This window comes from Helicobacter pylori, from assembly GCF_006440215.1.
GTDB lineage: Bacteria > Campylobacterota > Campylobacteria > Campylobacterales > Helicobacteraceae > Helicobacter > Helicobacter pylori_CS.
Window position 1 is genome coordinate 1 of record NZ_VEZH01000009.1, and the last position, 57,671, is coordinate 57,671.

The following is a 57,671-nucleotide window of genomic DNA, read 5'->3' on the forward strand; positions in this document are numbered from 1 at the left end:
GTTCCTTAAAGTAATGTTTTATTGCAAAAAATGTATCAAAATGAGAATTTATTTACAATGCGTTTAATTATAGCATAAACATAAATTTATTGGATTTCAAAAAAAAAAAAAAGATTTTGGGGTATTTTAATCTATTTATCTTTGAAGCGTTGATTTTTGTAACGATAAAATGATTTTTTGAATTTTATCATCAGTGTTTAATGGGAAAAGCCAAACTAAAACAAGAACGCGTAACTGACAAAAACTTCTTTATTCCTAAAAACGCTGAAGTTTTGTCGGATCGTTTGTTGTTGCCACGCATTGCTAGAGCCAAAGTTTTTCCAACTTTGCGCGCTCAAGCTATAATAAGGGATTTTTAGCCCCACATTGAAGCGGTTGCGCTTGCCTATATACAAAGAACCCCCAAAGTTCACAAAAAACCCCCCACCCGCTGCAAAAAATTTATCGTCTTGATTCGTGTTTTGGTTTTGATATTGAGAACTCCATAATATTGCGTATTCCACCCCACCCCCACCAAACACGCCTATTTTAAAAAACAGCATTTTTTCTGTTTTTAAAGCGAGTTTTAAAAGGGTGTCTATAGGGAGATTAACAAACACATTCACGTTCAAACCAAACGCCATGAAATGCCCATTATTAAAAAGGAAGTTTTGGGGGTTTGGGGTTTTTTGCAAATTCAAAGAGCCTTGAGTGTTTGAAGCAAGATTGTAGGTTTTAACCGCGCTTGGGTCATAATTGGCTTGGGATAAAAGGGTATCACCCCCCACTTTTTGACCTAATTGCGCTTTAGCGTATTCTATATCCCCCCACACCCTTAATCCTAAAATATGGTATTTATCAATAGCTATTTCATCGCCTATTTGCCCGGTATAAGACAGGTTTTTACCCCCCTTATAATGGGCTTCTAGTTTCTCGCCATAACACACGCTGCTAGGGCAAGTAGGGTTGTCTTTATAGGCTTGTTGCCACATGCTTGTGAGCGCATTAGCCCCTGTGCCTAGCCTAAAACCCAAATAAATGTGGTTTTTTGTTTTAAAAAAAGGCGTTTTTTCAGCGGTATTGCCCCACAAAACCCCCAAGCTGGCTAAAAAAACAAGCGCTTTCAAACGCTTTTTTGATTCAATTCTACCCATAATGGCACTTCACTTTGCAACATTTCTTGATTAAAAAACTCCTCTATGCTCTCTCGCATGCTCTTTATTTCTGTAAGGGTATTGACGCAGTTGCGAAACGCGCTCGCTTGCATTTCTCCCTTAGCGTAAGCATGCAAATTTTTCCTAAACATAACCACCCCCCTATCCCCATAAAACTCCACCATTTTATCAAAATGTTCTAAAACCAAATCTTTTTTCACGACTGCGGGCAATTTTGTGGTGTTGTTTCTGATTTGCCAGAATATCCATGGGGCTCTTAAGGCTGCTCGCCCTATCATTAGCCCATCCGCTTGCGTGATTTGCAAGACTTCAAAGGCTTTTTTCACGCTGTCAATTTCGCCATTGGCTATCACAGGCTTTTTTAAAATCCCTTTCATCAAAGCGATGCTTTCATAATCTATTTTGTCTTTTTGGTATTTGTCGCTTCGTGTCCTCCCATGCACCACCACATAATCCACCGGCGCATCATTTAGGGCATGAGCGATTTCTTTAGGGATTTTCTTTTCAAAGCCTAAACGCACTTTCACGCTTGTGATTTTTTTATTAGTGTTTTCTCTGATGATTTTTAAAAGCTTCACTAAGTAATTTAAATCCTTCAATAGCCCGCTACCATTACCATGATTAGCCACTTTAGGAGCGGGGCAACCGCAATTAAAATCAATCCCACTCACATGCTCTAAAGCGTTGATTTTCTCCACCGCTTCCTTGACTACGCTTTCTTTAGAGCCTGAAATTTGCGCCATGAAATGATCTTCTAAAGGGGATTTTTCTAACATTTTAGAAGTTTTGTCAAACGCATACATCAACGAATGCGAACTCACCATTTCGCTTGTGGTAATATCCACGCCAAATTTTTTCACCACGCTCCTGAAAGGCAAATCCGTATAGCCTGCTAGAGGGGCTAGAAAAAGCCATTTTTTATTTTTAAAGTCCATCCGCTCTCATATTAAAGTTTTTGCTGTATTTTGACACAATCAAGGTTAAAAAGCGCTTTAAAACTTATCGCTTGATTAAAATTAAGATCTTTTATAGATCCATTAAACTCTCTTTAAAACGGGTTAAAAAATCATGCGTTGGTTGTTTTAAAAACTCTGCGTATAAAACAGGCCGTAAGCGTTTAGGGATATTCAATCTCCTGGCTTTGTCTTTAAAATCCTTTGGCATGCTTAAAGTTTTTTGAGGTTTAAGGGCGATAAACGCATGCTCTTTATCCTTTTCAATGATGAATTTTTGAGCGATTTCTAGGCTAAAAAAATGGCGTTTGATTTCTTCTTTTTGAGAAAAGCTCAACACATACCCCTTTTGCTTTAAAATTTTATCCACCATAAAAAGCGCGTTTTGCGAATATTGGAAAAAAGTGATCCCATGCATTTGTGAAATAGGCGTTAAAGAATAAAGCCGCTCTTTTTCTTGATCCAAAAATTTAAAACTTTGGATAATGCCCTTAGAATGATGTTGCATCAAGGAGTTAGCGTAATGTTTCCTGAAAAAATTGCGTTTGAATTTTAAAGAAGAATTAGAATCATCTTCAAAAAATTCCCAATCTTTAGCGAGCGTTTTAAGGGTGTCTTTAGGGGTGTAGAGTAAGGGGCGAACGATCGCATAAAACCCTCTTTTTTCATAAGCTTGAAAGCTTAAAAGCGTGTTTAGTCCGGCACCTTTGCTCAATTGCATCAAAAACCATTCCAGCCTGTCATTCAAATGGTGCGCCAAAATCAAATGCTTGTAAGAATGCTCTTTGATTAGGGTTTCAAAAAAATCATAACGGATCTTTCGCGCTTGCATTTCAAAATTGCGCTCAATCTTTGGAGCGTAATGGATATAGCATTTTTTATGGTGCGTTTTTGCGAGTGTTTGAGCGTGCTGGATGATTTCAAGGCGTTGTTTTTGCGTGTTATAATCCACTAAAGCGATGTCAAAAGCGATATTTTCTCCAACTAAAAGATGGAACAAGCAAGTAGAATCCAACCCACCTGAAAAACCCAATAAATTTTTCCCCTCTCTTAAAGGCTCTAAATAATTTTTAAAATCTCGCGCTATCAAATCGGTGCTAAACGCATGCTGGATTGATGGCGCTTTTTTTTGAAGTTTCCTTGTAGGTTAAAACGCCTTTTAGTAAGCTTGCGCCTTCTATGCCTAAAATTTCATTCCTGAGTTTTTCCACTTCATTCAAACCTGGAGCTTTTTGATGAACGGCTTCGTTGCGGATGTTTTGAATGATGCTTAGGCTTTTTGAAAAAGGATAATTGATGAATCTTTTTAAGTTTTCTTCTAAATGGCATTGGATTTTTTCGTGTTTGAGTAAAAATTTAATGCTCCCAAGATTGGGCTTTTTAGCGAAAAAATCTTCAAGTATCAAAGTTCTTCCTTGGACTTTGTAAGTCAGATCATAAAGGTTGGGGTCTTTTGCACACGCCTTTAAAAGAACTTGTTTAGCAAAAGTATAAATTTCGTATTCTAAGGTTTTGGAGTATTTGACGATGATGCTTGTAAAATCATTCAAAAGATCGTTTTCGCTTTGTAAAAGCTCTAATTCGGCATGAATGATGTTATTGATGCTGTCAGGGTGTAAGAGGTAAAAAAGCCTTTTGCCAAAAACAAAACGCATGAAATTTTCTTGCATGGTTAAATATTCTTTGCTTTTATACACGCTCAGATAATGCTTTTCATCGCCTAAAAAATAAGAACGCTCTTCTTTTAACTTAACCGGCAAAGGATAGACATAATTATTCCCATAAATGGCGTAAGTGTGGTTGTTTGGGGCGATGAAATTGGCTAAAAATCGATCCCTTAAAAGGCTGAAGTCTTCCCTGACTAATTCCCTTAAATCGCTGATAATAAAAAAGTCTTCCACTTCCAAATTTTTTTCTTTATAATAGCTAGGGATCAAACCCTCATCAATCTCTTTAGAAACCTTTATCACCTTAGCGGCAAATAAATTAGCGTAATCGGTCAAAAAAAGCTGCAAAAAATTTTTTTCATTGGTGGCTTTGTAAATCTCTTCTAAAGAGTCTTGCTTTTCTTGATCGTTGAGCTTTGATCGGATTTTACCAAAGCCCACTTGGGATTTTTCCTGTAAAACGCTTAAATGTTGTTGGATAACATCTTTTTGATAGTAAGGGTTATAAAGGATTAAAAGGTGGTTCATGCCTTGTCTTATTTTAGGATTTCTTTGAGGTTTTGTTTGATCTCGTCAGGATTTTGTTCGTATTCTTGGATGAGATCTTTTAAAATTTCAAACAATTCGTTAAAGTCTTGCGGGTGCTCTTTCTTAAACTTCACTACCAAATCCAAAGCTTCACAAGCGTTATTCAATGGATCTTTATCGTCATTGAAAGCGTCTTTGATACCCAAAACCATCTTGGTAATGCGAGTGCTTTGCATGGGGCTTGAAATGCGTTTGCATATAAAGCCTTTGAATGCGTTGGCAAGCTTAAAAGATGCGCAAATTTTAGAAAACATCGCCTTTCCTTATTAAAAGATTTAAAATGCCACTTGTTGGATTAACCCGTTTCAAGCTTAGCCAAAAAGCCTTTTTGATGCGTTTTTGAAATTTTAACATAAATTCAGTTCATTCCTCTTTCAGGCTCAACATCTATGAAATCTTCGCCCTTGATAAAATCTTCGCCAGTTTGAATCCATTTTTCAAGACCTTGAGCGCACTCTTGCGTTTTTTTAACGCTTTCTTCGCATGCTTGGATGCATTTTTCCAGTTCAAACACGCTCGGGAAACATGTTTGTTTGAATCTGGTTTCATCGTTGATGAGAGCTAAGATTTCTTGTTTTTGTCCGTCAAAATTAGATTTCATTTCTTTAGCTTCTTCAAGTTCTTGTTGTTTTTGGTATTTGTTATAAGAATCCCATGCTTCAAAAGCAAGACCGATAAGCGGTAAAGCTTTGTTCAAATTGCCTGCCAATTTGACAGTGCCCCAAGGTTTGAATTTAAAAGCCAAATCTACGCCCACAAATTTTCCCGCAGCCGCTATCGTGTCTCTAGCCAGTTTGATGTTAGTTGCATTGATAAAACCGCTTTGTTTTAAAAGATTGATTCCAATTTTTCCAAACGCTCCGGCATGCTTTTCAAAAAAACTCATATCGGCATTAAAACCAGTTTCAATTTTAGAAATTTCATTTACAATCCCTTGCGTTTGCCTTTCAAATTCATTTTGGACTTTTGTTTCTATATTGATACCTTTATCGCCTATTTCTCTAATAACAAAATCATTAAAGGTTTCTAGGCTGGTGCCAGAAACTTGACGGATGAGATCGCTAAAATACCTCGTTATAAATTCTCTTAAATGAATGCGGGCTTGAGAAATTTCTCCGTTTAGATCTTGAATATCCTTTCGCCTTTTTTCAAGCGTTTTATTCAAATATTCCATTTCTCTCTTAATCTCTTGTTGCTCTTTTTTTGCAAGCGGCATTTGCCTATAGACCACATCTTGAATGACGCTTTTTTTAGCTTCTTCTATGATGGTTAATTTCCCGCCGTTTTCTTTAATCTTTTTTTGCGTCGCGTCTTGCAAGGCTTTGATGTGTGAGAGTTTTTGAAACTCTTCTTTATGTTTTAGCCAGTGTTCCACCCCCAAATCAAAAGGGTTTGCCGCAACAGCGACAATAATCAAACTTTCTTTTTCTTCTTCGCTTAAAGAAATCAAATCATTCAGTCGGTTTTGAATGTTTTCTTTTTTAATCTTAAATCTTTTGTTGTAATCTCCTTCATCTTCAATATCCGCTTCTTCATCAAAACGGCTGATGACAAATATCGTCCTGGATAAAAGATTGAGCGTCCTGAACAACCAATTCAAATCGTCCTTATGGCTTTCTTTGATGGGGTTTGACGGGTTGAACGCGTATAAAATGAGATGGGCTTCGCTGATATATTTTTTTGTAATATCTTTATAGCGTTCTATTTCGCCGCTATCGTGTTCTTTTTTTTCAAACCCGAACAATCCCGGGGTGTCAACCAGCTCAATTTCATCATCTATGTTATAGATTTTAACTTCATCGCTGGATTCTTTGTGGTCTATCTTCATGCTCTTGTCTAGCCGATCGATCCAAGCTGCCGCTATGGATGTTTTCCCGTAAGAAAAACCTCCCACTAAAGCCACTTTAAGTTTTTGACCGGCAACATTTTCCATCGCATTACGAATCTTGTCTTTGAGAAACTCTTTAACCTCGATGCCGTATTTTTCCCCAACATGGACAAAATCAAGTAATTTTTTAAGAATTTCTTGATTCCTCTTTTGGTTTCTTTTAAATTGTTCTAACGTTTCATTTTTCATTGCATGCTCCTTGTTTTGATGTTATTAGAGATGTATCCTAATCTTTTATCAGCTTCTTTTAACCTTTCTTTCTTGTATTCGTAATTCTCAACAGGTTCGTTAAGATCGGCTTTGAGTTTTTTAATCTTTTCCCGTATGTCTTTTTTGCGACTTTCAAGTCGGCTTTTCACATCCTCTGTAATTTTTTCACAAATTTGATGTAAATTCTTATCCACTTCTTTTTTTTGTTGGGATTTTTTATAATCTGGATTGAAAACATTCCACAATGCTTTAACTGCCCCCACTAATGCTACAAGACCCGCTATACCTATTTCAACCCAACCCACAGGATTCCAAATATTAACTATCCCAAGCAACACCAAACCTCCTATTGAAGCCAATAAGCCCATTGTATCAATGCCGTTATCCATATTAAAATCAGCATTAGGATTAAGACTAAGATTATTGATGCGTTCTACAATCGCTAGAGAATCTTGAACCCTTTCTTCAAGTTGTTCAATATTTTTTCTTACACTTCCACGGAATTGTTCCTCGCATTCTTTGAACCGCCGTTCTATGTCTTCAATCAATTTTGTCTCTCTTTGTTCACATTCATTTTTAAAAATTTCTTTACATTCATTATTTCCAATACCTCTTTCAATGCGTTCATGCATTTCTTTTCTAAAATTAAATTCGAATTGATTGATTTTTCTAGCCGCTGAATTTTCCAAATCTGATATATATTTTTCTTTAGAACGATCCAAATTATCGCAAACCTCTTGGTGGTGTCCTTGCAGTTCTTTAATCATTGGATTTATCTGTCCATCAATCGTGGTTATTATCGTATTTTGTAATTCTTCTACCACTTTTAAGGCTTTATTGCAGTTTGATTGAATGATTTTGGCACGCGAATTTTCAAGAAGCTCTTCGGCTATAAATTCTCCTAATATTAAAATGGGATTGATACAATAATTCTCCTGCTTTAAAATCTTTTAGAAATTTTTGTTTCTTTTCATAAAAATCAGTCTCTGGGATCAAAGCCTGTGAAAGGCCATAAAAAGCCGCTTGAGCGCTCACTGCTTTATAGCCCATGTAGTGTTCGCCTAAAATGTTTTTCATCTCTTTATTTAAAATTTTTAAGCTTTCTTCTTCCTTTTCATTAATAAGCCCATCTTTTAAGGCTATTGGGCTATTAATCGGTTTGTTGAAAATCGTCCATACCTCTGTTTGCGAATCAAGCTGTTTTTGGATTTTTTCAATCGTTCCCCTTTTCCCTTCTTCTCCTTTTTGCGGAGGATTAGGCGTTTTGGTAACATAAAAAATAGCATGGGCTTTTTGCGTTGCGTTAGAAATCTGATCGATCACTTTTTGTTCTCTGCCTTCTATCCCTGGCACATCTAGCAAAACAAAATTTTGATGGTTGTATTGGAAAGGATAAGATTGTGTTTTTAAAGTGAAATCGCTCCTCCCATCGCCTATAATCGCTCCATCTTGCAATGAATGAAGTTCGTTTAAAATAGCTTGTTTTTTGCGTTCATCATTTTGATAGTTGTTTTGGTAATTGGAATAAAGCCGCTTGAATCGTTCTTGTTAATCCACTTTGCTTTGTTCTTTAAAAAACATTCTCAAACATTCAATAAGGGTTGATTTCCCCGCACCGGTTTCCCCATAAAAAGCAATGGTAAAATTTTCCCACTCTTCATTATTTTTCAAGCTTTCAAGCTCTTTTAAACTTTTAAATTCTAATTGTTGGAATACCTTTAACGCTTCTTGGTTGAATCGCTTTAGTTTTTCATCTTTATCATCAGCGTTTTTAAAAATACTTTGAAGATCTTTAATGCTCTTTTCTACGCCAAGATAAATGTCTTTCATTTTGCATGCCTCAAGCGGATTTTTCTTGCGCATTTTAACAAAAAAAAACGCAAACCCCACCCTCTAACTACGCTCTAGCCGCGCTTTTAGCCTTATGGCTAGCTTTTCAAAAAGGGCTTAAAACCTTAGCGAGTAAGATATTGTCTTTAAAGGCGCTAGGCACAATCGTGTAATGCCCGGGTTGTAAAGGGGTGGTTAAGGCGCTGTCATTGATTAAAATTTCCCCATCCACTTCAGGCGCCCACCTGAGATCCCTTGCTTTGTAAAAATACTCGCCCTCTTTATTTTCCACTAACGCCTTAATGGGCTTATTTAACAAAGCCTTAAAAGAATGGTTCTGGTGTTTTAAAGCGATTTTATTCAAGGCTTTGATGCGAGCGTTGATGATCTTTTTAGGCACTTTCTCTAAAGAATAGGCATGCGTATTTTCTTCTGCGCTGAAAGCAAAAATATTCAACCGGTCAAACCGGAACTCGTCCAAAAACGCACTCAATTCCTCAAATTCGCCCTCATTTTCTTCCGGATGCCCTACAATGATCGTGCTTCTGATAAAGCTTTCTTTAACCTGCTTCATAGCGTTTAAAAGCTTTAAATGGTACGCTTGGCTGGAGTTGCGGCGCATTTTTTTAAGCATGGAGTCGCTGATATGCTGGATGGGCATGTCAAAATAATTTTGAAAAATGGGCGAACTTTCAATCGCGCCAATAAGCTCTAAAGTGGTGCTAGAGGGGTAGAGGTATAAGATGCGAGCGCTCTTTAAGGCTTGCTGTTTGTCAATCGCTTTAATAAGCTGGATCAAGCCGTCTTTTTGCCCCTTATCGTATAAAAAGGAGCTAGAATCTTGAGCGATAAAAGTCATATCCGTATAGCCTTTAAGCGCGAGATTTTCCACTTCTTTTAAAATGGAGTCTAATTCCCTGCTTTGTAATTTCCCCTTAAAGCTAGGGATAGCGCAAAAAGAGCATTTTTGATTGCAACCCTCAGAAATTTTAACATACGCATGCACGCTCGATCCCGTGATGATACGCGCGTTATAATGCTCGCTTAAAAACACTTGCTCGCTGAATTGGTTTTGTTTTTTAGCGATCAAAATATCAATCTTGTCATAATCCCCCACGCCGGTAAAAATATCTACTTCAGGGATCAACTCTTTGATTTCATCTTTATAGCGCTCGCTCAAGCACCCGCTCGCAATCAAAATCGCTCCCTTTTTTTTGTCTTTAGCGGCGTTTAGAATGGTTTGGATGCTCTCTTGTTTGGCGCTTTCAATAAAACCGCAAGTGTTGATCAAAATCACATCGGCGTTTTTAGCGTCATTAGTGAGCATGTAGTTATAAAGCTTGCCTAACATCACTTCTGAATCCACCAAGTTTTTAGAGCAACCTAATGAGATCAAGCAAAGTTGTTTGTTTTCTTTAATTTGCATGTTAATGGCTTTTTAAGTTTTTCAAATCCACTTCCCAAAAGAAATCAATCCATTCAGGAGCGTCTTTTAAAAACGCATCGGCTTTGTATTTTGCGCTTGTTTTTTGGAACAAACTCGCGCTATAAAACTTTTTATCAGGGTGTTTGTCTTGCAACACTTTAAGCACCGCTTCTAAAGAATTACCGCTATCTACGATTTCATCTACCACAAGAATGGTTTTTAAATGATCTTTGATCGTTGGGATATTTTCAATTTTTAGGGCGTTTTGTTGCTTGGTGGTGTCATAAGAAATCGCATTGATGCCATAAACTTCCCTTAAATCCCAGTGCAAACTCAAAAAATGCGCTAAAGTCATGCCCCCTCGCATCACGCACACAAGGGCTTCTGGGACACCGCAAAGGCACTCCACTTGTTTGACTAATTCCAGGCTGTCTTTTAAAAAGGCTTCATAAGAATAATGCATTATAGTCCTTAAATTTCATAATATTGCTTCAAAAAGGTTGCGTTCGCCACGCCGTCAAATTCCCTTAACTTCAAATCGTTTAAGGCTAACTCTAGGGCGTTTAAGGCGTAGGCGGTTTTGTAAACAGGAATAATCCCCATGTGGTTGATGCGAATGAGCGCGTCTTTATAAGGCTCTTGACCGCCCGCAAATTGCACCTGGTATTTTTCTTTCAAAAGGTTTCTCAATTCTTTGGCATGCTCATTAACAATCGTTGTCATGCTCAAGCTCGGGCTTTTAGGGAAAATCTTTAAACCTAAAGCTAAAACGGCTTTTTGAGTGGCTAAAGCGACTCGTTTAGTCTCTTGATAGAGCGCTTCAAAGCCCCCTAAATTCTGCACCAATTCAAAATAGCGCTGCAACCCTAAAGTGTGTAAAATAGGAGCGGTGTAGCTTGTGGTGTTGTTTTTTTGGTTTTTCAATTCGCTCTTCAAATTGAAATAAAACCCCACATTGCGTTCTTCTATGCGATCAATCGCCTTCTGGCTCAATGCGATTAAGCTCATCGCAGGAGGCAGCATGAACGCTTTTTGACTCCCTCCAATGAGCGCATCAACATGCGTTATTTCTAAAGGCTCAACCCCTAAAGCGGTGATAGCATCTACTATCACAAAAACATTCGGGTTAGTTTCTTTGATCGCTTGAGCGATTTTTTCTACAGGGTGTCGTAACCCCCCACTAGACTCGCATGCTTGAATGCAAAACGCATCAATGTTAGGGTTGGCTTTAAGCGCGTTTAATACCCCATCCACTTGAGCTGGTGTGTCCCATTCATAGACTAATTCATGAGCTTTGATAAAATGGGCTTTAGCGATCTTGCCAAACCTTTCGCCAAACTTACCCGCATTCACAAAAAGCAACTCTTTTTGACACAAGGAAAGCGCACTCGCTTCCATAGCCCCTGTCCCGCTACTATTTAAAAGCAAAACTTCTTCTAAACCGGTCATTTTTTTTAAATTTTCTCGCACGCTTTGGAAAATCTTTTCAAAATCTTTAGTGCGGTGGTGGGGCATTGGCTGCGAAAAGCTTGAGCGCATCTCTTCATTAATGGCTACAGGACCTGGAGTGAAAAGCAACATGTTAAAATTAACCTTTAATTTTTGAGAGAATTTAAAAGTTATCATACTAAAACGCGCTTAAAATTAAGCCTCATTGTTTAGGAAAATCGCTTTTTAATGCAAATAAATGCTAAAATGCCATGATTTAAAAAGAATTTAAGGCAATGATTGGATAAATTTAGTCTTCGCACGTGTTTTTTAACCCTTTTTTTTAGCGGGTATTCTAAAAAAGCTCCTGGAACGATAGGGAGTTTAGTAGCGTTGTTATTAGGCTTACCCGTTTTAATTTTTTCGGCTAACACTTTGTTTTTAGGGGCGATTTTTGTTGGGCTTATCGCTATCGCTCAAATAGATAAGGAAGAAGAAGAGACTAATATCCATGACAGCTCTTACATTGTGATAGACGAATTAGTGGGCATGTGGTTGGCGATGGCGATTAGCGGGTTATCGTTAGCGGGCGTGGTTTTGAGTTTTATCTTTTTTAGGATCTATGATATCACTAAGCCCTCACTCATTGGCAAGATAGACAAGGAAGTTAAAGGGGGCTTAGGGGTTGTGGCTGATGACGCTTTAGCGGGTGTTTTAGCCGGATTGAGCGTGTTATTAATTATCAATATTTTAGGATTTTTTAACATTAAACTTTAATTTTAAGAAAATTCAAAAGCCTTTTTTTAGGTAAATATAGATAGACTTTATTGCAATCGTTTTTAGGGAGTTTGATCGTGGAGTTTTGCGTTTTATTTGGTGGGGCGAGTTTTGAGCATGAAATCAGCATTGTGAGCGCGATTGCGCTTAAAGAAGCGTTAAAGGATAGGATTAAATATTTTATTTTTTTAGATGAAAACCATCATTTTTACTTGATTGAAGAATCCAACATGCATTCAAAATACTTCGCTCAAATCAAAGAAAAAAAATTACCCCCCCTAATGCTGACACACAATAGCTTGCTTAAAAACTCGTTTTTAGGCACTAAAATAATAGAATTACCCTTAGTGATTAATCTTGTGCATGGGGGCGATGGCGAAGACGGGAAATTAGCGAGCTTGTTAGAATTTTATCGCATCGCTTTTATAGGCCCTAGAATTGAAGCGAGCGTGTTGAGTTATAACAAATATTTAACCAAGCTTTACGCCAAAGACTTAGGGGTAAAGACTTTAGATTATGTTCTTTTGAATGAAAAAAACCGCGCTAACGCCCTAAATTTGATTGGCTTTAATTTTCCTTTCATCATCAAACCTAGCAATGCCGGGAGCTCTTTAGGGGTGAGCGTTGTGAAAGAAGAAAAAGAATTGATTTACGCTTTAGACGGCGCGTTTGAATATTCTAAAGAGGTCTTAATAGAGCCTTTCATTCAGGGAGTGAAAGAATACAATTTAGCCGGTTGCAAGATTAAAAAGGATTTTTGTTTTTCCTATATTGAAGAGCCTAACAAACAGGAATTTTTAGATTTCAAACAAAAATATTTGGATTTTTCACGCAATAAAGCCCCTAAAGCGAACCTTTCTAACGCCCTAGAAGAACAACTAAAAGAAAATTTTAAAAAACTCTATAACGATTTGTTTGATGGCGCGATCATCCGTTGCGATTTTTTTGTCATAGAAAATGAAGTGTATCTCAATGAGATCAACCCCATTCCTGGCAGTTTAGCGAATTATTTGTTTGATGATTTTAAAACAACGCTAGAAAATTTAGCGCAATCGTTACCCAAAACCCCTAAAATCCAAATCAAAAACTCTTATTTGTTGCAAATCCAAAAGAATAAGTAATGGCCAAACGCAGTATCGCTTATTTGGATAGCGTTTTTGACATTTCCTACACTTTTATAGACCACCATAGCCCTTTAAACGCCTTGTTTTTGCATGGCTGGGGGAGTTCTAAGGAAATCATGCAACAAGCGTTTCAAGGCTGTTTTTTAAATTACAACCATTTGTATGTGGATTTGCCCGGCTTCAATCAAAGCCCTAACGATGAAAGAGTTTTAGAAACTAAAGATTATGCCAATATCATCAACCTGTTCTTAAAAAGCGTGGATAAAAAAGCGCATGTCGTTTTTGGGCATAGCTTTGGAGGGAAAGTGGCGATCTTGTGTGAAAACGAACAAATTATTTTATTGAGCAGTGCAGGGATCTTAGAGCCAAAACCCTTAAAAGTGCGTTGTAAAATCCTTTTAGCTAAAATCTTTAAAAAATTAGGCTTGAATTTAGGGTTTTTGAGGAGTAAGGACGCTATGGGGCTTAATCAAGCGATGTATGAAACCTTTAAAAAAGTAGTTAGCGAAGACTTTAGCGATCATTTCAAACGATGCGAGAAGGAAGTTTTATTATTTTGGGGTAAAGATGATAAAGCAACCCCCTTAAGCTCCGCTCAAAAAATGCAAACCTTATTGAAAAGAAGCGCGTTATTCGTTTTAGAAGGGGATCATTTCTTTTTTTTAAACCAAGCAAAAGAGGTTGAAAAACTAGTGGAGAATTATCATCATGCAAAGTCTTAGTTGGCTGAATTTAGCGTTTCGTTGGCTCTTTATAACAGGGCTTGGCTATTATATAATGACTTTATTGCAATGGTATCATTACAGCGTGTTTAGGATCTTAACCAAGCACCACAAAATGCGTTGGCATGGGATTTATTTTTTATGGCCTTTAGGGGTGTTTATCCTATCGTATGCTTTCAAAATGCCGTTTGTTTTGGATTTCTTTTGCGGTGTTATTCAAATACCCATGCTCCTTGTTTGGGCCAAACGCAACGACAAACCTTTAGTTTTCACGCCAAGGGTGAAGCGCTTTTTTATCTTCTTATTACTCTTTTTAATCTTGCATGAAATCTTAAATACAGAATTAGTCCCTTTGAATGGGATTTCGCTCGCACTCGCTTATTTGTGTTTATTTATATTCGTTTTGAGCGCTTCTTTAATCTTTGAAAAAGTCCTATCCAGGCGGTATTTGCAAACCGCTAAAGATAAAATCGCCTCTTTAAAAAATTTAAAGGTCATCGCCATTACCGGAAGCTTTGGGAAAACCAGCACCAAAAATTTCTTGCTTCAAATCTTACAAGCCACATTCAACGCGCATGCAAGCCCCAAGAGTGTCAACACCCTTTTAGGGCTTGCGAATGATATTAACCAGAATTTAGATGATAGGAGTGAAATCTATATCGCTGAAGCCGGGGCAAGGAATAAGGGCGATATTAAAGAAATCACCCGCCTCATTGAACCGCACCTTGTTGTGGTCGCAGAAGTGGGCGAACAGCATTTAGAATATTTTAAAACTTTAGAAAATATTTGCGAGACTAAAGCGGAATTATTGGATTCCAAACGCTTAGAAAAAGCCTTTTGTTATTCTATAGAAAAAATCAAGCCCTATGCCCCTAAAGATAGCCCTTTAATAGATGTTTCTAGCTTGGTTAAAAACATCCAATCCACTTTAAAAGGCACTTCTTTTGAAATGCTTATAAATGGTGTTTGGGAAAGATTTGAAACAAAGGTTTTAGGCAAATTTAACGCTTATAATATCGCTTCAGCCATTTTAATCGCCAAGCATTTAGGATTAGAAACCGAAAGGATCAAACGGCTTGTTTTAGAACTCAACCCTATTGCCCATCGCTTGCAACTTTTGGAAGTGAATCAAAAAATCATCATAGACGATAGCTTTAACGGGAATTTAAAGGGCATGTTAGAAGGCATTCGTTTAGCGAGTTTGCACAAAGGGCGTAAAGTCATTGTAACACCGGGATTAGTGGAAAGCAATACAGAAAGTAATGAAATTTTAGCGCAAAAAATAGACGAGGTTTTTGATGTCGCTATCATCACAGGGGAGTTGAACTCCAAAACGATTGCTTCAAAATTGAAAACCCCCCAAAAAATCTTACTCAAGGATAAGGCGCAATTGGAAAATATCTTACAAGCCACCACGATTCAAGGCGATTTGATTTTATTCGCTAATGACGCCCCTAATTACATTTAGGAAATGAACATGCAGCATTTATACGCTCCTTGGCGCGAAAGTTATTTGAAAGAGAAAAATAAGAGTTGTGTCTTTTGTGAAATTTCTCAAAACCCCACAAAAGATTCAGAAAACAGAGTGCTTTATAGAAATAGCGATCTCTTTGTGGTGATGAACGCCTACCCTTATAACCCAGGGCATTTGTTGATCATTCCCCATGCGCATCAAGCGAGCGTGGAACTTTTAGAGCTGAATACTTGGCTGAACATGAATAAATTAGTGCCTAAAATTTTAAAAGCGTTGTATGCTTATGGCGCTCAAGGGATCAATTTAGGTTTGAATTTGCACAGAAACGCCGGAGCAGGGATCCCTGAGCATTTGCACATGCATTTAGTGCCTAGGTTTTTAGGCGATAGCAATTTTATGAGCGTTATCGCTCAAACCAGGGTGTGCGGGATTGATTTGAATGAAACCTATCTTACCTTAAAAAACTTATTAGAAAAGGAGCTTCATTGAAAACAAACGCTTTTAGTTTGGGTGTGTTACAATTGATTTTAATTCATTTTAGGGAGTGTCAGCGATGAAGGCGCGTGGGTTTAAGGCAAAGATGCGTGGGTTTAAGATTTTTTCAGGGAGCGCTCACCCTGCATTTGGCAAAGAAGTGTCAAAGCATTTAGGCTTTCCCTTATCCAAAGCGGTGATAGGCAAATTCAGCGATGGTGAAATCAATATCCAAATCAGCGAATCGGTGCGCGGTAAGGATATTTTTATTATCCAGCCCACTTGCGTGCCGGTCAATGACAATTTAATGGAATTGTTAGTCATGGTAGATGCTTTAAGGCGCAGTTCGGCCAATTCTATCACAGCGGTGTTGCCGTATTTTGGCTATGCCAGACAGGACAGAAAAGCGGCTCCAAGAGTGCCTATCACGGCTAAAATGGTCGCTAATTTGATGCAAGAAGTGGGGATTGAAAGGATCATTACGATGGATTTGCATGCCGGGCAAATCCAAGGCTTTTTTGATGTGCCGGTGGATAATTTATACGGATCTATCGTTTTTAGAGATTATATCCGCTCTAAAGCGTTAAAAAACCCTGTGATCGCTAGCCCTGATGTGGGTGGGGTTACAAGAGCTAGGTATTTTGCCAATCAAATGGGCTTGGATTTAATCATCGTGGATAAGCGCCGTGAAAAAGCTAATGAAAGCGAAGTGATGAATATTATCGGCTCAGCCAAGGAGCGCGATGTGATTTTAGTGGATGATATGATTGATACCGCAGGCACGATCTGTAAAGCCGCTTTAGCTTTAAAAGAGCAAGGGGCAACTTCTGTCATGGCGTTAGGCACGCATGCGGTTTTGAGCGGGAATGCGATCAAGCGTATTAAAGAAAGCGCGTTAGATGAAGTGGTGGTAACTAACTCTATCCCTTTAGTTCAAAAATGCGATAAAATCACCACTTTAAGCGTAGCACCCTTATTTGCGGAAGTGATCAGAAGGATTTATCATAACGAAAGCGTCCAATCGCTTTTCACTTAAAAAAAGGGGAAAGGGGGATAAAAAAGTGGGAGTGGTGGATTCTGTAGGACTTGAACCTACGACCAATCGGTTATGAGCCGAGCGCTCTGACCAGCTGAGCTAAGAATCCAAAATTCCCAAAAGATGGTTTGCTATTGTATCCAAAAATATAGCGAAAAGCAAGCAGGTTTTCTAAGATCCCAAATAAGATCATAAAAGTGATGAAACTGCTCCCCCCATAGCTAAATAAAGGCAAGGGAATCCCCACCACAGGGGCTAACCCTAAAGTCATGGCGATATTCACGCTGGAATAAACAAAGATTAAAATAGAAATCCCAAGGGCTACAATCTTTAAAAACCAATCGCTGTTGCTCTCAAACATGTAAAAAAACAAATGCAAACTCAAGCCTATATAAATCGCAAAAAGCAACATAGCCCCCAAAAACCCAAAACGCTCCACGAAATAAGCGAAGATGAAATCGCTCGTTGCGATAGGCAAGAATTTGAATTTGGTTTGCGTGCAGGCTTCTTTAGATTTGCCTAAAAACCCACCCGATCCTATAGCGATAATGGATTGCATGACATGGTAATTAGGTTTTTCAGAAAGAAAGTCTGCGATGCGCTTTTTTTGGTAATCGTGCAAAAAGTGATAAGCGATAGGCGAAGCCACTAAGAGAGCGATAAAAAGAGGGAGCCACACCCTAGTCCTTAAACCCACGATCAATAAAATCCCAAAACCCATGATTAACACAATAAGAGCCGTGCCTAAATCAGGCTGTTTTAAAATCAAAGCCGCCGGTAAGCAAATGTAAAAACTAAGCTTTAAAAACATGCCCCAATCATAGCCCTTAAAAGGGGGTGGGTTTATTTTAATCAAATGCGCCAATAATAAAAGGATAGCGATTTTCACAGGTTCGCTAGGCTGTAAAGAAATAGAGGTAAAGGGAATGACTAGCCATCGTTGCGCCCCAAGCTTGCTCGATCCCATAAAATCCACTAACGCTAATAAAATAACGCACGCCCAATAAAACACAAAGAGCCACCGATCAAGCTTCCTGAAAGGGATAAAAAACACGATCCAAAAGAGAAGAAACCCTATCGCATAATAAACCCCTTGCTTTAAGCTCAAAGCCGCACTGCTCTCAAAAATCAATAAAAAAGAAACCACAAGCAAGGGAATAATAAACACAAAAGGCAAAAAATCAAAATGCATCCAGATTCTTTTGTCTAATGCCATGCGTTTTTCATAACCCCTAATCTTATGGTTTTAATTTTTTAATGGTATCCAAACTGAGATAATTCTCCTTAAAGAGAGATTTTATCGTATCCATTGCAGGCAATTTTACTTCGCCCGTTTCATCATTAAAGCATGTTTCTAGCACTTTCAAATAAGCAAACCCAATGCCTTCTGTGATAACCACAGCGGTTGCACCCCTGCAACACTCCCCACAACAGGAATGAATTTAAGCAAGCCATTAACGAGCGTTCTCCCCACTTGCGCGACTGCGGTTACGCCTAACAATCCGGTGATTAGCGATGCGGCTACAGATTCTTCCAAATCCATTCCAAAAGCGTCGTTCATTTTATAGATCATTCCTGCTTGAATGGGCGCGATAGCGAGCGCATCGCTAAAAGGTATGGGGATAAGCCCAACCGATCCAGCCGCTCCTGATGCAATATGGATAATGGTTTTACTTTTATCTATCATGGCTTGTTTTCGTGCTTGGATATTAGCTTTTTGAATCAGCAAGAAATGGTTTTGTTTGTTTTTCTTAGCGTCTATCAAGCATTTTTTCGTTTCATCTACCAATTCTTCTAAACCTTCAATAGGGACTTCAATGCCTCTAAATGAAAACGCAACGGAATTGACTCTCGCATAGGCTTTGACAAAACCTTTAAAGCCCCATTCTTCATCTATGATCTCTTTAGTTTCTTTAACAAAGGCATCGCCGGCTTTTTCTTGTGTGTTGGTAAAAACGAAAATCGTTGGGATATTCCAATTTTTATCAAAGCTTAATAACTCTCTCTTCAACCCTAGGGTAAGACTCTAGAATGCACAAATACGCTATATGAGAGATATTCAGAAAGCTTATCTATATTTAACTCGCCCATTTTTTTATTGAACGCACCGCCTAAAAAATTATCAAGTTCCATTAAAACCCCTTTATAGAATGATTTAAGATATAAGGCTTATGGATTATAGTTTATTAAACTAACTCATGAATAGAAACATGATTTTTTAAGGTTTTGAGTAAAATAATGGTTTTTAAAAAAGCAAAAAAGAGTTTGGATGCAAAAAGTTTTTATCGCCCCAACTAATCACAAACGCATTGATGAATTTTTAGCCAAAGAATTGCAAATTTCTAAAAACCAGGTATTGAATTTGATTAAAGAAGGGCTAGTGTTTTGTCAAAAAAAGGGGGTAAAAAAGGGCGGGTTAGCCTTAAAAAAGGGCGATGAAATCACGCTTTTAACTCCCAAAATCACGCCTAAACCCTTAAAAAGAGGGCTTGATTTAGAAATAGGAGTCATTTTTGAAGATGAAGACTTGTTAGTGTTGAATAAGCCCCCTAATTTAGTCGTCCATAAAGCCCCAAGCGTGAAAGAGCCTACTTTAGTGGATTGGTTGGAATTTAAAAATTACGAGCTTTCTAATCTGGGTTTAAAAGAGCGCTATGGGATTGTGCATCGTTTGGATAAGGACACGAGCGGGGGGATTGTCATCGCTAAAAACAATTTTACCCATGTTCATTTGAGCGAGCAGCTCAAAACCAAAATAATGGGGCGCTACTATATCGCTTTGCTTTCAACGCCCTTAAAAGAAGAAAAAATGAGCGTGGAATGCTATTTGACAAGAAACCCTAATAACCGCTTAAAAATGATAGCGCTCAAAGCGGCCAAAAAAGAAAAAAGCCGTTATTCTAAAAGCGAATTTATCAGCTTGCTGACTTCTCAAAATAATCTTAATTTGATAGGGGCTAAATTGTTCACTGGGCGCACGCACCAGATCAGAGTGCATTTAGAATATTTGAACAGACACATCATAGGCGATAATCTTTACGGGCTTAATGGGGCGCTTCCTAAAGAAGAAATAAGAATCATGCTGCATGCCTATTTGATAGAGTTCAAACACCCTAGAAGCGAGCAAAAACTGCGCTTTAAAGTTCCCCTATTAAAGGATATGTTAGAATATCTTAAAAAAGTTTTTGACAAGGAGAATTTAGATGAGGTCTTGGATGAAGAAAAAATACTTCACGCTTTTATTGCAAAGTAGTGTGGTATTAGCGGTTTTTATAGGGTGTTCTTCTACCAGGAATCATACTTTTTCAGCCCTTAATAATCAAGAAAATACAGATACTAAGCTCCCGGTAGTCCATTCTATTAAAACCATTAACGATGTGAGTTCAGTGGGTTTTGAATGGCCTAAAATCGCTGATACTTATGATATTGATGGGTTTATTTTGTATCGTTTGAAAAAAGACTCCAAACTTAAAAGAATCGCCACGATTAAAAACCCTTATGCGACTCATTATTATGACGAGGGGCTAGAAACAGAGAGTTCTTACACTTACCAGCTCGCTACTTACAAGGGCGATAAAATCTCTAACCTTTCAGACCCCATTCTAGTAAAAACCTCTTTTATCAATCCTGTAGAAAGCGTTTTTGCAAGCCTTGAATACCCTAAAAGCGTGAAAGTCTTTTGGAGTCCACACCCAAATCCCAGCGTTTCTAAATACATCATTCAAAGGCAGAATAAAGAAGGCAAATTTTTAAATGTAGGGGCTGTGAAAAACCGCTTGTTTGTGGAGTATTTTGATAAAGATTTAGAGGATGGGAAAAAATACCGCTACCGAGTCATCGCCGAAAATTTCATGGGGGATAAATCCAGGCCTAGTATCATAGTGGAGGGGAAAACCAAAGATTTACCCAAAGAAATCGCTAATGTTAGAGTGAGCCAAAATCTCACACGACACATTGAATTGAGTTGGGACAAATCCACCCAAGAAGATGTGATAGCTTATCGCATTTACGCTTCCAATAACCGCAACGATAAATACAAATTCATCGCTCAAACCGCTAACACTTCTTATGTGGATAAAATAGAAAAAGACAACCTTACGCGCTATTATAAAGTCGTCGCCGTAGATAAAACGCATCTTGAAGGGGCATTACCCAAAGAGCCTGCAATGGGTGAGACCGCTGACAGACCCGAAGCTCCTATCATCACTAAAGGGACTATTCAAGACTCTTCAGCTTTCATTCAATGGGAAAATAACCCAAGCGCTAAAATAGCCACCTATGCGGTGTATCGTTTTGAAGCCAATTCTAAAACCCCTTTGCGCTTTGGGAATATCACCAAAAACCAATTCGTGGATAAAGACATGAAAGTGGGTGTGGCTTACCGCTATCAAGTGGTGAGCGTGGATAAAGATGGTTTAGAGTCGCACCCAAGCAAAGAAGTGCGTTTGTTTTTAGAGCGCTAAAAGGGTTTTAATGCCCCATTTTTTAGCCAAGCTAGACTCCAAGCCTTTAAAATACCCCTTAATTGCAGGGGATTTTTGTTTTCATAAGGAGTTTTTAAGCTTAAAACACCCCACTAAAAGCTGTGTGTATGCGAGTTTTAAGGATCATATTTTTTTATTGCAAAAAATCCGGCGAGCGGGTGATTTTTTGATCAAAAGCGAAAAAGCAACGCCCTTAAAAAGAGAGGTTTTAAAACAAGCTTTAAGGATTTATTCGCAATCTTTTGAAGTCATTTCGCATAATTTGCAAGAAAATTCTAAACATGCGAGCCAAAAAAAAGCCCTTGATTTAGGAACTTTTGAAGACTTTATTCAAAACAATCAAGCCCCTATTTTAGCCGAAATTGGTTTTGGGAGCGGGCGGCATTTGATAGAATTAGCCAAAAACAACCCCACTAAAACATGCTTAGGGATAGAGATTCACACCCCCTCTATCGCGCAAGCCTTAAAGCAAATGGAGTTGTTGGATTTAAAAAATCTGCACATCTTGCAAGGCGATGGCCGTTTGATTTTAGAGAGCATGCCAAATCACAAATGCGAGAAAATTTTTGTGCATTTCCCTGTGCCATGGAATGAGAAAAAACACCGCCGAGTGCTAAGCGAAAAGTTTTTAAACGAAGCTTTAAGGGTTTTAAAGCCTAGAGGGTTTTTGGAATTACGCACCGATGATAGCCTTTATTTTGAAGACAGCCTAAAATTAGCCCTAAAAAACTTTCAATGCGAGATAGAAATCAAAAAAAACGCTCAAATACCGGTTGTCAGCAAGTATGAAGCGCGCTGGAATAAACTCAAAAAAGATATTTATGATTTAAGAATTTATTCTTTAGAATTAAATGAAACCCCTTTTGATAACCATGCATTTGATTTTTCTTTTGATACAATAACAATGAGTAAAAAGAGCGTTAAAACGATTTTAAAAACCCCAAAAATTATTAAAGAGGGGTATTTTGTGCATGTTTGCAATATTTATGAGAATAAGGGGGATTTTTTAGTGGAATTGAGCATGGGGGATTTTAATTGGCCTGTGCGTTTGTTTGTTTTATTGGCAGAAAACCAGATTTTTTACCTCAATAAAAGCCCCTTAAAAACCTTAAACAACCACAAAGCGCATCTTTTGCTTCAAAATATCCTAAGCCAAAAGGGAATTGGATGAGTGTGATCATCGCAGCGAATAATCTATGCTTACAATACCAGCAAAACGAACCGGTCATTAAGCATGCCAATTTGCGCATCAAACGGAAGGATTTTGTGTTCATTTCAGGGCCTAGCGGGAGTGGTAAAAGCACGCTTTTGCGTTCATTCTATGGGGATTTAAAACTTTTTAGCGGTAAATTAGAAGTTTGCAACATCAACATGAACAACGCTTCAAAAGCAACTATTTTAGATTTGCGTAAAAATATTGGCGTGGTTTTCCAAGATTATAAATTGATCCAAGATTACACGATTGAGCAAAACATCAAACTACCAATGGTGATTTGTGGCGTTAAAAAAGAAGAATGCCACTTGCAGCTAGAAAAACTTTTAGGGCATATTGATTTACGCCATAAGGCTAACCGCTACCCCAAAGAACTCAGCGGAGGCGAACAACAGCGAGTGGCTATGGCTAGGGCTATGGCAAACTGCCCTGAACTCATTTTAGCCGATGAACCTACTGGGAATTTAGACGATTATTCTAGCGATAAAATCTGGAGCCTATTAAGGGGCATGAACACGCAATTAAACGCTACGATCGTGGTGGTTACGCACAAATTCCCTAAAAATTTTAGCGCTTATCACCGAAAATTTTATATAGAAGATGGGGAAGTTTATGAATACTCTTAAAAAGCATTTAGCCTTTATCATTCCCCTAGTAGCGTTATTGTTTAGCTTGGAGTGCGTGTTATTTATCAATCAAGCGATAGAGCAAAAAGAAAAAAAATTGATTGAAGATTATTCGGTCGTGTTGGCCAGTGCGCAAAAATTAAGCTTGGAATTGTTGCGTCAAAATTTTAGCGAAATCATAGCGTTGAAAGAAATTGATCCTAATTATTCTTTAGAACCTCTTCAAAAAACCTTAGGCACAGACGGGCTTAAGGAATTAAGAAAAAATTTACCCTTTTTTTATTCTTTACAACTTTCCACATTCCCCACTCAAGAGCGTTTGGAAAACATTAAAGAAAAATTGCTCAAAATCCCTGGCGTTCAAAAAGTTGAAGTCTTTGCCAAAACTTACATGCAAGTGTATGATCTCTTGAGTTTTATTAAAGCAGCGGTCTATATCTTTGCGTTAGTGGTCTTTGTCTTATCGGTTTTATTGATGTTTAAGCAAGTCCGCATCTGGATCTATCAATACCATGAGAGGTTAGAGATCATGGATTTATTAGGGGCTTCGGTGTCTTTTAAAAACGGGTTTTTGTATAAAATAGCTTTAATGGATTCTTTAATCGCTAGTTTTTTAGCCCCCATGCTCATGCTTTATATCACTTCGCAAAAAGGTTTTGAAAAAACGATGGATACTTTGGGTATTATAGGAGGTGCGTTTGTTTTAAACCATTTTTTATGGGGACTGCTTTTTAGCCTTGTGGTCTCATTTGTTTCTGTTTTACTTGTAGCTTGGAGGACTAGACATGTATAAATTAGGGGTGTTTTTGTTAGCCACCTTACTATCAGCTAACACGCAAAAAGTGAGCGATATTGCTAAAGATATCCAACATAAAGAAACCCTTTTGAAAAAAACCCATGAAGAAAAAAACCAACTGAACAGCCGTTTGAGTTCTTTAGGCGAAGCGATCCACTCTAAAGAGCTTCAAAAAGCTGAGATGGAGCGCCAAATGATCGCCTTAAAAAAGAGTCTTGAAAAAAATCGTAACGAAAGTTTGGCGCAAGAAAAAGTCCTAACTAACTACCGCAAGTCTTTAGATCATTTGCAAAAACAGCGATCGTTTTTACAAAAGAGGGTGTTTGATACGCTTTTACAAGATTTCCTTTTTTCACAAGCCCTAAAGGGGCAGAATTTAGCCTCTTCTAATGATGTTGTTTTGCAAGTAGCGTTTGAAAACTTGCACCAAAGCACTCTGTCTAAAATGTCGCAACTAAGCCAAGAAGAAAAAGATCTCAATACGCAAGCTTTAAAAGTCAAAAGCAGCATTCAAAAAATCTCATCTGTCATAGATGAGCAAAAAACTCGTGAAGTAACCTTAAGATCCTTGCAAACCGAACAAAATAAGCTCATTTTGAGCATGCAAAAAGACTATGCGATCTATAACCAACGCCTAACCCTTTTAGAAAAAGAGCGCCAGAATTTAAACGCTCTTTTAAAACGCTTGAATATCATCAAACAAAATAGGGAAAATGAAGAGAGGGTCAGTTTGAAAAAATCTTCTCAAGCCTTAGAAGTCAAACAAGTGGCTAGCTCTTATCAAAATATCAACACCACGAGCTATAACGGGCCAAAAACGATCGCTCCTTTGAACGATTATGAAGTGGTGCAAAAATTTGGCCCCTATATTGATCCGGTTTATAATTTAAAAATTTTTAGCGAGTCTATCACGCTAGTGTCAAAAACCCCAAACGCTTTGGTGCGTAATGTTTTGGACGGGAAAATCGTGTTCGCTAAAGAAATCAACATGCTTAAAAAAGTCGTTATCATTGAGCATAAAAACGGCATCCGCACGATTTATTCTCAACTAGATAAAATCGCCCCCACCATTAAAAGCGGCATGCGGATCCAAAAAGGCTATGTTTTAGGGCGCATTGAGCAACGCTTGGGCTTTGAAGTTACCATGAGAGAAAAGCACATTAACCCCTTAGAACTCATCGCACGCAATTAAGATTTAACAAATCATTTTTATTGCCGATATTGGCTAAAGAGTTTATGCAAACAAATAAATCATTATACTTGTAGGCATGGAGAAATTTGGAGGTTTTTATGGTCAATGAAGTTCAAGAGGTTGGGATTCCCACATCTCACACAAGCGTTCAAACAACCCCCACAAAAGAGACTAATCGCACAAATACGATAAACACTATTGATGAATCTAAGACAACAATAGACCCTGATCAATACAAACCCAAACTGGAATTATTGAGCGAGCGTCTGAATGAAGAAATGAAACGCATTGGCACGAATATTAATTTTAGTTATAACGATACGATCAAAGGGTTAGTGGTTTCAGTCAAAGACGCTAATGGGAATAAGGTGATAAGAGAAATACCCTCTAAAGAAGCCGTGGAGCTTATGCAAAGAATGCACGATGTGATAGGCATTATCTTTGATAAAAAAGGCTAAAGATTAGAGGTAAAACATGGCAATAGGTTCATTAAGCTCATTAGGGCTTGGCAGTAAGGTTTTGAATTACGATGTGATTGACAAGCTCAAAGACGCCGATGAAAAAGCGTTAATCGCCCCCTTAGACAAGAAAATGGAACAAAATGTTGAAAAACAAAAAGCCCTTGTAGAAATCAAAACGCTCCTTTCAGCTCTAAAAGGTCCGGTTAAAACGCTTTCAGATTATTCCACTTATATCAGCAGGAAAAGCAATGTTACAGGCGATGCGTTGAGCGCGAGCGTGGGGGCTGGCGTGCCTATTCAAGACATTAAAGTGGATGTGCAAAATTTAGCGCAAGGCGATATTAACGAATTAGGGGCGAAATTTTCTTCAAGAGACGATATTTTTAGCCAAGTGGATACCACGCTCAAGTTTTACACGCAAAACAAGGACTACGCCGTTAATATTAAAGCAGGAATGACTTTAGGCGATGTGGCTCAAAGCATCACGGACGCTACCAACGGCGAAGTGATGGGCATTGTGATGAAAACAGGAGGGAATGACCCCTACCAATTAATGGTGAATACCAAAAACACCGGCGGAGACAACCGAGTCTATTTTGGTTCACACCTCCAATCCACGCTCACTAACAAAAACGCCCTTTCTTTGGGGGTTGATGGAAGCGGAAAAGGTGAAGTGAGTTTGAATTTAAAGGGGGCTGATGGGAACATGCATGAAGTCCCTATCATGCTAGAGCTCCCTGAAAGCGCTTCTATCAAACAAAAAAATACCGCAATCCAAAAAGCGATGGAGCAGGCTTTAGAAAATGACCCTAATTTTAAAGATTTGATCGCTAATGGGGATATTTCCATAGACACTCTTCATGGGGGGGAATCTTTAATCATTAATGACAGGCGTGGGGGAAACATTGAAATTAAAGGGAGCAAGGCTAAAGAGCTTGGGTTTTTGCAAACCGCCACCCAAGAAAGCGATTTGTTAAAAAGCTCTCGCACGATAAAAGAGGGTAAATTAGAAGGGGTAATTAGCTTGAATGGTCAAAAACTGGATTTAAAAGCCTTAACCAAAGAGGGCAACACCAGCGAAGAAAACACAGACGCTATCATTCAAGCGATCAACGCTAAGGAAGGCTTGAGTGCGTTTAAAAACGCCGAAGGCAAGCTTGTGATCAATTCTAAAACCGGAATGCTAACCATTAAGGGCGAGGACGCTTTAGGCAAGAATAGTTTGAAGGATTTGGGTTTAAATGCTGGCATGGTGCAATCTTATGAAGCTTCACAAGACACGCTTTTTATGTCTAAGAATTTACAAAAAGCGAGCGATTCAGAATTCACTTATAATGGGGTGAGCATCACACGCCCCACTAATGAGATCAATGATGTGATTAGCGGGGTTAATATCACTTTAGAGCAAACCACAGAGCCTAATAAGCCTGCCATTATCAGCGTGAGCAGAGACAATCAAGCCATTATAGGCAGCCTTAAAGAATTTGTCAAAGCCTATAATGAGCTTATCCCTAAATTAGATGAAGACACTCGTTATGACGCTGACACTAAAATCGCTGGGATTTTTAACGGCGTAGGCGATATTCGCACCATTAGATCCTCTCTTAATAATGTGTTTTCTTATAGTGTGCATACGGATAATGGGGTAGAAAGCTTGATGAAATACGGGCTTAGTTTAGACGATAAGGGCGTGATGAGTTTAGATGAGGCTAAATTGAGTAGTGCGCTAAACTCTAATCCTAAAGCGACTCAAGATTTTTTCTATGGGAGCGATAGCAAGGATATGGGGGGCAGAGAAATCCACCAAGAGGGCATTTTTTCTAAATTCAATCAAGTCATCGCCAATCTCATAGATGGAGGGAACGCTAAATTAAAGATTTATGAAGATTCCCTAGACAGAGACGCTAAAAGCCTGACCAAAGACAAAGAAAACGCTCAAGAGCTTCTAAAAACCCGCTACAACATCATGGCGGAGCGCTTTGCGGCTTATGATAGCCAAATCTCTAAAGCGAATCAAAAATTCAATTCCGTGCAAATGATGATCGATCAAGCGGCGGCTAAAAAGAATTAAAAAAACAGAGAGTTATCAATTTTAAAGGATAAAGGAACATTATGCAATACGCTAACGCTTATCAAGCCTACCAGCATAACCGAGTGAGTGTGGAGTCCCCAGCAAAACTCATTGAAATGCTTTATGAAGGGATTTTAAGATTTTCTTCGCAAGCCAAACGCTGTATTGAAAATGAAGACATTGAAAAAAAGATTTATTATATTAACAGGGTTACGGATATTTTCACGGAATTGTTGAATATTTTAGATTATGAAAAAGGGGGGGAAGTGGCGGTGTATCTTACGGGCTTATACACCCATCAAATCAAAGTTTTAACGCAGGCCAATGTGGAAAATGATGCGAGTAAGATTGATTTGGTGTTGAATGTGGCTAGGGGGTTGTTAGAAGCTTGGAGGGAAATCCATTCAGATGAACTCGCCTAATGCGTTATTAGATTCCTTTAAAATCGCTCTTGTTAAAAAAGATTCTAAGCAAGCCTTTTCATTGATAGAGCGCCTTTCTTTAGAGCAAATAAAAAGCTTAGATTTAGACACACTTTTAAGCCTTAAGGAAATGATAGCCCAAAGCATTGAACTATTAGAAAAAGAAAAAGAAGAACTGCAAGCACAAATGCATAAGGCTAAGAAGATCCAAAAATTTTTGTCTTAAGATTTTTTAAACTACGATACAATAAAAGCACTATTTTTATTGAAGGCTAAAGATTGTCTGAACCCATAGATAGATTCACGCGCATAAGGTGGTTGTTTAAAAACGATTTTGAAAAAATCCGTCAACAAAGGGTTTTAATCTGTGGCGTGGGGGGCGTTGGGGGCTTTGCGCTAGACGCTTTGTATCGTGTGGGGATAGGGCAAATCACTATCATTGATAAAGATGTGTTTGATGTTACCAATCAAAACCGCCAGATTGGATCAGAAAGGATAGGAGAATCTAAAGTGTTGGTGTTGCAGGATCTCTATAAGGGCGTTCAGGCTTTGAATTTGCATGTAGATGAAGCGTTTTTAAATTCATTTAATTTTAGAGATTATGATTACATTTTAGATTGCATGGACGATTTGCCTATTAAAACAAGCTTGGCGATAAAATGTCAAAATTTCGCTTACGGGAAGTTTATCAGCTCTATGGGGAGCGCGAAACGCTTGAACCCTAAACACATCCAAGTAAGGAGCGTGTGGGAAAGCTATGGCGATAAATTCGGGCGTAAATTTAGGGATTTTTTAAAAAAACGCCGCTTTAAAGGGGATTTTAAAGTGGTTTTTAGCCCTGAAGTTCCGCATTGCATAGAGCTTGGGAGTTTTAATGCGGTTACGGCGAGTTTTGGTTTGCAAATAGCGAGTGAAGTCGTGCAAGACATTATCAAATAAAATATTACTAATGAAAGGAAGTGGAATGAAAGATTATGAAGACGAATTGGAAGATTTTGAAGAAGAAGAATTAGAGGGCTTTGAAGAAGAAGATGAAGAGTATGGGGATTATAAGAATGTCTATGATGATGACGATTATGAAGACTATAACTCTGATTATGAAGAAGAGTGAAAAATGATTTATGTAGGCGTCCTCCAGCATGCTTATTGTGGCTCTAGAAAAAAAACCATAGAGCATACAGCGAACTTGCTTGAACAAGCGCTAAAAAAACACCCTAAGACCAATTTGGTGGTGTTGCAAGAATTAAACCCTTATAGTTATTTTTGCCAGAGCGAAAACCCTAAATTTTTTGATTTGGGCGAATATTTTGAAGAAGATAAGGCTTTTTTTAGCACTTTAGCCCAAAAATTCCAAGTGGTGCTTATCGCTTCTTTATTTGAAAAGCGCGCTAAAGGATTGTATCACAATAGCGCTGTTGTGTTTGAAAAAGATGGCTCAATCGCTGGAGTGTATCGCAAAATGCACATCCCTGATGACCCGGGTTTTTATGAAAAATTTTATTTCACGCCGGGGGATTTGGGCTTTGAGCCTATTGTTACAAGCGTGGGGAAATTAGGGCTTATGGTGTGCTGGGATCAGTGGTATCCTGAAGCGGCAAGGATTATGGCTTTAAAAGGGGCAGAAATTTTAATCTATCCTAGCGCGATAGGGTTTTTAGAAGAAGATTCTAACGAAGAAAAAAAGCGTCAGCAAAACGCATGGGAGACGATCCAAAGAGGGCATGCGATCGCTAATGGCTTGCCTTTGATTGCGACTAACAGAGTGGGCGTAGAGTTAGATCCTAGCGGCGCGATTAAGGGGGGCATTACTTTTTTTGGCTCTAGTTTTGTGGTGGGGGCTTTGGGCGAATTTTTAGCTAAAGCGAGCGATAAAGAAGAGATTTTGTATGCGGAAATTGATTTAGAACGCACCGAAGAAGTGCGCCGAATGTGGCCGTTTTTGAGAGACAGGCGCATTGATTTTTATAACGATTTGTTGAAACGCTATATCTAATCAGTCAGTCAATTTAAAATTTAAGGTTAGAAAGGATTAAACATGGTAGGTGTGGTTTTTTGCGCTAAACAAGTGCAAAAATTCTATCATTTTTGCACGGTATTTTCATTTTAACAAGGAGCAAAAATGCTAGAAAATAGCTCTATATGGAGCAATCCTGCCTTTGTGGCTATCATTTGCATGTGCGTTCTTAGCCTTTTAAGGCTCAATGTCATGCTTTCTATGATTAGCGCCACTCTCATAGCAGGACTTATGGGAGGGCTTGGAATCACAGAGAGTTTTAATATGATGATAGACGGCATGAAAGGCAATTTAAACATCGCTTTAAGCTACATCCTTTTAGGGGCTTTAGCGGTAGCGATCGCTAAAAGCAATCTCATTAAAGTCGCTTTGAATAAATTAATAGGCTTGATGGATTACAAGCGATCCACTTTTTGCTTTTTGATCGCTTTCATCGCATGTTTTTCGCAAAATTTAGTGCCGGTGCATATCGCTTTTATCCCTATTTTAATCCCCCCTCTTTTGCATTTAATGAATCGGCTAGAATTGGATAGAAGAGCGGTCGCTTGCGCTTTAACTTTTGGCTTGCAAGCCCCCTACTTGGTGCTTCCTGTAGGGTTTGGCTTGATTTTTCAAACCACCATTTTAGAGCAATTAAAAGCTAATGGCGTTAGCGCTACCCTAGCGCAAATCACAGGAGTGATGTGGATAGCAGGGTTAGCGATGGTTGTTGGGCTGCTTGTGGCTGTATTAACGCTATACAAAAAACCCAGGCGCTACAAAGAAAAATCTTTTAACATAGAAAATTACGATTCGCTTAAATTAAACTACCATGACTATTTGACTTTTATAGGGATTGTCGTGGCGTTTGTGATCCAATTAGCCACCGATTCGATGCCTTTAGCCGCCTTTTTAGCGTTAGCGATCATCTTACTGGGCCGTGGCATTAAGTTTAAAGAAACAGACTCGCTTATGGATGATAGCGTGAAAATGATGGCGTTTATCGCTTTTGTGATGTTAGTGGCTAGCGGGTTTGGAGAAGTGTTGCAAAAAGTGCATGCGATAGAGGGCTTAGTGAATGCGATCACAAGCATAGTCCAAGGGAAGCTTTTAGGGGCTTTTTTAATGCTTGTTGTAGGGCTTTTTATCACTATGGGGATAGGGACTTCTTTTGGCACTATTCCTATCATCGCTGTGTTTTATGTCCCTTTATGCGCGAAATTAGGTTTTAGCATAGAATCTACGATTTTACTCATCGGCATAGCCGCAGCTTTAGGCGATGCGGGCTCACCGGCTAGCGATAGCACCATGGGGCCCACTTGTGGGCTTAACGCAGACAACCAACACAATCATATCTATGACACATGCGTGCCGACTTTTTTAGTCTATAACCTCCCTTTGATTGTTTTTGGAGTTCTTGGAGCGTTACTATTAGGCTAATCTATCAAGTTAAGAAAATCTTTTCTTTAGCCTTACCCTCTGGGATCAATGCTTTTTTAGATGTGCTAGTGGTCGCGCTCTCGGTTTTTTTTGTGGGCAAGATTTCGCACCATCACATTGTGGCTTTAGGGGTGGGTTTGCAATTTTTGATGCTTTTTTATGGCATCAATACGATTTTATACACCGGCACTAACGCTATTCTTTCTAGACTTGTGGGGGCTAGGGATTTTACTCAAATCAATCACGCTTTTTCAAGTATTTTTATAGGGGCGTTTGTGATTTGTTTGGGCGTGCTGTTTGTTTCTTATTTTTTGATTGAGCCTTTTTTAAATTGGATGCGATTACAAGATCCTTCGCGCCAATTGACGCAAGATTATTTAGAAGTCTTAGTGATCGCGCTACCGAGTATTTTTTTAAAAAATGTTTTAGTTTCAGCGCTCGCTAGCTTTTCAGACACCCTAACCCCCTTTATTGTCAAAACCATCATGGTCATCGCATGCATTTTCTTGAATCAAGCCTTGATTTTTGGGGATTTTGGTTTTAAAGAAATGGGGATTGTAGGCTCTGCTTTAGCGAATGTGGTTATCTCTTATTGGGAATTACTCACGCTTGGCGTTTGGATACAAATCAAAAAAATCCCTTTAAAATTCAAAATAACCTTTCATTTTTCTTTTTTAAAAACCATGTTTAGAGTGGGTTGGCCGGCCGGGTTTGAGCGCTTATTGAGCTTATTTTCTTTAATCCTCTTATCCAAATTTGTAGCGGGCTATGGGGATAAAGTGTTAGCGGGCATGCAAATAGGCATTAGGGTTGAAACCTTTTCGTTCATGCCCGGATTTGGGTTTATGATCGCAGCGATGGTTTTAACAGGGCAAAATTTAGGAGCGAACAAGCCAAAAATCGCCACAGAATACGCGCATTTGATTTTAAAAATTTCTATGGGTTTAATGGGGGTTTTAGGGATTGTTTTAGTCTTATTCGCTAAAGAATTTGCGAGCCTTTTTTCTCAAGATGAAGAAGTTTTGGAAGTGGCGCGATCTTATTTGATCGCTGTGGGTCTTTCTCAAGCCCCTTTAATTGGGTATTTTGTGCTGGATGGAGTTTTTAGAGGGGCTGGCATTTCTAAAGTCTCACTCTATATTAACACCCTAAGCTTATGGGGGTTAAGGATCATGCCCATTTACTTGCTTTTAATTTATCATTTTAAGGTGGAATTTATTTTTGTAGTGATCGCATCAGAAACTTTTTTGCGCTCATTCATCTACTATAAAGTTTTTTCTAAAGGCATTTGGAAAAGATGTGGGAAAAAGGCTTGATTATTGCTTGAGCGTAGCGGTCGTTTTGAAACGGCTTTCTCGCACCACTTGCACGCCCACTTCACCCACATACTGAGCGCTCTCTTCTATCTTTTTAGCGATCTTTCTGGCAATAATAGGCACTTGATTGTCCCTGACTTGGTTGGATTTGACAATCACTCTTAATTCTCGCCCGCTCTCCATCGCATACGCTTTTTCCACCCCATCAAATTCTAGTGCGATCTCTTCTAAAGCTTGCATGCGTTTAGCGTATTCTTCATCGCTCTTTCTTCTAGCCCCAGGACGCCCTGCTGAAAGCGCATCAGCCGCGCACACGCTCGCGCACTCTACGCTCATGATCTCTTCATGCCCATGGTGGGCATAAATCGCATTAATCACAACCGAATCTTCTTTATGGCGCTTGCACACCTCAACCCCTAAATTCACATGATCTCTCCCAAGCTCTTGGGTGAGCGCTTTACCAATATCATGCAAAATACCGGCTCTTCTGGCGAGTTTTTTATCCCCCCCAAGCTGCTCTGCAATCAAGCCGGCTAAAAGAGCGACTTCTTTAGAATGCTGTAAGGCGTTTTGCCCAAAACTAGAGCGATAACGCATTTTACCTATTAAAATTTTAAGCTCATCTTCCATAGCCCCAAGCTCTAATTCTAGCACCACGCTCTCCCCTTCAGAAAGCAATTCTTTTTCCATGTTGCGCGCGACTCTATGATAAACCTCTTCAATCCTATTAGGCTGGATACGGCCGTCTTCTATTAAAATTTTAAGCGTCTCGCTCGCTACTTCACGCCGATAAAGATTGAAACTGGACAAACACAATTCGCTACTATCTTCGCTAAATTCTATATCCACCCCACTGACTTTTTTAAACGCTTCAATATTTTTCCCGTCTTTGCCTATCACACGACCGATATAATCTGAGCAAGGCAAAGCGATACGAGTTGTTAAATTCTCTGTCGCATAATTACCCGCAAAACGGGCTGTCGCTTCCGCTAAAATGGCATACGATTTTTTCTTGCCCTCTTCTTTGGCTTCTTTTTCATAACGCCTAATCAAAGCACTTTTTTGCGCTTCCAATTCTTCTTCTAATTGCTCTAAAATCATGCTTTTAATTTCATCTTTAGTATAAGCCATGTAATTGAGCATCGCATCTAACGCTTTGGCTTGAGCTTCTTTACAAACAGTGCACTGTCTTTTAAAATTTTCCCTCTCTTGTTCTAAAATTTGGCGTTCTTTTTCAAGCTCTTTTTTTTCCTTTTCCAAATAGCGTTTTTCATCTCTTACAAATTCTTTGTGCTGCACTTCTAAATGCTTCAAATGCGCTTCTTTTTTTTCAAAATAGGTTTGGAGTTGCAAATTCTTGTTTTCATATTGCTGTTGCAACTTGCATTCTTGGCTTTTCATGCGCATCTCTTCAGCTTCCACAAAAGATTTCGCTTGAAACTCCATCAATTTGGCTTTAGCTGAAGCGCCTTTTAAAACGGCTTGCGCTCTAGCATAATAGATCTTTTTCATCACATAATACATGGCTAGAGCGGTAATCAAACACGCTACCAAGACTTCTAATGAAATGTAAATTAACCCCATGCTCATAATGTTTCCTTTTATTATTCTTCATAACGATACGAGCATTCATATAAAGATCCGCTTCAATGTCATGGGCATCTGTAAGAACACCATTAGCTATCGCTAACTCCCTACTCACAAACACGATTAAGGGGCGTTTTAGTTGCCTTTTGAATAATGGGGGCAAACTCCTATCATACATGCCTAGCCCAAAACCCACGCGCCTAAAGCTTGTATCCATTCCTAAAATCGGCACGACAATACAATCCAATTCTAGCTTATAATAGCGCGACAAACTCGGCTCATCAAACCACCCCAAACGCCCTAAGGGCAACCTAAAGGGCGCGATAGTAAAACCCTCTTTAGAAAAATTAGCGCCTTTTTTGATGCTTTTAGGCAACCACACGCGCTTATTTTTTTGTCTTAACCTAAAAATCAAAGGCCTAATATCAAGCTCATGCCCTAACGGGCTATACAATAAAATATTTTGATAATCTTTGAGTTTCCAAAACAAAAGCTTGCAAGCCAATTTATCCCTGACTGCTTTATCTTTTGCTTTAGCCCTTTTCAAGCGTTCTTTACAAAAATCTCTAAAAATCGTTTTAATGGTTATAATCCTTAAATTTTAGACTTACATTATAGTATAATTTTAGGTTATTAGTTACCATTTTATTATTCTTAAGGATGTGTTTATAATGAGAATTAAGGCTTATTTTTTGCGTTTTATCGCGCTGGTTTTGATCGTTTTGTTGGGTTTTAACGCTTGTAAAAATTCCCAAAAACCTCAAGATTCTCAAAACAATACCACCCAACAAGATAGCCCTAAAACCTACACCGCTATGGATTTGAATAACCAAGAATACACGATTACAGGCGATTTAGATTCTCTCAATATCAGCCCGGATTCCAACACCCCTACCCTATTGATTTTAAGTGCTTTAGATAATTCTTTAAAAGATTACGCCCCCACCTTTAACGTCTTAAAAAAAACTTTTAAAGATCGTTTGAGGGTGCTTATTTTACTCAATCAACCCTATTCAAGCGATGCAATCAAAGACTTTATTGTGCCTTCTCAAACTGATTTGATGATTTTAAACCCTAAAGATACCGCTCTTTTTGATCATTTAAACCATAACACTTTAAACCATTCTTTTAACATGCTCTTATATGACAAACACCAATTGATTAAAATGTATCAGGGGATCGTGCCAGCAGAAATGCTCCAATTTGATATTTCACACTTAAAGGATTAAAAATTATGTTTAATTTTTTCAAAAAAATTGTCAATAAAATTAAAGGCGAAGAGGTTAAAGAAAAAAAGCGTGAAAATATTCCTAAAGAGGAATTAGAAGAAATTTTGATCGGCTTTGACATCCAATACGATTTGATAGAGAACTTGTTACAGCATTTAGGCGATTTGGTTACGCCCAAGCAATTAGAAGTCGCTTTGTTGCGTTTTGTGCGTGGGGAAAGTTATTATGATAAAACCCGCCTAAAAACTATCACCACAAAGCCCTTAGTGCACTTAATCGTTGGGGTTAATGGGGCGGGCAAAACCACCACGATCGCCAAACTCGCCAAGCTCTCTTTAAAACAGCATAAAAAAGCGCTTTTAGGGGCAGGCGATACCTTTAGAGCGGCCGCAGTCAAACAGCTCCAGTTATGGGGCGAAAAGCTTAACATTCAAGTCATTAGCGCTAAAGAAGGGAGCGATCCAAGCTCTCTAGCTTACAACACCATAGAAAGCGCGATCGCTAAAAATATAGATGAAGTTTTTATAGACACCGCCGGGAGGCTGCACAACCAGACCAACCTTAAAAACGAGCTTTCTAAAATCGCGCGCACCTGCTCTAAAGTTTTAAAAGACGCCCCCTTTTATAAATTCCTTATTTTAGACGGCACGCAAGGGAGTTCTGGGCTAACGCAAGCGAAGATTTTCCATGAGACTTTGGCACTAGACGGCGTGATCATGACTAAGCTTGATGGCACTTCTAAAGGCGGAGCGATTTTAAGCGTGCTGTATGAGTTGAAATTACCCATTCTTTATTTAGGAATGGGCGAAAAAGAAGACGATTTGATCGCTTTTGATGAAGAACGCTTTATAGAAGACTTGGTTGATGCGGTGTTTGTGGAACAATAAAAAATACAACTATACCAAATGCATAAGTATAACATGAACAGTATGATTAAGCAACCTTATGATGAGTTCAATGTTTTCTATAAGGGCGATGATAAAGCACCTTTTGAAAGATTTATTCGAAGAATTAAGATTAAAACATTGCAAAAATAATATAGAAGTTATTACCAATATAGTAAAATAGGAGTTTTAAACTCCTATAACCTTATTCTGAGCACCTATTAATTATATTGTCGTTTTTAATGCCTAATTTATTATATATATCTTCTATTCTTACTTTTTTGATAAAATCACAATGTTTAGTAAGGCTACTCTCTATTTTTTGTTCGAGATCTTCAAAAAGAATAATTTCTGTTTGAATTCCATTTGTTCTAGCCAATTTTAAAGCCGGAGACATATCAGAGTCATATCCTATTAAAACCACTTTTTCTACAAAATGTTTTAAGGAAATTTCTAACATATCTATTCCAAGGAGCATATCTACTTGTTTTTGAATTTCCTCATCACCACGCTTAACAAGCTTCCCAAGTCTCAAAGCAGTATGATTTAAGCGTTCTAGTGTTGACAAGAAATTCAGTATATCTTTCTTTTTGGAATGACTATCTAGTGGTTTTGCTGTGTAAAAGAATATTCTATATAGATTTAACAAGTCTTTCTCATGGTAACTGTCAAAAACACATAAATTACAAAAATCTACAACTTTCTGTGGATTATTGTTGTAATTAAAAAAGAGTTTTTTTTCTCCATGTTTTTTCAAAAACACCTATTCTCAAATTTTCAAAATCAACGAAAATTGCTGTTTTTTGTGTATGGTTCATAATTTTTATCCTTTTTACATGGATAACTAGGACCAGGAATAAATGAGACCCTAGTTGAGTAATATGCTACCTATTATAATAAGTTTTTTGTAAAAAGTCAAACTTATAGATTTTTTATACTTCAATCAATTATTGTTTATAATCGTAGAACTATTGGTGAAATAGAGTCTGTTTTTATAGGATATCAATAACCAAATTTAAAAAGTTATTAGCATTTTTTACAATCAATAGTAAAGAGCTTGACGCTAGTCAAGTGATAGCTTTAAAAAGCGGTCTTCTTGAATTAGGGGTTTTTAGTTGGGGGTTGTAGGGGGAATTATTTCAAAATACCCCTATCCCATTAAGAGAATGAGTTTTATCATAAAATAGAATAACTAAAACCCCTTTTTTTAATAATAAGACTTTGAGTGTTCATATTTAATGAAAATAGAGCTATTTTTAGTCTATTCCGTAATAATAACCCTAAAACTCACATCCATATGGTTTGCTTCTTGCAAAGCGTTGCAAACCTCTGCGTTTTTAGCATAAAACTCCTTCAGTGGGATATGAGAATAAAGCTTTTTGTGCGCTTCATCAACCCTGCAAATTAACGGGCGGGATTCATAAATCTTGCACAGATTCGTTTCTAAATCCAAAAACTTGCACACCCCATTGCCAGCATCAAACCCAATAAGCTCAGCAATCCCGGTGATATTTTTACAGCACAGCCCACAAGAGGTGCAAGGGAAACGATCAAGCTTTTCTTGTGATTCTTTCATCTTTTTATATCCTCACCTTTAAAGCCCTTCATCTTTCAAGCCCCCAAGCGATCCCTTTTCACAAGTTTTCAAGACCTTTTTGCTTGGATTGGATCATCGCCACATTATAATGCCCACTTTTTTGCCCGCTTTCTAGGGCATTCATCTGATTTCGCATGAGATTGAGAGCGTTTTGCGCTTTTTCATTGAGCTTTTGGTGTTCGTCCATGATAGGCGCTTTCAAAAAAGCACTCAAACTAGAGAGCGTTGAAACGGTAACGCAGAGCTGATCTTTTTCTTTTTGATTGTAACGAGAGGTATCGTAGTGATGCTTTTTCATCGTACTAATAGCATCTATGGAGAGCGAGAAGAATATCTTCTCAAATCTTGTAATCTGTTCGATGAAAAGATCTGCCATTTTCCTAACGGCTTGAAACTGATCAACCATCACATCCGCTTTTTTGACGGCTACTTCAACTTGAGAGTAATAAGCCTTGGCATCGTCTCGCTTTTTTTCCATTTCATCAGCACTAATAGCCCCCAAAATAGCGAGTGCAGGAGCTGCTAACAAGCCTCCAAGTACTGCCATACCCGCAAGACCACTCGCAGCGAGCCCTCCACCCAAAATAGCACCAGTAGTAAAACTAGAAATACCTAAACTACCAAAGCCTGCAATCACTCCTGGAGCAGAGTCTCCATCAATACCGTTGGCATTAAGTTGGTTAAGGAGGTTTCGTGCGTCTGAAACCTGGCATTGAATGTCTTGCATGTTGATACCTTCAATAGTGATCCTACTGTGTTTCAATTGGTGGAAATGATCCAAAAAGTTTGAAACGCTATGACTTAAAACACGGAGTTTTTTCTTACCCAATCTCACTAAAGCTTGATTGCGACTAGACTGCGCATTATCAACTTTTCTTTTTGCTTCCTCTTTTAAACTCTCTGCCTTTTTGATAAATTCATCAGCTTCGCAATCGGCATCAAGCGCATCAATCCCTTTTTTAAATCCGTATCCTGCTGCCGCTAGGGCTAACCCTCCTAAAATAAATGGTAATGGCATGTTTTCTCCTTTACATTCTTATGTCTTTATTACTAGTAATCAATTCCCAACCCTCTTTGGAATTATCAAATAACGCCTTTTGACCTAGTCTTTCTTGAATCTTATTATTGACTCCTATGGCCAAATCCGCATCGCCTGCATAAAGCGCACGCTCAAGCTCATCAAAATTCTGATTGAAAAACTTGGTGGTTTCATGAAAATATCGCTCAAACACTTCATTAAATTGATTTTGATACGTCTCTAACAGCTTGATGAGTTCACGGCATTCTCTTTCAATCTCAATACGCCTTTGGCGCGCCAATTTAGCCTCTTCTCTAGCCTTTAGAAAAGCGTTAAAAAAAGTTTCACTCAGAATCGCACCCACAAAGCCCCCAACCAACGCCCCAACCACAGGAATGGGGATGAGCACTTGACCAGCAACTGCCATAGCCCCACTACTTACAAGAGTGGTATTGGCTTTCCCAAGCTGTTTAAGAAGCTCTTTCCCATCAATCTTTCCAGAAAAATAGCGAGTTAAAACCGTAGCATTTGCCACACAAGCACCCACAATCATTGCAGGCACTGAACCCTTGCCAAGGCTTTGGATGACTTTATTAGCGCTGCTTTGCATCAAACCTCCCAAAGATGAGCTTGCAAACGCGCTACCATAACTAAGCACTCCACCCTTTAGGGTAGCAATGGCGGTGTGCTTGATCGCCTTCATAGGATCCTTGCCATTTGCGATACATTCATAGATATTTGTTATTGCTGAGACCCCACCACCTATCAACGCACCGGTTTGTGCGGCGTTCATTCCTGCTTGATGCGAAACGCTGGTAACATCTTTGGCAGTGGAGAGATTTGGGTTCAATCTGGCTTCAATCGCCTCTGCTTTAGTGATGCTCGCAGACCTTGTATTGGCTTTGATTGTTTTGCATTTTTGGAGTCTTCTCTCTAAAATATTGGCTTTTTGGAAATTGCCAAAACTCTTTTGTTTGGCGATCTGAGATTCCAAACTCTTGATCGTAATATTAGCTTCTTTTTGAAAATCCCCAAAAAAATCCTCAGGGATTTTCACCTTCACGCCATTTTCAAAGTATTTTTCATAATCTTTGGATAAGAATTTTTCAAAACACTCCGCACCATTTCTGCCCACAAATTTACTTTGCGTGAGCGTTCCAGGAATGACATTCCCCTTTTTATCCACATTGGCATAATCCACGATTTCGTGGTTCTTACTGGGCGTGGCATAGTCTGGGAAACGCTCTCCGATCTGAGCCTTTTGCGTGCTAGAAAGATCATCATATTGACGCAACCTTCCCATTTTTCCTGCAAGGATATTATTCGCATTAACATGGGCTTGTTCTTTGATTTCCGCAGAATAGCCTGCCTGTTGGTTGATATTTTGATTAGTATAGTTAGGGTTTATCTTCCTTTTTGAGATCTCTTCCAATTTATCCAAGACAGACAGATGCTCTCTATTCGCGCTAGCATAAAGTGCACTCTCTTCGCTAGTTGAACCCATGATAGTGGCATCTGTAATGTTGCTGTATTTTTGTTTTTTCTCTCGATCTTTTTTCATGGCTCAACTCCAAAAACGAGAGATTTAAAAAGAGCGAGAGATTTGGGGGATTCTAAAAAATTTAGGGTAGGCTTATAAGTAACCCCTCCCCCCCGAAAGACCGGAAACTAAAAAAGCCGGAAATAAAAAACGCTAGGACTTTTTCCATAAAGACCTCCTTATCGTTTGATCCTAGCCATTATAACCAAAAATCCTAAACAAACCGCCTTATTTTTAATAAAAAGGTTTAAAATGATAAATATTTTACTCCCCTACCCCCCTGTGTAGTAAAACGCCCTTGTGGGAGTGTCGTTATTTTTATCATTCCACATGTTTTTTTCTGGTTTATTGATGACAGATTGTTTTAAAAGCCTTTTCATCATTTTTGTATCCTTATTCATGATCGCTTCTTTAGCGTCTATGGCGTCTTGATAGTATAAACATGGGCAAATCTTGCCATCAGAAGCCAAACGGATACGATTGCAAGATTGGCAAAAATCATCGCTATGCGGAGCGATAATGCCAAATTGATAGCCATTTTCTAGCGTGTAGATTTTAGAAGACCCTTGTTTAGGTTTTTCTGTTTCAATGATTTTGTATTTTTGAGCGATCAAATCTAAAATTTCTTCCTCTTTCAAGCCTTTAACCAAACTTTTAGCATGCGTATTTTCCATAAATTCAATGTAGCGGATTTGTATATGCCTGTTTTTTGCGTATTCTAAAAGCTCTAAGATTTCATCATCATTAACGCTTTTCACCACAACCGTGTTTAATTTGAGTTTTAAACCCACTTTCAAGGACTCTTCAATCCCTTCCAGAGTATTTTTAAGAGCGTCTTTTTGAGAGATTTTTAAAACCCTATCGCTTTTTAAAGAATCCAATGAAACATTCACCCGTGATAACCCGGCATCTTTTAAACCCTTAGCCATTTTTTTGAGTAAAAAACCATTAGTGCTTAAAACTAACGCCACTTCCTTATTATAAGCGTGCAATTTAGCGATAAACTCGTCTAAACCCTTGCGTAATAGCGGCTCCCCACCCGTGATTCTAATTTTTTTAACGCCCTCATCAATGGCAATTTTAAGAAATTCTAAAACATTATCCAAAGGCAATAATTCTTCATCATCAAAAAAATCTAATGGCGTAGCAGGCATGCAATACTGACACCTGAAATTGCATTGTTTGGTTACAGACACCCTAATATAATCAATAACCCTATTAAAACTATCTACTAACACTCCCTTTATCCCTTATGCCCTTTATTTAAGCTTTTAGTGTAACATAATAAACCATAACTTAACAACATCAAACATGGATAAATCTTTTGAAAAACCCTATCATTGATAACATTCCTTGCGTTTTATTAGCTGGGGGCAAAAGCTCTCGTTTCATCATCAATGACGTTCAAATCAATAAGGCTCTTGCGCCTTTAAAATCGTATCCTAGCCTTTTAGAATACCAATACTCGCGCCTTTTAAAACTTTTTAAACAAGTCATTATCAGCGCGAAAAAATCTTACGAATTAAACGCTCCCTATCTTTTAGAAAAAGAGAGCGGCCTTTTTTCACCCCTTTTTGGCATTCATAACGCTTTTTTAACGCTGCAAACCCCTTATATTTTTTTTATCGCCATAGATGCACCTTTAGTGTCCTTTGAGAGCATTAAGGCTCTTTGTGGGATTAAAAACTTTAGCGTAGTCTATGCTAAAAGCCCTACAAAAGAACATTATTTGATTTCTCTGTGGCATCAAAATACCCTTAACGCTCTTTGTTACGCCCTTAAAACACAAAATTATCGCTTGAGCGATCTTGTGAAAAACACCTCTTCTATCGCTATCCATTTTAATCAAGAAGAAGAATTTTTAAACCTCAACACCCTAAAAGACTATGAATTAGCCGTTCAAATTTTAAAAAAGAGGGCCAATGGCTGAAGAAGAAAAAACCGAACTCCCTAGCGCGAAAAAAATCCAAAAAGCCAGAGAAGAAGGCAATGTGCCTAAGAGCATGGAAGTGGTGGGGGTTTTAGGGTTATTGGCTGGGCTAGTGAGTATTTTTGTTTTTTTTATATGGTGGGTGGATGGCTTTAGCGAAATGTATCGCCATGTGTTGAAAGATTTTTCCCTAGATTTCAGTAAAGAAAGCGTTCAAGAGCTGTTTAACCAACTGGCTAAAGACACTTTTTTATTGCTTTTACCTGTTTTAATCATTTTAGTGGTGGTGGCGTTTTTATCTAATGTCTTGCAATTTGGCTGGCTCTTTGCCCCTAAAGTCATTGAGCCTAAATTTTCTAAAATCAACCCTATCAATGGCGTCAAAAACCTTTTTTCTTTAAAAAAGCTCCTTGATGGGAGTTTGATCACCTTAAAAGTTTTTTTAGCTTTTTTTCTGGGGTTTTTCATCTTTTCCTTATTTTTAGGGGAATTAAACCATGCGGCTCTTTTGAATTTGCAAGGCCAGTTATTGTGGTTTAAAAGCAAGGCGTTACTGCTCATTTCTTCGCTTTTATTTTTATTTTTTGTCTTGGCTTTTATAGATTTAGCGATCAAACGCCGCCAATACACCAACTCTTTAAAAATGACTAAACAAGAAGTTAAGGACGAATACAAACAACAAGAAGGGAACCCAGAAATCAAAGCCAAAATCCGCCAAATGATGGTGAAAAACGCCACGAATAAAATGATGCAAGAAATCCCTAAAGCCAATGTCGTGGTTACTAACCCTACCCATTATGCCGTCGCTCTCAAATTTGATGAAGAACACCCAGTGCCTGTGGTAGTCGCTAAAGGCACGGATTATTTAGCCATTAGGATTAAGGGTATCGCTAGAGAGCATGACATAGAAATTATAGAAAATAAAACGCTCGCTAGAGAGCTTTATAGAGATGTGAAATTAAACGCTACCATACCAGAAGAATTGTTTGAAGCGGTAGCGATTGTCTTTGCGCAAGTGGCTAAATTAGAACAAGAACGCCAAAAACAAAAGATCATTAAATCTCTTTAAGATTTTTAAACCCGCTTTTAAGCCCTAAAAAGACACTCAATCAAGGACACTCAAAAAACTTTAGCTATCCCTATTTGAGCTTTAAATCTTATGCTCCAAACGCCTTAAAGTGTTATGGATGTATTCTAAAAGCCACCCCAACAAGCCTAAAAAGTAAAAACCCAATCGCATGCCATAGTATTCTTTAGTTTGAATGAACATGCTAGAGCATAGCACCACCACGCTAAGCCCCACGATCAAAATAAGCGTGTTAGCGTATTCATACAACCCAAAAAGGCGTTTATGATAGATTAAAACCAGTATCAATAAAATAAGAGCGAGTATAAAAAGGGAAAAATCCACACAATCAGACACGTTTAAAAATCTAAAACTCTGTAAAGAAGAAGCAAAAATCCACACGATGCAAATATTCATAGAGGGCAAGAAAGATTGCTTCATGCTAGCCCCTAAAAAACGCCACAATAAAGTCGCTAACAGTGCAAAATAGAAAATATAAAGCGCTATTAAAGAATGTTTAACAGGAAAATTCCAAGCGTAGAAAGAAAGGCATAAGATCCCTACGCAAGCGCATTTTTGGCGCGTGAGGGTGAAAGGCTTTAGAATAAGCACAAGCAGATAAATTAAAGAAACGCCTATTAGCCCCAAGTAATCTAATTTGACAATGAAATCATAAACATGGTTTTCAAACAAAAAAAACAATTGCGAAAAATCATCGCTGAAATGCGAAAGCAATAAAGTTTCCACATTGAACAAAAACAACAAAAAAAACAATGAAGAAAAAACGACTTTATGCGTGTATATTTTTTGATAAAAATTCATCTACAACCTAATCATTGCCTAATCATTCTTGCTGAAGAAACTATCAATGCCATCAGCAATGCCCTTAGCCAAGATTTTTTGATACGGTTTGCTTTGGATGCGTTTAGATTCTATCGCATGGGAATTATAACCAATTTCTATTAAGATTGAAGGCATTAAAGCCCCGGCTAACACCCAAAAAGGCCCCTCTCTCACGCCCCCATCCACCACATCAGGGTAATTTTTGCGGATACTTTGGAGCATGCCGTATTGCACATCAATCGCCAGTTTGTTAGAGACAATCAATCGCTGCGTGTTCAATGAATTTAAAAGCAAACTTTTAGAAAAATAATCCATTAAATTTACATCGTCTTTATTTTCTTGCTCAGCCACTTTCCTAGCCCTTTCACTCCTTGCGGTGGATAAAAAATAAGTTTCTATGCCATGGGCGTTAGAGGTGGAGCGTTTAGGGATGGAATTGGCATGCACTGAGATGAATAAATCCGCGCTTTTTTTATTGGCTAATTCCGTTCGGGCCACTAAATCAATGTAAATGTCTTTATCCCTTGTCAATAAAACGCTATAGCCTCTTTTTTTAAGCTCTTTATGCAAAAACTTCACCACTTCTAAAACAATGTCTTTTTCACACACCAAATTCGCGCTCATCGCCCCGCAATCTTTCCCCCCATGCCCAGCGTCTAAAACGATTTTTTTGTGTTTTTTGCGCTTGGTTTTGATGAAAGTATCATTTTTTTCTGCTATAAAGACTTGGTTCTTGCTCTCATTTTCCGCTTCTTTTTTAGGAATTTCTTTTTTAGCGTTCCTTTCGTTCAATGGAGAATGCGCGTGTTTTGAATGCGCATGCTTAGTTGGCGTTTTCTCTTTAGCCTCTTTTTTAATAGATTTAGGGGCGGGTTTAGGTGTGGGGTGTTTTAGCGCATGGTGTTTGGGTGGTTTTGGTGCTATTTGATGCCTTGTTAAGGGCTTTTTCTCCACGATAGAAACATAGAGTTTGTCTTTAAGGATTTTAACTTCATAAGTCATCTTAGGAGCGTGGCTAATGACCACTCGCGCTAATTTAGGGCTAAATTGCGCGATCGTGATGGACGATTGTTTAGAAAATTGGTAATGCTTTTTAGGAATGGTTAGGATCGCTTCTAATTCCAAATAACTCTTAAAATTTTTGAGCGAAACTTCTTTGAATTTTTTAATTTCTTGATTGAACGAGATTTTAACACTGCTAGAGCCAAAAGGCACAATGTTGGTAATTTTAAGGGTTGTAGCACAAGCAAAATGCAACCAAAAAAGACATGCGACAACCCCTAACCTCACAAGCACTACAAATTAACCCTCTGTAAGCTCTTTAATCAATTCATGCACGCTGATAATCTTATCCACTCTATAGCCATTAGCCCCGGTAAAATAAAGCCCCTCTTCTCTGTTCCCTAAATAACTGCGCCCCAAACCATCAGCGATACAATAGCCCACCTTTTTAGCCTCTTCACCCCTGTTACAAGGCGCTACACAATTGCTCACGCATGCGATTTTGGGTGCGTTACCCTCTTCAATACGTTTGATCACCCCAGTATTAATAGCCCTAGCCGGATAGCCTACAGGCGATTTAATGAGTAAAATATCTTCTTTGCTGAGCGTGGGCAAAAGATCGGCATACACTTTAGCGTCGCATTCTTTCGTGCCTAAAAAACGAGTCGCCATCTGCACCCCACTCGCTCCAAGACTTAACATGGTGTCTATATCTTTCCTATCCCAAATCCCCCCAGCAGCGATAATAGGGATATTCCCCCATTCCTTAGAAGCTTCCACGACTTTAGGCACTAAGTTTTCTAATCGGAATTCTTCTTTGAAACAATCTTCGTATTTAAAGCCCTGATGCCCCCCACTCAAAGGCCCTTCCACAATAAACGCGTCCGGGATTCTTTTATACCGATCGCTCCATCTTTTACAAAGGATTTTTAAAGCCTTCGCTGAAGAAATAATAGGGATGAGCGCCACATCGCTAAAATCCTTAGCGAATTCAGGCATGTTAGTGGGCAAGCCAGCCCCTGTAATAATGATATTCGCTCCCGCTTCACAAGAGTCCCTTAAAACACGACCATAGTCATTGATAGCGTATAAAATATTCGCTCCTAAAGGCTTGTTCCCGCAAATCTTTCTAGCGTTTGCAAAAATCTCATTCAACGCTTTTTTGGAGTAAAAATTCAAGGCTTCAAAGGGTTTTTTAGCCACAATCCTTTCTACAAAACGCATGTTTTTATAATAACCAGTCCCTACGGCTGAAATCACTCCTAAAGCCCCTTCTTTGGCAACATTTCCAGCTAGTTCATCCCAGCTAATCCCCACACCCATTCCCCCTTGAAAGATAGGGAATTTTATGGTGTGCTTACCGATTTTTAGCGGTTTGAGTGTTGATACCATAGCTCTTTCCTTAATATTAGTTAATATTTAATTTCATAAATCTTTTCTTACCAAGCTGTATAACATAATTTCCTTTAACAAAACGATAACTCTCATCTTTTACCGCTTCTTGATTAATCTTTACCCCTCCCCCTTGAATATCGCGCCTGGCTTGTGAAGTGGATGGGCAAAAGCCAATCTGTTTTAACACATCTAAGATCCCAACCCCCTCATCAAAATCGCTTTCTGATAAAATTTCGGGCAAAAGGTTTGCGCTAAACACTTTAGAAAATTGCTCTTTCGCCTTGAATGCTTGATCATTGTCATAATAACGAGCCACGATTTCACTAGCGAGATCTTCTTTAACGGCTTTAGGGTGCAAGGTCTGATTTAAAATACCATGTTTTAAGTCTTCAATTTCTTCTAAAGTCTTAGCGCTCAAAAGGGTGTAGTATCGCCACATAAGATCATCGCTCACGCTCATGATCTTCCCAAACATCGCATTAGGCTCTTCCGTGATCCCCACATAATTCCCCAAGCTTTTACTCATTTTTTGCACCCCATCAAGCCCTTCTAATAAAGGCATGGTGATGATAGATTGCTCTTTATTCAAACCATAAGCCCGTTGCAAAAAGCGCCCCACCAGCAAATTAAACTTTTGATCATTGCCCCCAAGCTCAATATCCGCACCCATCGCCACTGAATCATAGCCTTGCAGCAAAGGGTATAAAAATTCCACGATGCTAATGGGGCGGTTTTCTTTGTAGCGTTTAGCAAAATCGTCCCTTTCTAGCATTCTAGCGACTGAAAACTTCGCACACAATTCTATCATGCCCTTTGCGCCTAAAGTATCCAACCAAGTGGAATTAAAGCACACTTCGGTGTGTCTTTGATCTAAAATTTTATAGATTTGCTCTTCATAAGTTTTAGCGTTTTCTAAGACTTGCTCCCGGTTTAAGGGTTTTCTTGTTTCATTTTTCCCCGTAGGATCGCCTATCATAGCGGTAAAATCCCCAATCAAAAACTTAACCCTAGCCCCATATTGCTGCAATAAGGCTAGTTTTTGGATCAATACCGTATGCCCTAAATGCAAATCTGGAGCGGTAGGATCAAATCCGGCTTTAACGATAAAGCGTTCATTGGTTTCATAATATTTCCTCACTAGCTTTTCAATGTATTCTAACCCAATGATTTCATTAGCGCCTCTAGCGATCTCTTTTAAGGCGATAGCGATTTTTTGTTCCATGTTCATTCCTTAATTAGGGCTTATTATGATTCATAAGCATCATCCAGACTGGATAATTCTACAATCCTATCTTGATATTTGCGATTGATTAAAGCTCTGATCCAATCCGCCTTATCCGTGGCTATTTCAAAACTCACTTCACAATGGCTAGAATACTTGTCTTTATAGCCCAAATAAGACACGCCCACAATATTGCATTCATTCCTGTTTAAAAAAGTCAATAAACCCGCTAAAACCGACTTTTTTTCGCCTAAATAAAACATCATTTTATAAATCGTTCGATCCCGCTTGTGCCATTCTATATAAACCATAGGCACTTTAGCGTCCACTTCCGCCATCGCTTTTTTGCAAAATTTATGGTGTGCAACCGCTTTTGGATCTTTTAAATCCGTTACAATCGCAATGATTTCATCGCCGTATTTAGGGTAACAACAATCATTTAACAACACCTGTTTGATTTCTAAAGCGTTGCTGGAACAAACGCTAAAATGTTCTAATTCCTTACACTGCCACTGCCGGTTTGGGGTTAAAAAATTCAAAACGCTGGTTTTAAAACCCAAATACCTTAAACCTCGAGTCCATAAACTCATCTCTTGGTATTCTAAAATCGCATCTTCTTTTAAAGAAAACACCTTATTTTCAATTTCTTCAGTGAGTTTGGCTAAATTTTCAAAGCTTTTCATCGCTTCTGTTAAAGTAATCTCTACCCCGCAATCGGTTAATTTCTCTTCAAAGTTTTTATAATCTTTCAAATCCACATCTTCAAAAACAGAGCGCCCAAAAAAAGTCGCTAAGATATTGATCATGCTCTTAGTGTCAATTTCTTTCAAGCGGTTTCTTCTTTGGATGCGCAAATGGTTTTTAGCCTTAGAAGTTTTAAGCTGATCCATCCAAATGAAACGAGGTATTATTTTATCGCCTTTAACGATTTTAACCACATCCCCACTCCTTAATTCTTGATTGAGTAAGGCTTTTTTGCTATTGATATAAGCGTCCGTGGCTTTATCGCCCAAATCGCTATGCACCATGTAAGCAAAATCTAAAGCAATCGCTCCCACCGGTAAGGTGTAAGTGTCCCCATGGGGCGAAAAAACGACAATATCTTCACGATACAAATCGTTCTTAGCGAGTTCGTAAAATTCCTTAGGGTCGTTTTTCAAATCGCTGTCATGGTATTTAAAATTTTGCAACCACCTCATGCCCTCATGATGATCTTCATTATCCACGCCTCCAGCTTTATACTTCCAGTGGGCTGAATTACCATACTCCGCCCCCATATGCATATCAAAGGTGCGGATCTGCACTTCATAAACAGAAGATTCATCAAAAATGGTCGTGTGTATTGTCTTATAGCCATTTTCTTTGGGTAAAGCGATGTAATCTTTAAAACGAGAAACAATGGGTTTGAAATTCAAATGGATGATCCCTAAAACTTTATAGCAATCAATCGGATTTTTCAATAAAATCCTAATGGCTAACAAGTCCAAAATTTCATCAATATTAACTGCGCCCTTCCGTTGCATCTTAAGATAGATAGAATAAGGGCGCTTCACCCTTGTAACGAGTTTAAAGTCCGAATAGCTAAACCCGCTATCAAAAAGTTTTTTTTCTAACTTGCTCGCAAAAGCGTTGAGTTTTAAGAGTAAAGACTGCTTGTTTTTGTGCAAATATTCCTTGATATTTTTATACTCTTCTGGATAAATATAATAAAAGCTCTTGTCTTCTAATTCATTTTTGATTGAAGACATGCCCAATCGGCTCGCTATGGGGGCATACACCGCTAGAGTCTCTTTAGAAATACGCACCTGCTTGTCATGAGGCAAGGCGTCTAAGGTGAGCATGTTGTGCAACCTGTCGCTAATCTTCACCACTAAGGCTCTTGGATCTTGTATCGCGCTAATTAAAATCTTTCTGAAAGTGAGTGCTGAGACCACCATTCTGGGATCTTGAGAGCTCACGCCTAATTCTTCTTTCCTGATTTCAGTGATTTTAGTGAGCGCATCCACTAAATTAGCCACATCTTGCCCAAATTCTCGCTCAATCGTTTCAATCTCACAAGGCGTGTCTTCTACCACATCATGCAAAAGCGCAGCGCACACCATCGCTTCATCGCCCCCACAAAACGCTACCAAGCTTGCCACACAAATAGGATGGACAATATAAGGCTCGCCGCTCTTTCGGTATTGCCCCTTATGGCTTTTGGTCGCTAAATTTAGGGCGTTTTCAATCTTGGGCGTGAAATCAATTAAAGTCCTTAAGATTTCAATGCCACCCTTTGGGGTCGTAACTTTTTTAATAACATCCAAAATCCGTAAGAATCCGATATCAACGGATTTATCAATTTCGTTCATCTATCCTGTCTATATCAATTTTCCCTTCAGCGATTTCTCTAATGGCAATATCCACTAATTTATGACGCTTAGGATCCATATTCACTAAAGTTTTGGCTCCGGCGTTTAATTGCTTCACACGAGCGAAAACTAAATTATCTAGCATGTAGCGGTCGTTCCCAATATTTTTTAAGGCTTGAGCGACTAAACTCTCTGTTCTCTCTTTTTTCAAACTGATCCTTTTATTTTGAGCTCTATCCAATTTTAAAGGGCTTATTTTACCATAGAAAACACGCCTTGTTGGTGCTTGATCACTTGCAATAAATTCCCTTTTTTGAACATGTTACACACCACGATGGGGAGCTTATTGTCTTTAGCTAAAGAAATAGCGGTATCGTCCATCACTTCAATATCCCCTATCAAGGCATCGTTATAGCTTAAAGTGTCTAATTTTTTAGCGTCTTTAAATTTGTTAGGGTCTTTATCGTAAATGCCATCCACTTTAGTCGCTTTAATGATTAAATCCGATCCGATTTCAATCGCTCTTAAAGTGGCCGCCGTATCCGTAGTGAAAAACGGGTTTCCCGTGCCAGCGCCAAAAATCACCACCCTACCCTTTTCTAAATGCCTGATCGCTTTCCTGTAAATATAACTTTCACAAATCTCTTTGATTTCAATCGCGCTCTGCACTCTTGTGTCCAAGCCGATATGCTCTAAAGCTTCTTGCATGGCTACCGCATTAATCACGGTGGCTAACATGCCCATATAATCCCCACTGGTGCGCCTGATAATCCCCCCTTGAGCCGCGCTAACCCCCCTAATGATATTGCCTCCACCAATCACAATACCCACTTCAATATCGTTTTCCACTAAACTTTTGATCTCTTTAGCGATGTGATCTAGCACATGAATGTCAATCCCAAACTGGTTGTCCCCAGCTAACGCTTCCCCAGAAAATTTCACCAAAACCCGCTTGTTTTTTATCTTTGCTTGCATGATCCCTTCTTAATTAATTAATAAAATTTTAATAAAACTTGTGATTGTAACCTAATCTTGCTTAAAAACACCCTTTCTAAATTTTAAGCCTACATTCTCAGCGGATCACTCTCAGCGGATCACTAAAAACGCTTGGGTTTTTGAATGCGTTTGAATAACAATTCACGATAGAACGCTTTAAGGCCTGATTGTTCCTTTTTGCCTAAAGTGTAGTAAATTTTTTGCAAGTAGTTTAAAATATCTTGGCGTTTCAAGTTGGTTTTTAAAGCGGCTTCTTTAAGGATGTAGTAAGGGATTTTTGTTTTTTGATGTTTGAAAGCTAAAGACAAGCGCTTGTAAAAATCCTTGTTTTGATAATAGCACAAACGCCCAAAAACAAACGGTAAGCGTTTTTTTTCATACCAAAGAGCGGCTAAATCTATAAAATCTTTTTTAGGGTTGGAATAATAAAATTGCAGCGCTTTATTGCCGATTAAAACTTCGCCCTTTAACCCTAGCGCTTGAGAGAGGGCGTTTGAAGAAGCGCTTTCTTTATCAAAAGCGTTTTTTGCATCCACAACCAGCACGCTTAAAACTTCTTTATAAGCGACAATGCCTAGAGAATAGGAATGAAGAGCGAATGAATGGCCGGCGATAGAAGAAATAAAGCCCGCATCAATACGCCTGAATAAAAAACTTTGATTGAGTTTGGAAGGGTAGGTTTTTTTAAGCCGTAAGAATTGTTTGAAATAACAAGGGGTGGGGTAGGATTTGATAAACACATCAAAAGGGAGCATGTTTAAATAATCAATTTTACCAAAACGCACTTAAAATCCTTTTTTGTATCGCATGGTAGCTAAAGTTTCTTACAACTTAACTAAAAGTAAAAAGAGTTTTGTTATCATGGGGCAAATGATTAGGGCATTAGTAAATAATGCTATTTAAAAAGGAGAAATGATGAAAGATTTTTTAGAAGATTATAAAAAAAGCGTTTCAGAAAGAGAAAGTGAGGGTATCCCGCCACTCCCCTTAAGCGCTAAACAAGTTCAAGCTGTCGTTGAGATTTTAACAAAAGATCCCACAAACGCCGCTTTCGCTAAAGAATTACTCATTCACAGAGTAAGCCCTGGGGTTGATGAGGGGGCGAAAGTGAAAGCAGAATTTTTAGCCCAGTTGTCTCAAAAAAAACTAGAATGCGCGCATATTAGCGCTTTAGAAGCGACCACTCTTTTAGGCACGATGCTTGGGGGGTATAATGTAGAGCCTTTGATTATGGGATTAGAGAGTCAAGACAAAAACATCGCTAAAGAGAGTGCGAAAGCGTTAAAAACCACTCTTTTAGTCTATGGATCGTTTGATAAGATCGCCGCAATGAGCAAAACTAACGCTCTGGCTAAAGAAGTGTTAGAGTCTTGGGCAAATGCCGAATGGTTTTTGAATAAAGAGCCTTTGAATGAATGCATTGAAGCGTGCGTGTTTAAGATTGATGGCGAAACCAATACCGATGATTTAAGCCCAGCGAGCGATGCTTTCACACGAAGCGATATTCCTTTACACGCTAAAGCCATGCTAAAAAACCGGATTGAAAATTACGAACAACGCATTGAAGCTATTAAAACTAAAGGCGTTCCTGTAGCGTATGTGGGCGATGTGGTTGGCACAGGAAGCTCTAGAAAAAGCGCGACAAACTCTATCATGTGGCATTTTGGTAAGGACATTCCTTTTGTGCCTAATAAAAGGAGTGGGGGCATTGTGATTGGGGGGGTGATCGCTCCGATTTTCTTTGCGACTTGTGAAGATAGCGGGGCGTTACCCATTGTGGCTGATGTTAAGGATTTAAAAGAGGGCGATTTGATTAAAATCTATCCTTATAAAGGCGAAATCACGCTGAACGATAAGGTGGTTAGCACTTTTAAATTAGAGCCTGAAACTTTATTAGATGAAGTTAGGGCTTCTGGGCGTATCCCTTTAATCATTGGTAGGGGTTTGACGAATAAAGCACGTAAATTTTTAGGGCTAGGCGAATCTGAAGCGTTTAAAAAACCAGCCGCTCCTAAAAGCGACGCTAAAGGCTACACTTTAGCCCAAAAAATTGTAGGGCATGCTTGTGGGGTAAAAGGGATCTTACCTGGGACTTATTGTGAGCCAAAGGTTACCACCGTGGGCAGTCAAGACACCACAGGGGCGATGACCAGAGATGAGGTTAAAGAATTAGCGAGTTTGAAATTTGATGCGCCTTTTGTGTTGCAGAGTTTTTGCCATACCGCCGCTTACCCAAAACCTAGCGATGTGAGTTTGCATGCAACCTTGCCTAGCTTTATCACTCAAAGAGGCGGTGTGGCGTTGCATCCGGGCGATGGCGTGATCCATACATGGCTAAATCGCATGGGATTGCCTGACACTTTAGGTACAGGGGGGGATAGCCACACTCGTTTCCCTTTAGGCATTAGTTTCCCAGCAGGGAGCGGGTTAGTCGCTTTTGCAGCGGTTACAGGCACGATGCCCTTGAACATGCCAGAATCCGTGTTGGTGCGTTTTAAAGGGGAAATGAATCCTGGGATCACCTTAAGGGATTTAGTGAATGCGATCCCTTATTATGCCATTAAAAAAGGGTTGCTCACGGTGGAGAAAAAAGGTAAAATCAATGTCTTTAACGGGCGTATTTTAGAGATTGAAGGCTTGCCTGATATTAAAATGGAGCAGGCTTTTGAACTAAGCGATGCGAGCGCGGAAAGGAGTGCGGCTGCTTGCGTGGTGCGTTTGAATAAAGAGCCGATGATTGAATACTTGAAATCCAATATCAAGCTGATTGATGAGATGATTGCGAGCGGTTATGAAGACAAAGAGACTTTGAAAAAACGCCGAGATGCGATGCAAGCTTGGGTGGATAATCCGGTATTGTTAGAGCCAGATAGTAACGCTCAATACGCCGCTGTCATTGAAATTGATGCGGCAGAAATCACTGAGCCTATTTTGGCATGCCCTAATGACCCTGATGATGTCGCTACTTTGAGCGAAGTTTTAGCGGATACGACCGGCAAGAGACCGCACGCTATTGATGAAGTGTTTATTGGCTCTTGCATGACGAATATCGGGCATTTTAGAGCCTTTGGCGAAATCGTTAAAAACGCTCCTCCCAGTCAAGCACGTCTTTGGGTAGTGCCGCCCAGTAAAATGGATGAACAAGAGCTTATTAATGAGGGCTATTATGCGATTTTTGGGGCTGCTGGGGCAAGGACTGAAGTCCCAGGCTGTAGCTTGTGCATGGGCAATCAAGCGAGGGTTAGGGATAATGCGGTCGTTTTTTCTACTTCCACACGGAATTTTGATAATCGTATGGGTAGAGGGGCTAAAGTGTATTTAGGTAGCGCAGAGCTTGGGGCGGCGTGTGCTTTACTAGGGAGAATCCCTACTAAAGAAGAATACATGAATTTAGTGAGCGAAAAGCTAGAGAGCCAAAAAGACAAGATCTATCGCTACATGAACTTTAACTTAATGGAGAATTTCAGGCTCTAGTTTTATTAAAAGGGGCGATCCCTTTTATTTAGAGCTATGGCTGAGTGTTGAGAGAGAAGATAAAAAAGGAGAGTGGCGGTGAAAAAAATCGTTGTGGGTTGGTGTGTGGCGTTGGCTTTTTTAAGCGCGGATCCAGCGCAAGCCGATAAAGCGATCAGTAATGCGGATTTGATTAAAGAGATAAGGGACTTAAAAAAAGTCATCAGCGCGCAAAACACTGAGATTAACAATCTAAGAAAAGTGCAAGAAGTGTTGTCTGGGCAATTAGGGGATATGCGTAAGGATATATTAAGCACTAGAGATTACTGCATTAGCTTAAGGCCTTATATCTATAATTGGCGCTAGGGGATAATCAAAAACATGAAAGCATGCGCCATTCAATGATGCAATCCTTTAATGCAATCCTTTAATGGCTGAAGGAATTAAAGTTGGGGGGTTTGGTTCTCGCTCTGTGTCCTTGTAATGGGGGTTTTATAGAGTTTGAGTATTTAAAAAGCGCGTTTAATCTCGCACGCCTTAAAAAAATTCTCTTGTTGGATTGTAGGGGCGGGATTAGTTTCTTTGTTAGGGTTAAATATCCTATAATAAAATTTTAGGAAATTCAGTTTAAAAGATATTAAAAAATGCCATACGCCTTAAAAAAAAGATTTTTCAAACGCCTTGCGCTGATTGTTTCAACTTTTTGCGCGATAAGCTTGAACGCTAAAAGCTATCTGTTTTCCCCTTTGCCCCCAGCACACCAGCAAATCATTAAGACAGAGCCTTGCTCTTTGGAATGCTTGAAAGACTTGATGCTGCAAAATCAAATCTTTTCTTTTGTTTCTCAATACGATAACAACAACCAAGATGAGAGTCTTAAAACTTATTACAAAGACATACTCAATAAACTCAACCCCGTATTCATCGCTTCTCAAACTCCAGCTAAAGACAGCTATGAACCTAAGATTGAATTAGCCATTTTACTGCCTAAAAAGGTGGTGGGGCGTTATGCGATTTCGGTGATGAACACCCTTTTAGCGTATTTGAACACCAGAAACAACGATTTCAATATCCAAGTCTTTGACAGCGATGAAGAAAGCCCTGAAAAATTAGAGCAAACCTATAAAGAAATTGAAAAAGAAAAATTCCCTTTTGTGATAGCCTTATTGACTAAAGAGGGCGTGGAAAATTTGCTCCAAAACACCACCATCAGCACCCCTACTTATGTGCCTACGGTGAATAGAGCGCAATTAGAAAATCAAACTGATCGTTCTTTAAGCGAGCACTTGTATTTTGGGGGGATTGACTATAAAGAGCAATTAGGCATGCTCACGGCTTTCATTAGCCCTAATTCGCCCGTGATTGAATACGATGATGATGGCTTAATAGGCGAACGCTTGAGGCAAATCACGGAGTCTTTAAACATTGAAGTCAAACACCAAGAAAATATTTCTTACAAACAAGCCACCAGTTTTTCTAAAAATTTTAGAAAAAACGATGCGTTTTTTAAAAATTCTATTTTGATTTTAAACACCCCTACCACTAAAAGCGGTCTGATTCTTTCTCAAATAGGGCTTTTAGAATACAAGCCCTTTAAAATCCTTTCCACACAAATCAATTTCAACCCCTCTTTACTCTTACTCACCCAGCCCAAAGACAGAAAAAATTTATTCATTGTCAATGCCTTGCAAAATAGCGATGAAACGCTTGTAGAATACGCCTCCTTATTGGAAAGCGATTTAAGGCATGATTGGGTGAATTATTCCAGTGCGATAGGGCTAGAGGTGTTTTTAAACACGCTGGATCCGCATTTTAAAAAATCTTTTCAGGAAAGTTTAGAAGACAATCAAGTCCGTTACCACAATCAAATTTATCAGGCTTTAGGGTATTCTTTTGAGCCGATTGAGCCGATAAAAAATGAAAGCGCAACCAAAAAAGAATAATATTTAGATAATTATTTAAACACTTTCATTTTTAATGGGTTTTTTAATAAAATTGGAATATGATGCGAGCGAAAATTGAACAAAGGTTATTCTGTGTTAAAATTTCAAAAATTATCTCTATTGTTTGTTTCCATTCTTTACAATCAAAGCCCTTTATTGGCTTTTGATTATAAGTTCAGCGGGGTAGCGGAATCTTTTTCTAAAGTGGGGTTTAACCATTCCAAACTCAATTCCAAGGAAGGGATTTTCCCTACAGCCACTTTTGTAACCGCCACGATCAAGCTTCAAGTGGATTCCAATCCGCTCCCTAAAAACATTGAAAAACACAGCTTAAAAATAGGCGTTGGCGGGATTTTAGGAGCGCTCGCTTATGATTCTACCAAAACGCTCATAGACCAAGCCACAAATCAAGTCTATGGATCAGAACTTTATTACTTCATAGGGCGTTGGTGGGGGTATTTAGGCGACGCTCCTTGGAAAGACTCTCGCATAGAATCTGACGCTCACACCCGTAATTATGTGCTGTATAATTCCTATTTGTTTTATTCTTATGGCGATAAATTCCATTTAAAACTAGGGCGTTACCTCTCTAACATGGATTTTATGAGCGGTTATACAGAGGGTTTTGAAGTAGAATATAAAATCAAACCTAAGGTGTCGTTAAAATGGTTCAGCTCTTTTGGGAGGGCTTTGGCTATGGGGCAATGGATACGAGATTGGTATGCCCCTATTGTTACTGAAGACGGCAGAAAAGACGTTGATTATGGCATCCATGCGGTGCAACTCTATTTTTCTAGCAAACATGTTCAAGCCACGCCCTTTTTTTATTTTTCACCCAAAACTTACGAAG

Annotated in this window: 56 protein-coding genes, 1 tRNA gene and 1 pseudogene (1 of these 58 running past the window's edge); 29 read left to right on the forward strand and 29 right to left on the reverse strand. The window is 38.7% G+C overall.

Features of this window, described 5'->3' with window-relative positions:
- Positions 1–215: 215 nt before the first annotated feature.
- From FIM44_RS05250 to FIM44_RS05305, 10 genes and pseudogenes are all read right to left on the reverse strand, one after another.
- The gene (locus FIM44_RS05250) at positions 216–1,133 is read right to left on the reverse strand and encodes an outer membrane beta-barrel protein (protein WP_140579323.1); all 918 of its coding nucleotides are present in this window, start codon (positions 1,131–1,133) and stop codon (positions 216–218) included.
- The gene (locus FIM44_RS05255; protein WP_140579324.1) at positions 1,103–2,089 is read right to left on the reverse strand and encodes a tRNA dihydrouridine synthase; all 987 of its coding nucleotides are present in this window, start codon (positions 2,087–2,089) and stop codon (positions 1,103–1,105) included. The genes FIM44_RS05250 and FIM44_RS05255 overlap by 31 nt, the downstream gene beginning before the upstream one ends.
- A gap of 91 nt (positions 2,090–2,180) precedes the next feature.
- The gene (gene tilS, locus FIM44_RS05260) at positions 2,181–3,221 is read right to left on the reverse strand and encodes a tRNA lysidine(34) synthetase TilS (protein WP_194148704.1); all 1,041 of its coding nucleotides are present in this window, start codon (positions 3,219–3,221) and stop codon (positions 2,181–2,183) included.
- On the reverse strand, positions 3,205–4,302 hold the full coding sequence (locus FIM44_RS05265; RefSeq protein ID WP_140579325.1) for an HP0729 family protein: 1,098 nt from the start codon (positions 4,300–4,302) through the stop codon (positions 3,205–3,207). Before FIM44_RS05265 ends, tilS begins: the two co-directional genes overlap by 17 nt.
- A gap of 8 nt (positions 4,303–4,310) precedes the next feature.
- Positions 4,311–4,562, reverse strand: a complete 252-nt coding sequence (locus tag FIM44_RS05270; protein WP_226928970.1) for a hypothetical protein — start codon at positions 4,560–4,562, stop codon at positions 4,311–4,313.
- Positions 4,563–4,720: 158 nt separating this feature from the next.
- A complete protein-coding gene (locus FIM44_RS05275; protein WP_140579326.1) occupies positions 4,721–6,439 on the reverse strand; it encodes a LeoA/HP0731 family dynamin-like GTPase in 1,719 nt (572 codons plus the stop codon).
- Positions 6,429–8,290: pseudogene (locus FIM44_RS08905) on the reverse strand (GTPase). Before FIM44_RS08905 ends, FIM44_RS05275 begins: the two are co-directional and overlap by 11 nt.
- Before the next feature lie 106 nt (positions 8,291–8,396).
- Complete coding sequence (rimO, locus tag FIM44_RS05295; RefSeq protein WP_140579328.1) at positions 8,397–9,716, reverse strand: 30S ribosomal protein S12 methylthiotransferase RimO; 1,320 nt, start codon at positions 9,714–9,716, stop codon at positions 8,397–8,399.
- Position 9,717: 1 nt separating this feature from the next.
- Positions 9,718–10,179, reverse strand: a complete 462-nt coding sequence (locus FIM44_RS05300) for a phosphoribosyltransferase (RefSeq protein WP_140579329.1) — start codon at positions 10,177–10,179, stop codon at positions 9,718–9,720.
- An 8-nt stretch (positions 10,180–10,187) separates the two neighbouring features.
- On the reverse strand, positions 10,188–11,297 hold the full coding sequence (locus tag FIM44_RS05305) for a pyridoxal-phosphate-dependent aminotransferase family protein (protein WP_140579369.1): 1,110 nt from the start codon (positions 11,295–11,297) through the stop codon (positions 10,188–10,190).
- A gap of 147 nt (positions 11,298–11,444) precedes the next feature.
- Between FIM44_RS05305 and FIM44_RS05310 the strand changes: the two genes are divergently transcribed.
- From FIM44_RS05310 to FIM44_RS05335, 6 genes are all read left to right on the forward strand, one after another.
- Entirely contained in the window at positions 11,445–11,921 is a 477-nt protein-coding gene (locus tag FIM44_RS05310) for a phosphatidylglycerophosphatase A family protein (protein ID WP_140579330.1), read from the forward strand.
- Between the two features lie 77 nt (positions 11,922–11,998).
- The gene (locus FIM44_RS05315) at positions 11,999–13,042 is read left to right on the forward strand and encodes a D-alanine--D-alanine ligase (protein ID WP_120926872.1); all 1,044 of its coding nucleotides are present in this window, start codon (positions 11,999–12,001) and stop codon (positions 13,040–13,042) included.
- Entirely contained in the window at positions 13,042–13,767 is a 726-nt protein-coding gene (estV, locus tag FIM44_RS05320; protein ID WP_140579331.1) for a lipase EstV, read from the forward strand. Before FIM44_RS05315 ends, estV begins: the two co-directional genes overlap by 1 nt.
- A complete protein-coding gene (locus FIM44_RS05325; RefSeq protein ID WP_140579332.1) occupies positions 13,754–15,235 on the forward strand; it encodes a Mur ligase family protein in 1,482 nt (493 codons plus the stop codon). Before estV ends, FIM44_RS05325 begins: the two co-directional genes overlap by 14 nt.
- A gap of 9 nt (positions 15,236–15,244) precedes the next feature.
- Positions 15,245–15,730 (forward strand): HIT family protein, encoded by a 486-nt coding sequence (locus tag FIM44_RS05330; RefSeq protein WP_140579333.1) that lies wholly within the window; start codon positions 15,245–15,247, stop codon positions 15,728–15,730.
- 64 nt (positions 15,731–15,794) lie between these two features.
- Positions 15,795–16,751, forward strand: a complete 957-nt coding sequence (locus FIM44_RS05335) for a ribose-phosphate pyrophosphokinase (RefSeq protein WP_000647423.1) — start codon at positions 15,795–15,797, stop codon at positions 16,749–16,751.
- A 32-nt stretch (positions 16,752–16,783) separates the two neighbouring features.
- Here the strand turns inward: FIM44_RS05335 and FIM44_RS05340 are convergent.
- From FIM44_RS05340 to FIM44_RS08665, 4 genes are all read right to left on the reverse strand, one after another.
- Positions 16,784–16,860, reverse strand: a tRNA-Ile gene (locus tag FIM44_RS05340).
- Complete coding sequence (locus FIM44_RS05345; protein WP_014535608.1) at positions 16,822–17,967, reverse strand: FtsW/RodA/SpoVE family cell cycle protein; 1,146 nt, start codon at positions 17,965–17,967, stop codon at positions 16,822–16,824. Before FIM44_RS05345 ends, FIM44_RS05340 begins: the two co-directional genes overlap by 39 nt.
- Positions 17,968–17,989: 22 nt before the next feature.
- Positions 17,990–18,151 carry a hypothetical protein gene (locus tag FIM44_RS08660; protein WP_238699900.1) on the reverse strand — a complete coding sequence of 54 codons (162 nt, stop codon included), beginning with the start codon at positions 18,149–18,151 and terminating at the stop codon, positions 17,990–17,992.
- Entirely contained in the window at positions 18,115–18,762 is a 648-nt protein-coding gene (locus tag FIM44_RS08665; protein ID WP_238699901.1) for a YcjF family protein, read from the reverse strand. Before FIM44_RS08665 ends, FIM44_RS08660 begins: the two co-directional genes overlap by 37 nt.
- 258 nt (positions 18,763–19,020) lie before the next feature.
- On the opposite strand from FIM44_RS08665, the gene FIM44_RS05355 reads away from it, so the two are divergent.
- From FIM44_RS05355 to FIM44_RS05425, 15 genes are all read left to right on the forward strand, one after another.
- The gene (locus tag FIM44_RS05355; RefSeq protein WP_140579334.1) at positions 19,021–20,004 is read left to right on the forward strand and encodes an RluA family pseudouridine synthase; all 984 of its coding nucleotides are present in this window, start codon (positions 19,021–19,023) and stop codon (positions 20,002–20,004) included.
- Positions 19,967–21,214 (forward strand): fibronectin type III domain-containing protein, encoded by a 1,248-nt coding sequence (locus FIM44_RS05360; protein WP_194148109.1) that lies wholly within the window; start codon positions 19,967–19,969, stop codon positions 21,212–21,214. The genes FIM44_RS05355 and FIM44_RS05360 overlap by 38 nt, the downstream gene beginning before the upstream one ends.
- Positions 21,215–21,224: 10 nt before the next feature.
- Positions 21,225–22,406, forward strand: a complete 1,182-nt coding sequence (trmB, locus tag FIM44_RS05365) for a tRNA (guanosine(46)-N7)-methyltransferase TrmB (RefSeq protein ID WP_140579336.1) — start codon at positions 21,225–21,227, stop codon at positions 22,404–22,406.
- Positions 22,403–23,074 (forward strand): ABC transporter ATP-binding protein, encoded by a 672-nt coding sequence (locus FIM44_RS05370; RefSeq protein ID WP_000111063.1) that lies wholly within the window; start codon positions 22,403–22,405, stop codon positions 23,072–23,074. The genes trmB and FIM44_RS05370 overlap by 4 nt, the downstream gene beginning before the upstream one ends.
- Positions 23,061–23,867 carry an FtsX-like permease family protein gene (locus FIM44_RS05375; RefSeq protein WP_140579337.1) on the forward strand — a complete coding sequence of 269 codons (807 nt, stop codon included), beginning with the start codon at positions 23,061–23,063 and terminating at the stop codon, positions 23,865–23,867. Before FIM44_RS05370 ends, FIM44_RS05375 begins: the two co-directional genes overlap by 14 nt.
- On the forward strand, positions 23,860–25,062 hold the full coding sequence (locus tag FIM44_RS05380) for a murein hydrolase activator EnvC family protein (protein ID WP_140579338.1): 1,203 nt from the start codon (positions 23,860–23,862) through the stop codon (positions 25,060–25,062). The genes FIM44_RS05375 and FIM44_RS05380 overlap by 8 nt, the downstream gene beginning before the upstream one ends.
- Positions 25,063–25,160: 98 nt before the next feature.
- Entirely contained in the window at positions 25,161–25,520 is a 360-nt protein-coding gene (flaG, locus tag FIM44_RS05385; RefSeq protein WP_140579339.1) for a flagella length regulator FlaG, read from the forward strand.
- Positions 25,521–25,536: 16 nt separating this feature from the next.
- Positions 25,537–27,594, forward strand: a complete 2,058-nt coding sequence (gene fliD, locus FIM44_RS05390; protein ID WP_194148701.1) for a flagellar filament capping protein FliD — start codon at positions 25,537–25,539, stop codon at positions 27,592–27,594.
- Positions 27,595–27,635: 41 nt separating this feature from the next.
- Positions 27,636–28,016, forward strand: a complete 381-nt coding sequence (gene fliS, locus FIM44_RS05395) for a flagellar export chaperone FliS (RefSeq protein ID WP_001199081.1) — start codon at positions 27,636–27,638, stop codon at positions 28,014–28,016.
- The gene (locus FIM44_RS05400; protein ID WP_140499628.1) at positions 28,003–28,242 is read left to right on the forward strand and encodes a hypothetical protein; all 240 of its coding nucleotides are present in this window, start codon (positions 28,003–28,005) and stop codon (positions 28,240–28,242) included. The genes fliS and FIM44_RS05400 overlap by 14 nt, the downstream gene beginning before the upstream one ends.
- A gap of 53 nt (positions 28,243–28,295) precedes the next feature.
- Positions 28,296–28,955 carry a tRNA threonylcarbamoyladenosine dehydratase gene (locus FIM44_RS05405; RefSeq protein ID WP_162979515.1) on the forward strand — a complete coding sequence of 220 codons (660 nt, stop codon included), beginning with the start codon at positions 28,296–28,298 and terminating at the stop codon, positions 28,953–28,955.
- Positions 28,956–28,980: 25 nt separating this feature from the next.
- Entirely contained in the window at positions 28,981–29,127 is a 147-nt protein-coding gene (locus FIM44_RS05410; protein WP_000656201.1) for a hypothetical protein, read from the forward strand.
- Positions 29,128–29,130: 3 nt separating this feature from the next.
- Positions 29,131–30,009 (forward strand): carbon-nitrogen hydrolase, encoded by an 879-nt coding sequence (locus tag FIM44_RS05415; RefSeq protein WP_140579340.1) that lies wholly within the window; start codon positions 29,131–29,133, stop codon positions 30,007–30,009.
- A gap of 126 nt (positions 30,010–30,135) precedes the next feature.
- Positions 30,136–31,449: a Na+/H+ antiporter family protein gene (locus FIM44_RS05420; protein ID WP_140579341.1), complete on the forward strand. Its 1,314-nt coding sequence runs from the start codon at positions 30,136–30,138 to the stop codon at positions 31,447–31,449.
- Entirely contained in the window at positions 31,449–32,765 is a 1,317-nt protein-coding gene (locus FIM44_RS05425; protein ID WP_274595361.1) for an MATE family efflux transporter, read from the forward strand. Before FIM44_RS05420 ends, FIM44_RS05425 begins: the two co-directional genes overlap by 1 nt.
- Here FIM44_RS05425 and rny read toward each other — a convergent pair whose 3' ends face one another.
- Positions 32,766–34,277 carry a ribonuclease Y gene (rny, locus tag FIM44_RS05430; protein ID WP_238699904.1) on the reverse strand — a complete coding sequence of 504 codons (1,512 nt, stop codon included), beginning with the start codon at positions 34,275–34,277 and terminating at the stop codon, positions 32,766–32,768.
- Positions 34,255–34,926: a 5-formyltetrahydrofolate cyclo-ligase gene (locus FIM44_RS05435; protein ID WP_140579344.1), complete on the reverse strand. Its 672-nt coding sequence runs from the start codon at positions 34,924–34,926 to the stop codon at positions 34,255–34,257. The genes rny and FIM44_RS05435 overlap by 23 nt, the downstream gene beginning before the upstream one ends.
- A gap of 97 nt (positions 34,927–35,023) precedes the next feature.
- Here FIM44_RS05435 and FIM44_RS05440 point away from each other — a divergent pair, with 97 nt between their 5' ends.
- Both FIM44_RS05440 and ftsY read left to right on the forward strand, forming a co-directional pair.
- On the forward strand, positions 35,024–35,581 hold the full coding sequence (locus FIM44_RS05440) for a hypothetical protein (protein WP_140579345.1): 558 nt from the start codon (positions 35,024–35,026) through the stop codon (positions 35,579–35,581).
- A 5-nt stretch (positions 35,582–35,586) separates the two neighbouring features.
- A complete protein-coding gene (gene ftsY, locus FIM44_RS05445; RefSeq protein ID WP_140579346.1) occupies positions 35,587–36,468 on the forward strand; it encodes a signal recognition particle-docking protein FtsY in 882 nt (293 codons plus the stop codon).
- A 202-nt stretch (positions 36,469–36,670) separates the two neighbouring features.
- Here ftsY and FIM44_RS05450 read toward each other — a convergent pair whose 3' ends face one another.
- The 5 genes from FIM44_RS05450 to moaA form a co-directional block, all read right to left on the reverse strand.
- Positions 36,671–37,222, reverse strand: a complete 552-nt coding sequence (locus tag FIM44_RS05450; RefSeq protein WP_229763112.1) for an NYN domain-containing protein — start codon at positions 37,220–37,222, stop codon at positions 36,671–36,673.
- A 504-nt stretch (positions 37,223–37,726) separates the two neighbouring features.
- Positions 37,727–38,041 carry a YkgJ family cysteine cluster protein gene (locus FIM44_RS05455; RefSeq protein WP_140579347.1) on the reverse strand — a complete coding sequence of 105 codons (315 nt, stop codon included), beginning with the start codon at positions 38,039–38,041 and terminating at the stop codon, positions 37,727–37,729.
- A gap of 58 nt (positions 38,042–38,099) precedes the next feature.
- Positions 38,100–39,080 carry a sortase gene (locus FIM44_RS05460; protein ID WP_140579348.1) on the reverse strand — a complete coding sequence of 327 codons (981 nt, stop codon included), beginning with the start codon at positions 39,078–39,080 and terminating at the stop codon, positions 38,100–38,102.
- 10 nt (positions 39,081–39,090) lie between these two features.
- A complete protein-coding gene (locus FIM44_RS05465; protein ID WP_140579349.1) occupies positions 39,091–40,641 on the reverse strand; it encodes a hypothetical protein in 1,551 nt (516 codons plus the stop codon).
- Between the two features lie 251 nt (positions 40,642–40,892).
- The gene (moaA, locus tag FIM44_RS05475) at positions 40,893–41,858 is read right to left on the reverse strand and encodes a GTP 3',8-cyclase MoaA (RefSeq protein ID WP_140579350.1); all 966 of its coding nucleotides are present in this window, start codon (positions 41,856–41,858) and stop codon (positions 40,893–40,895) included.
- A gap of 86 nt (positions 41,859–41,944) precedes the next feature.
- On the opposite strand from moaA, the gene mobA reads away from it, so the two are divergent.
- Both mobA and flhB read left to right on the forward strand, forming a co-directional pair.
- Entirely contained in the window at positions 41,945–42,550 is a 606-nt protein-coding gene (gene mobA, locus FIM44_RS05480; protein ID WP_140579351.1) for a molybdenum cofactor guanylyltransferase MobA, read from the forward strand.
- The gene (gene flhB / locus FIM44_RS05485) at positions 42,543–43,619 is read left to right on the forward strand and encodes a flagellar biosynthesis protein FlhB (RefSeq protein ID WP_140579352.1); all 1,077 of its coding nucleotides are present in this window, start codon (positions 42,543–42,545) and stop codon (positions 43,617–43,619) included. Before mobA ends, flhB begins: the two co-directional genes overlap by 8 nt.
- A gap of 81 nt (positions 43,620–43,700) precedes the next feature.
- Here flhB and FIM44_RS05490 read toward each other — a convergent pair whose 3' ends face one another.
- The 8 genes from FIM44_RS05490 to FIM44_RS05525 all read right to left on the reverse strand — a co-directional run bounded on the left by FIM44_RS05490 (position 43,701) and on the right by FIM44_RS05525 (position 52,210).
- Positions 43,701–44,438 carry a hypothetical protein gene (locus tag FIM44_RS05490; protein WP_140579353.1) on the reverse strand — a complete coding sequence of 246 codons (738 nt, stop codon included), beginning with the start codon at positions 44,436–44,438 and terminating at the stop codon, positions 43,701–43,703.
- Between the two features lie 18 nt (positions 44,439–44,456).
- On the reverse strand, positions 44,457–45,755 hold the full coding sequence (locus tag FIM44_RS05495) for an N-acetylmuramoyl-L-alanine amidase family protein (protein ID WP_140579354.1): 1,299 nt from the start codon (positions 45,753–45,755) through the stop codon (positions 44,457–44,459).
- Between the two features lie 6 nt (positions 45,756–45,761).
- Positions 45,762–46,853, reverse strand: a complete 1,092-nt coding sequence (gene fabX / locus FIM44_RS05500) for a decanoate oxidase/trans-2-decenoyl-[acyl-carrier protein] isomerase FabX (RefSeq protein WP_140579355.1) — start codon at positions 46,851–46,853, stop codon at positions 45,762–45,764.
- 16 nt (positions 46,854–46,869) lie between these two features.
- Entirely contained in the window at positions 46,870–48,078 is a 1,209-nt protein-coding gene (gene tyrS, locus FIM44_RS05505) for a tyrosine--tRNA ligase (protein ID WP_140579356.1), read from the reverse strand.
- 23 nt (positions 48,079–48,101) lie between these two features.
- Entirely contained in the window at positions 48,102–50,429 is a 2,328-nt protein-coding gene (locus FIM44_RS05510) for a RelA/SpoT family protein (protein ID WP_140579357.1), read from the reverse strand.
- Positions 50,416–50,640, reverse strand: a complete 225-nt coding sequence (locus FIM44_RS05515; RefSeq protein ID WP_000712202.1) for a DNA-directed RNA polymerase subunit omega — start codon at positions 50,638–50,640, stop codon at positions 50,416–50,418. Before FIM44_RS05515 ends, FIM44_RS05510 begins: the two co-directional genes overlap by 14 nt.
- 41 nt (positions 50,641–50,681) lie before the next feature.
- Entirely contained in the window at positions 50,682–51,404 is a 723-nt protein-coding gene (pyrH, locus tag FIM44_RS05520) for a UMP kinase (RefSeq protein WP_001148056.1), read from the reverse strand.
- Between the two features lie 122 nt (positions 51,405–51,526).
- Entirely contained in the window at positions 51,527–52,210 is a 684-nt protein-coding gene (locus tag FIM44_RS05525; RefSeq protein WP_140579358.1) for an MqnA/MqnD/SBP family protein, read from the reverse strand.
- 130 nt (positions 52,211–52,340) lie between these two features.
- Here FIM44_RS05525 and acnB point away from each other — a divergent pair, with 130 nt between their 5' ends.
- The 4 genes from acnB to hofE all read left to right on the forward strand — a co-directional run.
- Positions 52,341–54,899: a bifunctional aconitate hydratase 2/2-methylisocitrate dehydratase gene (gene acnB, locus FIM44_RS05530; RefSeq protein WP_194148702.1), complete on the forward strand. Its 2,559-nt coding sequence runs from the start codon at positions 52,341–52,343 to the stop codon at positions 54,897–54,899.
- A gap of 78 nt (positions 54,900–54,977) precedes the next feature.
- Complete coding sequence (locus tag FIM44_RS05535) at positions 54,978–55,244, forward strand: hypothetical protein (RefSeq protein WP_194148703.1); 267 nt, start codon at positions 54,978–54,980, stop codon at positions 55,242–55,244.
- 278 nt (positions 55,245–55,522) lie between these two features.
- On the forward strand, positions 55,523–56,821 hold the full coding sequence (locus FIM44_RS05540; RefSeq protein ID WP_140579361.1) for an IS701 family transposase: 1,299 nt from the start codon (positions 55,523–55,525) through the stop codon (positions 56,819–56,821).
- A gap of 93 nt (positions 56,822–56,914) precedes the next feature.
- Positions 56,915–57,671, forward strand: partial view of an outer membrane beta-barrel protein HofE gene (hofE, locus tag FIM44_RS05545; RefSeq protein ID WP_140579362.1) — the 5' portion only. 611 nt of this gene lie beyond the right edge of the window; the window shows 757 of its 1,368 coding nt (coding positions 1–757); it begins with the start codon at positions 56,915–56,917; its stop codon lies off the right edge, out of view.

Excerpts from the sequence above, each read along its gene's own strand:
- FIM44_RS05420 (WP_140579341.1), top strand. The coding sequence starts at position 30,136 with ATGCTAGAAAATAGCTCTATATGGAGCAATCCTGCCTTTGTGGCTATC.
- FIM44_RS05345 (WP_014535608.1), bottom strand. The coding sequence starts at position 17,967 with ATGGCATTAGACAAAAGAATCTGGATGCATTTTGATTTTTTGCCTTTT.
- acnB (WP_194148702.1), top strand. The coding sequence starts at position 52,341 with ATGAAAGATTTTTTAGAAGATTATAAAAAAAGCGTTTCAGAAAGAGAA.
- FIM44_RS05265 (WP_140579325.1), bottom strand. The coding sequence starts at position 4,302 with ATGAACCACCTTTTAATCCTTTATAACCCTTACTATCAAAAAGATGTT.
- fliD (WP_194148701.1), top strand. The coding sequence starts at position 25,537 with ATGGCAATAGGTTCATTAAGCTCATTAGGGCTTGGCAGTAAGGTTTTG.
- fabX (WP_140579355.1), bottom strand. The coding sequence starts at position 46,853 with ATGGTATCAACACTCAAACCGCTAAAAATCGGTAAGCACACCATAAAA.
- FIM44_RS05380 (WP_140579338.1), top strand. The coding sequence starts at position 23,860 with ATGTATAAATTAGGGGTGTTTTTGTTAGCCACCTTACTATCAGCTAAC.
- FIM44_RS05370 (WP_000111063.1), top strand. The coding sequence starts at position 22,403 with ATGAGTGTGATCATCGCAGCGAATAATCTATGCTTACAATACCAGCAA.
- FIM44_RS05335 (WP_000647423.1), top strand. The coding sequence starts at position 15,795 with ATGAAGGCGCGTGGGTTTAAGGCAAAGATGCGTGGGTTTAAGATTTTT.
- FIM44_RS05360 (WP_194148109.1), top strand. The coding sequence starts at position 19,967 with ATGAAGAAAAAATACTTCACGCTTTTATTGCAAAGTAGTGTGGTATTA.
- FIM44_RS05305 (WP_140579369.1), bottom strand. The coding sequence starts at position 11,297 with ATGTTGCTTTTCACTCCAGGTCCTGTAGCCATTAATGAAGAGATGCGC.
- FIM44_RS05325 (WP_140579332.1), top strand. The coding sequence starts at position 13,754 with ATGCAAAGTCTTAGTTGGCTGAATTTAGCGTTTCGTTGGCTCTTTATA.
- pyrH (WP_001148056.1), bottom strand. The coding sequence starts at position 51,404 with ATGCAAGCAAAGATAAAAAACAAGCGGGTTTTGGTGAAATTTTCTGGG.
- FIM44_RS05275 (WP_140579326.1), bottom strand. The coding sequence starts at position 6,439 with ATGAAAAATGAAACGTTAGAACAATTTAAAAGAAACCAAAAGAGGAAT.
- FIM44_RS05300 (WP_140579329.1), bottom strand. The coding sequence starts at position 10,179 with ATGCATTATTCTTATGAAGCCTTTTTAAAAGACAGCCTGGAATTAGTC.
- FIM44_RS05460 (WP_140579348.1), bottom strand. The coding sequence starts at position 39,080 with ATGCCATTACCATTTATTTTAGGAGGGTTAGCCCTAGCGGCAGCAGGA.
- rimO (WP_140579328.1), bottom strand. The coding sequence starts at position 9,716 with ATGCAAATTAAAGAAAACAAACAACTTTGCTTGATCTCATTAGGTTGC.
- flaG (WP_140579339.1), top strand. The coding sequence starts at position 25,161 with ATGGTCAATGAAGTTCAAGAGGTTGGGATTCCCACATCTCACACAAGC.
- FIM44_RS05465 (WP_140579349.1), bottom strand. The coding sequence starts at position 40,641 with ATGAAAAAAGATCGAGAGAAAAAACAAAAATACAGCAACATTACAGAT.
- FIM44_RS05375 (WP_140579337.1), top strand. The coding sequence starts at position 23,061 with ATGAATACTCTTAAAAAGCATTTAGCCTTTATCATTCCCCTAGTAGCG.
- FIM44_RS05540 (WP_140579361.1), top strand. The coding sequence starts at position 55,523 with ATGCCATACGCCTTAAAAAAAAGATTTTTCAAACGCCTTGCGCTGATT.
- rny (WP_238699904.1), bottom strand. The coding sequence starts at position 34,277 with ATGAAAAAGATCTATTATGCTAGAGCGCAAGCCGTTTTAAAAGGCGCT.
- FIM44_RS05355 (WP_140579334.1), top strand. The coding sequence starts at position 19,021 with ATGCAAAAAGTTTTTATCGCCCCAACTAATCACAAACGCATTGATGAA.
- FIM44_RS05490 (WP_140579353.1), bottom strand. The coding sequence starts at position 44,438 with ATGAATTTTTATCAAAAAATATACACGCATAAAGTCGTTTTTTCTTCA.
- trmB (WP_140579336.1), top strand. The coding sequence starts at position 21,225 with ATGCCCCATTTTTTAGCCAAGCTAGACTCCAAGCCTTTAAAATACCCC.
- FIM44_RS05250 (WP_140579323.1), bottom strand. The coding sequence starts at position 1,133 with ATGGGTAGAATTGAATCAAAAAAGCGTTTGAAAGCGCTTGTTTTTTTA.
- FIM44_RS05400 (WP_140499628.1), top strand. The coding sequence starts at position 28,003 with ATGAACTCGCCTAATGCGTTATTAGATTCCTTTAAAATCGCTCTTGTT.
- FIM44_RS05410 (WP_000656201.1), top strand. The coding sequence starts at position 28,981 with ATGAAAGATTATGAAGACGAATTGGAAGATTTTGAAGAAGAAGAATTA.
- FIM44_RS05455 (WP_140579347.1), bottom strand. The coding sequence starts at position 38,041 with ATGAAAGAATCACAAGAAAAGCTTGATCGTTTCCCTTGCACCTCTTGT.
- estV (WP_140579331.1), top strand. The coding sequence starts at position 13,042 with ATGGCCAAACGCAGTATCGCTTATTTGGATAGCGTTTTTGACATTTCC.
- FIM44_RS05510 (WP_140579357.1), bottom strand. The coding sequence starts at position 50,429 with ATGAACGAAATTGATAAATCCGTTGATATCGGATTCTTACGGATTTTG.
- ftsY (WP_140579346.1), top strand. The coding sequence starts at position 35,587 with ATGTTTAATTTTTTCAAAAAAATTGTCAATAAAATTAAAGGCGAAGAG.
- FIM44_RS05440 (WP_140579345.1), top strand. The coding sequence starts at position 35,024 with ATGAGAATTAAGGCTTATTTTTTGCGTTTTATCGCGCTGGTTTTGATC.
- tyrS (WP_140579356.1), bottom strand. The coding sequence starts at position 48,078 with ATGGAACAAAAAATCGCTATCGCCTTAAAAGAGATCGCTAGAGGCGCT.
- flhB (WP_140579352.1), top strand. The coding sequence starts at position 42,543 with ATGGCTGAAGAAGAAAAAACCGAACTCCCTAGCGCGAAAAAAATCCAA.
- FIM44_RS05415 (WP_140579340.1), top strand. The coding sequence starts at position 29,131 with ATGATTTATGTAGGCGTCCTCCAGCATGCTTATTGTGGCTCTAGAAAA.
- FIM44_RS05255 (WP_140579324.1), bottom strand. The coding sequence starts at position 2,089 with ATGGACTTTAAAAATAAAAAATGGCTTTTTCTAGCCCCTCTAGCAGGC.
- fliS (WP_001199081.1), top strand. The coding sequence starts at position 27,636 with ATGCAATACGCTAACGCTTATCAAGCCTACCAGCATAACCGAGTGAGT.
- FIM44_RS05330 (WP_140579333.1), top strand. The coding sequence starts at position 15,245 with ATGCAGCATTTATACGCTCCTTGGCGCGAAAGTTATTTGAAAGAGAAA.